Genomic DNA, 56,012 nt, shown 5'->3' with positions numbered 1-56,012 from the left:
AGTCTTACTTGTAGCGCTGGTTCCATTTCCGTGACTTCATCCAAAAAGAGAGTGCCATTTTGACTTTGCTCAAATACACCCATTCGCTGTCGGTCAGCGCCTGTGAAAGAGCCTTTTTCATGCCCAAAGAGTTCGCTTTCAATGAGAGTTTCAGGTATGGCACCGCAGTTGATCGCTATATAAGGCTGAGTGTGGCGATTGCTCAGTTTGTGAATGGCATGTGCCACAAGTTCTTTTCCTGTACCCGTCTCGCCAATTAACAACACACTTAATGAGGTAGGAGATACTTTTTTATTTGTGTTTTCAGGCGCTGCATGGCGTCCGAATCTCCGCGTAGCTGCTCCAGAGTGAGCGCCGAGTTATCGATGGCTAAGTGGGGCAGCTCAGACAGTGAGCTTAGTGTCTCGCTTATTTCCTCACCGTCTAAATATAAAGTGTGGCACCCCTGCGCCTGAAATTCTTCGCGCACGCTCAGGGGCCAGGAGGAACTGAATATCAACCATGTGGTTTTTCTTGCGTCAGTCGCATTAATCAGTTCCAGGTGTTGCGCATAAATTAGCTCTTTGCTCGCCAACACGATGGTTGGAGAGCACCTCTCAAGTTTCAGCCTGGCCTCTTCAAGGTTTTGTGAACTGATTGCTGAGTAGCCGCTGAGTTTAGCCGTATCGGTTAGCAGTTTGCGAATGTCCCCATCTTGTTCTATGACTAAAAGTATCGACACGTCAGCACCTTAGTGGGTGAAGTTTAGCGTGATTATTCAACGGGTTGATTTCACAGCTTAGCTTTGTTTTCGGGTGACAGCAGTAACAACCCATGAGTTGTTGATGGCCAATTGTATTGCTAATCACATTTTGTAATTTTCGTTGTAGGGTTTTTCAAAGCTGGCATTATCGATGTAAACAGGTCTTCAGGGGTGATGCGACGTTATTTTTTGTTAAAGGAAATACGGACATGAAACTGATTTCTGAGGCGAAAACCACCCAGCGGCAAAGTCTATCGCTGACTATGAGGAATTCTGTACAGCTACTAAACTTGCCGCTGCTCGAATGCGCCGAGCTTGTGCAAAGTACATTGCAGACGAATCCCTTTCTCGTTAGCGACACGGATAATGAGGACATCGACGCACCTACTCCCCTATATCTGCTCCTATTCGAATACGGCTGGAGAGCCCTTATAACAATGAAAATTCCCAACTGTTTTCAAATGGTCCAGAGCAGCTTGAAGAGACACAGCTCGAGAGCTTTAAAGAGAGATTGGCGGCAGAGCTGGCGACGTTAAGATTAGATGAGCCCTTAGTGACGTGCCTGGCATTTGTGGTGGAGGCGATTGATGATCGGGGACGGATTCCTGATAGTATCAACGAGGTCATACCTGAATCAGTGCCATTTTTCAAACGCTATCATGAGCAATGGGAGACAGGAGTTAAGCTGGTGCAAGCGGTATGTGGCAACGGTATCGGTGCGCGCAGCCTAAAAGAGTGCTTTTGGCTTCAGCTCAAAGAACGGCAAGGTTCGCGTACACGAGAATTGGCGCTTCTTTTAATTAATTGCCATTGGCAAGACTGGTTTGCAGTCAATAATGAAGTATTGCAGCGCCGTTTGGCATGTACAGAGAAAGAGTTGCTGCGTACTAAACAGTTAATTGGCTCTCTGAATCCTGCGCCGGGACGGCAGCATGACAATACGCCCTTACAAACCGTGCTTCCCGACGTGTATGTTTATCTTGAAAGTGGCTATTACTGCATTGCACCCAATACTGACGTTCTTCCCTGGTTATCGGTTCATGCCGACGCAAAGCGCTGGAAGCGAGAGGTACGAGTCGTGGACCCTGAGGTAAAACGACTCATGAGCGAAGCCGAAGAGTTAGCGCTGGCTGTGCGGCGCAGGCATCTTACCGTCGTGCGGGTAGCAGCCGAGATTATTGCCCGCCAGATGGGTTTTTTGACATCGGAAATCACGCGATTAGTCCTCTGTTGTTGCGAGAGGTGGCTGAGTCGCTGGGGCTTCATGAATCTACCGTTTCCCGAGCGACCAGTCAAAAGTATATGCAGACTGCTTCGGGTGTAATTGAGTTTAAACAGTTTTTTCCCGAAGTATTCCTACTGCTAACGGGCATGCATGCTCGACTGCTGCGGTGAAAGCGCTGCTTTCTGACATCATCACAGAAGAAAGCCCCCAAAAGCCTCTTTCTGACGTTGAGTTAGTAGACTGCCTAAGCAATGAGGGAGTCAAAGTTGCGCGGCGAACGGTGACCAAGTATCGTCAGCAACTTAATTTTCCCTCATTTAAAGAGCGGCAGATTTCAGTGCCAGTGTAGCTCTTGGCTTACTGGGCGGCGAGCTTTTGCTGCAATGATTTAGCATGCTCAAAGTGTTCGCTAATAACAGCAAGTGTTTCAACGTTGAATCGCTGAAGACTTGCATTGACGAGCTGAGGGGCGCCTCTTCTGAAGGTGCGAACGGCATTCTCATGTGCTTTGATACCGACTTCCTCCACATACATTTGATCAAAATCGTCGTCCTTAAGGTCGCTGAGTGCCCCGATGATCTGTTGGTGCTCCGGCAGTAAGTTTACGTCCAGAGTGACGTAATGCTCTTTGGCCAGGAGTACCAGGCGAGCATTTGTCTTGCCATGATCGGTGAGCATTTGTTTGGCAAATTTTTGAACGTCAGGATTGCTCGTGTTCTGCTCTGCCAGTTCACTGGCTTGTAATTCAAACAGGTTGGATTTATGCGCAGCATGCACGAAGTTCTGCTCATCATCAGTTAAGGGAAGGTCTTGCGCTTGACTGCCTGTAGGTATGATTGAAGCAGTGAAAGAAAAAAACAGCGTCAAAAGGATGGCTCGCATGGTTTGCTCCTGATTGTTATGGGGAGGCGTATACTCAGTTCGTAAGCAAGCGGCGTGCCCAGACAGGGCAGGCACGATATTTGCGAGATGTCTCTCACTGATAAAAACCTTGAGGAGAGAAGAATGTCAAAGCTGTTCGTTGTGTCGAACCGAGTCATCCAGGACGGAGTCCGGGAAGGCGGGGAAGGAGGCTTAACAACGGCTGTCTGGTCAATGCTAAAAGACCTTCACGGCTCATGGATCGGGTGGAGTGGCTCGGTTTCTGACGATGAGTCTGTGCAGCTCAAGATGGCGTCAGGAGTGGCCATTTATACAACCGACATGTCAGACCGCGCTTACGAGAAAAATTATTGCGGCTTTGCGAATGCCTGTTTATGGCCGTTGTTTCATGAGCGTCTGGATCTGGTTCGTTATGATGAAAGCGACTTTTCCAGTTATATGGATTACAACCGCCGCATCGCGATGGTTTTGTCCGAACTGGCGCAGCCCGAAGATTTGATTTGGGTTCATGATTATCACTTCCTACCCCTCGCGCAGATCTGCCGCGATTTGGGAATGAATCAGCGCATAGGCTTTTTTCTGCATACTCCCTTTCCACCTCCTTCGGTAATCAGTGCACTACCAAATCACTGGCAGAGTATGAAAACGCTTCTATCGTATTCGCTAGTGGGGGTGCAATCAGGGTTTGATGCTGAAAACCTTCAGAGTTATTTACGCCAGCAATCCGATGGAAATAAAGCTAGTGAACCTTTGGTTGCCGCTTTTCCTATCAGTATTGACACCCGGGGCGTCATCAGTTCGGCCTTGGCTTGCACGGGCAGCTCCGATTTCGGCTCAGAAACAAAGCGTTCCAGTGTGCGGATTTTCAGTGCTGATCGCATGGATTACAGCAAGGGATTCATTAATCGGATTCTGGCTTACGATCAGTTCTTGTCTAAGCGGTCTGACCCTTGTCCGGACATTCAATATTGTCTGGTGGCGCCGGACTCCAGGGAAAACATTAGCGAGTACCGTAACCATAAGTCAGAAGTCATGTTGCTTCTGCTTGAGGTACAACAGCGCTGGCGGGACGATTACGAAAACTGTATAGAAATGATTAATCAGCCAGTGGCGCCAGAGCCCTTGCTGGCAATGATGCGTGCTTCTCAGGTAGGGTTTATTGCGCCATTACGTGACGGGATGAATCTGGTGGCAAAAGAATATATTGCTGCTCAAAACCCTGTCGATCCGGGTGTGCTTATTGTGTCGAAGTTTTGCGGCGCAGGGCGAGAACTCCCTCGCGCAGGTCTTATTGCTGTCAATCCCCACGATATTAGTGAAATGGCTCGTGCCCTGGAAGAGGCGGTAGTGATGCCGCGTACAGAGCGGGTGCGGCGTCATCGGCTATTGATGTCTCATCTGCTTGAGTATGACGTGAAGTGGTGGGCGAGGAGCTATCTGAAAAGCTTGCAGGCGGAGTCGTGTTTGAGCATGAGCGACACCTCAGTTACCGTCTAGGCATACTACTTGCTGGCACCAGGGAACCTTATGATTTTTGGGAATTAGCGGAGTTCGCTATGACGGACGATACTAAACCGGGAGCACACTATGAGTGGACATGAGCTGGGCGGCAGCGGCAAAAAAGCGCAGGACACCCTTGAAAAGCAACGGCAGATACACGAGAAACAAAAGCATCTGGATGTTTTTTCTGAGCAAAATGAAAGTTGCAGTACTCCTCAAAATGGCTGGGATGCTCCACATGGACTGGTCTACCCAAGTGCTCCAGTCTCTACAGAGGTGCTGGAAAAACCGGGCGAGGAAGCAGAGCTTGACGTCGCTCCTCATTACCTGGCGCGCCGCTATAAGGGAAGCCAGAAGCTGAAGGATAAAGTAGCACTTATCACCGGCGGAGATTCCGGCATCGGTAGAGCGGTGGCGGTATTGATGGCACGAGAAGGAGCCTCTATTGCCATCGTATATCTGGCTTCGACGGAAGACGCAGAGCAGACTCGAGAGGCCGTCATAAACGAGGGGGCTGAATGTGTGTTGATTCAGGGTGATGTGAAAGACCCTCATTTTTGTGCTGCTGCGGTAGAGCACACCATTGCTCAGTGGGGACGCCTTGATATTTTAGTCAACAATGCTGCTTTTCAGCAGCACGCTAACGCTCTTGAACAGTTGGATATCGACCGATGGCAAGAAACCTTTTCTACCAATATGGGTGGCTACTTCAATATGGCTAAAGTGGCATTGGTCCATATGAAACCTGGTGCCTGCATTATTAACACCGGCTCTGTTGTCGGATTAAGGGGCAACGGAAATCTTTTGGATTATGCGAGTTCAAAAGGGGCGATTCACGCCTTTACCTATTCACTGGCTGCAAATTTAGGACCACGCAAAATTCGTGTGAATGCAGTGGCGCCTGGCCCGGTGTGGACACCGCTTAACCCCGCCGACGGGTCTGCTGAAGATCTGCAGGACTTCGGAAAAAACACCGTTTATGGCCGTCCGGCCCAGCCCGAGGAAATTGCTCCGGCGTATGTGTTTTTGGCAAGCGAGCAGTGCTCCAGTTTTATTACAGGGGTGGTCTTACCTATAACCGGGACTCCTGGGGATCATTAATGAGTCAATCGGTAATGCAGCCCTTGGACTCCTTAAACTTGCCTGCACTGCTGGAAGAAACCGCATTTTTTTGACCTGGACGGAACCCTGGCTGCAATTTGCTCCCATCCGTCTCAGGTCAGTCTAGAACCGGACGTGTTGAAAATGTTAAGGCGATTGCGAGCGCAGGCAAAGGGAGCTCTGGCGATTGTATCGGGACGCTCTTTGGAAAGCCTGACTACCGTAGTCACAGAGAGCAGTCTCGATCTGGTCAGCGAGCACGGCGCAGCTTTCAGGCTGCAGAATGTAGAAAGTACCGTGGCAGGGCTGGGGTTTCCATTCGGGGGCGAGCATACGGACGCCTCACTGAAGAGCTACAAGGGCTTGAGTATGCATGGGTCGAACAGAAGCGCTATGGGGTCGCTATTCATTACGATCCGGGCAGCACAGAAGCTTTGGCTGTAATAAAGGCTGTGGAGCGTTTTATTAGCAGTGAAAGAGGGCCCGACATTGGGATCTTGCACGGAAAGAACGTGCTTGAGCTTAAACATAGCGTTGCTACCAAGGGAACGGCAATACAGCATTTATTGAACACCAGTCCTTATAAAGGGCGTATTCCCTTTGTTATAGGCGATGACCGTACTGATGAGTCGGCCTTTCTTGTCGCTAATAAAGTAGGGGGCTTTCAGTGAAGGTAGGCAGGGACTCCCACCCCACCTGCGCCACGTATTTTACTGAAAGCCCCGCAAGCCTCCATCGCTGGTTAGCGACGTACTAGCTATGAGTTGCTGCCCCGGACAACCCGAATTTGATTGCTTACTTCGGCGACGCCAAAGCAATCGGCCGCGATGTCTTCTATCTGGTGCTTAGACTGACGGTTTTTTACCGTGCCCGTTAGATTGACATGAGCATCTTTCACATTAACGCTAACGTCCTCTACGTCCAGTCGATGCCGGCTCAGGCGCTCGCAAACTTCATCCTCGATTCGCTCATCGCTTTTCTGGTAGCCCTTGGGCATGACAAAAGGACGGTCATCGTAAGATGAAGAAGATTCTCTGGACTGGGAGTCAGGCCAGTTGGAAGCTCCTCTAGAAGGCCCATAAGGTCTTCCACGCCATGCAGGCGGGTAATCAGCATTTAGATGATCCCATTCGTTCGCATGCCGATAGGGCGAGCCGCCGGCGGAATGTTCATCCCATGGCTGTCCCCATCGGTCTTGGTTACGCCGTTGCCACTGATTGTGTGCCCCTGGGTCGTAGCCGCCTCGCAGACCTTCCCAGCCCGTTCGAGTCCCAGGGTAATCCCATTCCCTAACGTGTGGGGGCGAGGCATAGCCACGCCGCCCCTGGCCCTCAAAGTCCACGTCCCGTTCTGCTGGAGAGGCGCCACGTTCGCGTTTGTCTTTAGCCATAGTGAACTCCTGTAGGTAGTTAGCGATTGATGTGCTTTCCCAGGCACCAGCCCGTAAGAAACGCTGCAGTCACCGCTAAGCAAGTGGCGTGCCACGGTTTGCTCGAAACTAGGTCAGTGGTGCTGTCACATATTTCTTTGCCGCCTGTGCATAAGGCTTCTTTCCAGAGTTCTGCGGCATGTTTGCTGGCCTCCATGGCTTCCCTAAGCTCTTGTGTAGCAAGGGATTGCCGCGAGGAACCTACGCCGGACGGAAGTATCAGATCTTGATCAGACGAAGGGCCGGACGGGTTTTCAGGGTCGGTTGATTGCTGAAGCAGGGGTTTCTCATACTCGTCTCCATTAACAACATTAAAAAACAGGAAGAGTATTTGAAGCAGCAAGTAGCATGCCCGGAGAGCCAAAGCCCGGCTCCTGACGGTTTCAGTGTGGCGGTGAGAAGCTGAGGCTAGCGAAAAAGTGAAGAGCAGAACTCCGATGCATGAATGGACCGAATTTCGTAGAGGTTTTAGAACGCCGGAGTCCAGCGTATGATTAGAAAATAGTAGTTAGGTCAAAAGCCACAAAAAATACTTGGCAAGTGGCGGGCTGCTTTGTTTGTCTTAAAGGCAGACGCAAAAAAACCCGCATGTGGCGGGTTTCGTTCTACTTTCCTTAAATCCGTTCTATTTTTTAGATTATGAAATAATAAGGAAAAGCAATCTATTACTATATAAAGGAATTTTGGGGTGACCGACGGGGCTCGAACCCGCGACAACCGGAATCACAATCCGGGACTCTACCAACTGAGCTACGGTCACCACTGTGTACTGCAAAGAAAAAGAGTATAGCACTAAAAAAATAAAAGTACATCCCCAACATGGCTTTGGAGCCTACCCGGGCGTAGTTAAGTGTTCTGCACAAATAGACACTTTGAACTATATTGTTTTTTACATTTCAAAGGAACAGTATATGGCACAAGTTTTTGTTGTTCACCCCGACAACCCCCAAGCGCGAATTCTGGCTCAGGCCGCTGATATCCTGGCCAATGGTGGCTTGGTAGCGGTGCCCACAGACTCCAGCTACGCGATCGTCGCGCGCCTGGACGATAAGTCAGCGGCTGAGGCACTAAGACGGATACGGGGCTTAGATGAAAGGCATAACTTAACGCTGTTGTGTCGTGATCTCGCTGAAATCAGCACATTTGCCAAAGTGGGTAATACGCAATATCGGCTCCTAAAGTTAGCGACTCCTGGCCCGTGGACGTTTATTCTCGAGGCCACCAAGGAAGTGCCACGGCGCGTATCGCATCCGTCGCGTAAAACCATTGGGATACGTGTGCCCGATAATAATGTGGTCAGGCAGCTTATCGAGCAGGTAGGATCGCCTTTGCTTTCCACCACCTTTATTCCAAACGGAGAAACCGAGGCGCTTAATGACGTGGATGAGATTGAAAGCCGCTATCAGAACCAGCTGGCAGGTATTATTGACGGGGGCCGTGCCCCATGCAGCCTACCACGGTGATTGATCTCACGGCCGAGACGCCCGAGGTGATTCGTCGAGGTTCCGGTGATCCAGGCAAGCTCGGTCTAGAGTAAACTTGGCAAGCTTTAGGCTGTTTTGGCCTGAAGTATAGCTAATATGGGCGGCGTATCCCTGCTACCAGCGAACGCTGTCCCCACTGGACTTACATGGAATCCTTAATTCAGACCATTACGGTGTATGCAATACCCGTTATCTTCGCCATTACCTTACACGAGGCGGCTCACGGTTATGTAGCACGAATGCTGGGTGATAACACAGCGGAGCAGGCAGGGCGTATTACGCTGAACCCTATTCCGCATATCGATCCAATCGGTACCATTGCGTTACCCTTGTTCTTGTTAATTAGTAGCAAAATGCTGGGTGGTGCCGGGCTATTATTCGGATGGGCAAAGCCTGTTCCAGTTGATTGGTCTAAACTGCGTAACCCTAAGCGAGATATGTTGTGGGTTGCCATTGCCGGCCCTGCCTCCAATTTGTTGATGGCAGTGCTTTGGACAATCAGTTTGCGTTTGCTGGGCGGGCTTGAGGCTTCGTCTACTGATTTTGCAGTTCGAATGGCCATAGCGGGCATTAATATTAATCTCGTATTAATGGCGTTAAATTTGCTGCCTATCCCTCCGCTGGACGGTGGGCGTATAGTATTTAGTTTGCTGCCTGATTCATTGGCTAATCCATACTCGCGTATTGAGCCATACGGCATGCTGATACTTATACTTTTGATAGTAACGGGTTCGTTATGGGTGCTTTTAAGCCCATTCCTGGCCTTTGGTGAAAAAGTGATTAACTGGTTCTTATGATTTTTGGCTGAATCCGTTAAACTTAATGATTGTTTATTTTGGCATATGCCGCGTCTTATCCTGGAGACACCCTCGATTATGGCAAGTTCAGACACCGCAACTCCTGTATTTCAAGGCAGTATGGTTGCCCTTATTACGCCTATGTTTCCCGATGGGCAACTGGATTTCGAAGCCTATCGAAAGCTGATTGACTGGCATATTGCTGAAGGTACCGATGCGATTGTTGCCGTAGGAACCTCGGGCGAGTCGCCTACGGTAGACATGAACGAGCATGCCGAGCTTATCGGCATCGCCGTGTCGCATGCCGCAGGCAGAATTCCGGTCATTGCGGGTGTCGGAGGAAACTCAACGGCAGAAGCCATTGAGCTTTCAAAGCACGCCCTTGAAGTAGGGGCTGACGCTGGCCTGTCAGTGGTACCTTATTACAATAAGCCCACCCAAGAAGGCCTCTACCAGCATTTCAAGGCTATTGTCGAGGCTGTTGAGCTGCCTACGATACTGTATAACGTGCCGGGGCGTACGGTTGCAGATATGGAGACCCAAACTGTTCTTCGTCTGGCTCAGGTGCCGGGTATTATTGGTGTCAAAGAGGCTACTGGCGACATAGGACGATTAGCTTCTTTGTTTAAAAACAAGCCTGAAGACTTCATCGTGCTTAGCGGTGACGACGCTTCTGCAGCAGCGCTGATTCTGCTGGGCGGCAAAGGTAATATATCGGTCACCGCGAACGTGGCTCCTCGGCTTATGCACGAACTTTGTGCGGCGGCTCTACAAGGCGACCTGCCCACTGTTCGTCACTTGAATGGTGTGTTGGCCGACCTCAACAGCAAATTATTTATCGAAGCTAATCCGATCCCGGTAAAATGGGCCCTGGCAGAAATGGGTTTAACGCAGCTAGGTTACCGCCTACCCATGACGCCTCTTAGCGAGAAGTATCACGATATGTTGCGTCAACTACTACGGGATGCAGGTCTGATTTCATGAGAATTACGCGTATAAATAAAATTGGTGCCATGGTGGCATTAGGCATGGGCGCCACCCTCATGGCGGGCTGCTCAACCATTAATAAAATCACAGGTGGCGAAGAAAGCGTTGACTATAAAAGTACGGTTCGCGGCGAGCCCCTGAGCATTCCACCTGATTTAACCCAGGCTAATGCCGATGTACATTACCGCGCTCCCGAAGGAGTTACTTCCTACACTGACTACGCACAGGCTCAGCAGGCACAACAGGGCGCTTCCCGCGAACCTGGAATACTTCCTCCGCAAGAGGGTATTGAGGTTAAGCGCGATGGCCAGTTGCGCTGGCTCGAAATCAACCGTTCTGCCGAAGAGGTTTACCCCTCTGTGGTTGAATTCTGGAGCCAGCAAGGCTTTACGCTTCAGTCCCAGGATCCCCGTGCCGGTGTAGTGCAAACAGACTGGGCTGAAAATCGTGCAAAAATTCCTGAAGGCTGGATACGTTCCGCTTTGGGTTCAATCATTGACCAGGTTTTTGACAGTGGTGAACGTGAGCGTTTTACGACTCGTCTTGAACGGATAAATGGTCGTACCGAAGTCTATATCAGCCATCAGCACATGGAAGAAACGCCCACCACCGACGGGGCTGCGTTTAAATGGGTTTATGGTAAAGAAGATCCGGGCCTGAATGCCGCCATGCTGGCAAGGCTGATGGTTTTCTTGGGCACTGATGTGAATACGGCTCAGGCTCAAGTTGCTGAAGCCGAGAAAGCCTCGCCCGACACACTTATCGAAACGGTAACCCAAGACGGATTAGCTGAGCTTAATATTAACGAATCCTTCGATCGTGCATGGCGTCGTGTAGGTGTTGCAATCGACGCTGCAGGCTTCTCGGTTGAAGACCGTGACCGCTCTACTGGTGACTACTACGTTCGTTACCTTGATTCGGACACAGGCGAAAAAATTGAACAGCAGAACATTATTGGCAGGCTGTTTGGGGGTCGAAATACCGCCGAAGCAGCTCGTTATCGCATACGGGTCAATACACAGGGCAGCGCATCCACTGTAACAGTGCTTGATGAGAATGGTCAGGTACAAAACACGGATACGGCCAAGCGTATTTTGAATGTACTTAGCAATCATATGGGTCAGTAATCATCGTATTGCAGGTATCAGAAAACTCCGTCACTCAGGTGGCGGAGTTTTTTTATGTGCGTCTGTTGCCTTGGCGGCATCCCGTTCCAGGAATAATGAACCCATCGGTTAGCCATTGAGCCTTGGTGCATTTTAATAAGGGGCTCGGGGTGGACAGAATAATTTATCTGATAGATAATGAGAATCAATATCATTTGAGTTGTTCGGCTCGGGGGATTTCATGTCTACGCATACAGCTACCTATACATCAACAGGTCAAACAGGGCACCTTGGTTTAAATGCGGTGTTTGGCCGTTTCTTTAAACCCAGCTTGTTGGGGATGTTGTGCTGCGTTGTTAGCTTTGCTGTGGCATCGGTGGCGCTGGCGTATTTTGCCTCATTGTTTCAGGCGTCTACGTCTACCTTGAAGCTACGTTCGCAAGAGCAGCTACTGACCCACCAGGTTGGTTCGGCTTCATGGGTTCAACTGCAGCCGCACACCCACATCAATATAGTCAGCTACGACAATAGAAAAGAAATTCATGTGGTTAACGGGGAAGCGCAAGTTTCACTTCGTGAAGATGTTCAGCTTGCTCCTGTTCGTGTGTATGCAGGAAACAAGGCAGTAGAAAGTCACTCTGCCGATTTAAGTGCAAGCTACAACACCAACAAGCAGGCGTCCATTCATGTGGAAAATGGAACGGTAAAAGACCTCACCGCCCAATCGTGGTGGAGAGCCTGGTTTAACTGATAGACGAATATCGTTAGTTTTCAGCCTTATCGGCGTATAAAAAACTCAAGCCAAGAAACGAAAGTGAACGGACCCGAAGACGTTGGGTGTCAATCCAAGCTCTTCGGGCCTTTCTGCGGCTATCCAGAGCAGGTCAGGGCTGGTGTTTGAACTGCTGCTTCCACAGATACAAGGTATCCAACGCCTCACGAGGACTTAGCTCGTCAATGTTGGTGTTGTTCAGGGCCTGTTGTAGTTCAAGTGCTTTTTCATCGCGCTCGTCGTACACCACTTCAGTTGAAGGTTCAGACGCCGCTACGGAAAACAGGTCCAGCTGCGAGCTTGGGTCATGCTGTGCTTCCAGGCGGCTTAATTCGCGACTTGCCTGGCGTATCACCGCCGCTGGAATACCTGCACGTTGAGCCACCTGAATACCATAGCTTCGACTGGCCGGACCTTCTTGGACCTCATGTAAAAACACGATGCCACCTGAGGACTCGGCTGCAGCCAAATGTACGTTGAAAGCCGACTCTTCAAGCTCGGGTAAGCGAGTGATCTCGAAGTAGTGGGTAGCGAATAGCGTCAAGGCCCGGTTATGACTGAGCAGGCGATTAGCAATAGACCACGCCAATGCCAAACCGTCGTAAGTAGATGTCCCCCGGCCTACCTCATCCATCAAGACAATGCTTTGCGAGGTTGCTGCAGCCAGAATGGCAGCGGCTTCGGTCATTTCCATCATGAAGGTAGAGCGCCCGCCAGCCAGGTCATCGGCTGCACCGATACGGGTAAAGATACGGTCTACCGGACCTACCGTAGCTTGACTGGCCGGAACATAGCTGCCAGTGCGCGCTAGCAAGGCAATCAAGGCGTTTTGTCGCATATAAGTCGATTTACCGCCCATGTTCGGGCCGGTAATCAATAGCATGCGGCGTTGCTGATGCAGTTCACAATGATTGGGCGTGAAATTTTCGATACTATGCTCTACAACGGGATGCCTTCCAGCTTCAATCCACAGCCCGGGCTGTTGGCTAAGCGTAGGTGCAACCCAATCGTTAAGCAGGGCATGCTGCGCCATCGACCCCAGGGCATCGATTTCTGCCAGGGCTGAGGCACAGTTCGATAGCGAAGCCGAAAAAGGACGCAAGGTGTTTAACAACTCGTCAAACAAATACTTTTCTCGTGCCAGGCTGCGCTCTTTGGCCGAGAGAACCTTGTCTTCCCATTCTTTAAGTTCAGGCGTGATGTAGCGTTCGACGTTTTTGAGGGTTTGGCGGCGGCGATAATCGTCGGGTACTTTATCAACCTGTCCTCGGCTGACCTCAATAAAAAACCCATGCACGCGGTTGAACTCAACGCGCAAGTTGGCAATGCCGGTACGCTCACGTTCCCGGGTTTCTATCTGGATTAAAAAGTCACCACTGTCATTGGCCAAGCTGCGCAGCTCGTCGAGATCGGCGTCGTAGCCTGAGGCGATGACTCCACCTTCGCGAATTAACAGGGCGGGTTCTTCGGTAATGGCTTCAGTGAGCGTTTGCGCCAGAGCAGGGCTGAGCTGCAGTCGTGCCAGCAGTGCTTCGACTTCCGGCATCGTATCAAAGCCATTTTGTATATCGGCGCAGAGCTCAGGCAAAAGCGTCAAGGCATCACGCAGGCTTGCGAGTTCGCGAGGCCTGACTGAAGACAGGGCAATACGAGTGGCGATACGCTCAAGGTCTGGATAGTGGGCGAGCGATTTACGTAACTGGCCTAGCGCAGAGCCACCGCTTAACGAGGCCTGGCCTCCGGCGAGCAAGGCGCTGACGATACGCTGGCGCTCAAGCACCGGCTCATTATTGCGCAGAGGATGATGCAGCCAACGTCGCAGCAAACGTGCACCCATTGGCGTTTTGCAATGATCCAGTGTAGAGAACAGCGTAGGCTTTTCTTCGCCACTAATGGTTTCGGTAAGCTCAAGGTTCTTGCGGGTAACGCTATCAAGAACAACAAACTCGCCACTATGCTCTATACCCACTGTTTGAATATGGCTGAGCGCCTGGTACTGAGTGTGCCCAACATAACGCAGCAACGCCCCAGCGGCGCAGGTCGCAACAGGGTAGTCATCAAGGCCAAAGCCCGAAAGCGTATCGGTTTTGAAATGATCAATCAGGGTTTGGGTGGCACCACTGCTTTCGAAATGCCAGTCGGGCACACGGCTGATAGTCTGGGCCAAACCTTCTGCGGCACTGGCAGAGTCAGCCAAAACCAGCTCGGCAGGTTCCAGACGGCTAAGTTCAGTATCGATCAGATCTGGAGAGCACTCGTTAAGCTTGAATTCGCCGCTTGCCAAGTTCATCCAGGCAATGCCAACGCGCTCTTGGCGGTTTTTACGTGCTATATGGAAGGCCGCGATAATGCGATCAGATTTGCTGGGAAGCAAGGCATCGTCGGTGAGTGTGCCCGGCGTAACAATACGTACGATCTTGCGTTCCAGCGGCCCTTTTCCAGCAGTAGCGTCTCCTACCTGTTCGCAAATCGCCACAGACTCACCCAAGGCCACCAGTCTGGCCAGATACCCTTCCATGGCATGATAAGGCACACCAGCCATGGGCACAGGCTCGCCATTCGAGGTGCCACGTCTGGCAAGTGTCAAGTTCAACAGGCGTGCGCCACGCTCGGCATCGGCGTAAAACAGTTCATAGAAGTCTCCCATGCGATAAAACAGCAGATGCGAGCCGGCTTGTTGTTTCAGGCCTAAATACTGCCTCATCATCGGGGTATGCGAAGTTATGTCTATTTTATCCATTAAAATCAGTTAGTTATAAGTTCTGGTGTGTTGGTGTGATGTGGTTTTGGTGTAATTTGAGCCATGCTTTGCATGCCCTCTCACATGCGCTGAAGCTTCCTGGAGGACTCTGTATCTCTCCATTGGCCATAAACTGTGTGCTTGCCGAGTTCGCCGGAATAGCGGATGTTTTCGCACCGGTAGAGAACACCGGAGAAGGTGGCCAGATAGTGGTTCAATGTGGAGACGGCACGCGTGGCGATCAAACCCACACGCACTTTCTGGATAACTTCGGGCAACAGGGCGCTGGGCATGCGGTCGCGGCCGAGAGTGTCCACGCAGATGTCGAGCGCCATCTGTATCACCTCACGTTGAGTCATCTGCTTTGTGATCGAGCGGCCACTGGTTGGTCTTGAGCATGAAAAGCTCGAACAGCCCCGGTGGCATGGCTCGATCGCTGGCCTCCCATTGCTGCCAGCCACGCAGTGACGACCGCACGACGTTGGCGGCTTCTGTTTGCGTGAGCCCCACAGCAAGGCGGGCGTTGCGGATGGCGTCGGGTTTCGGGTTGTGAGGTTTCGTGTCGTTCATGTCGCCGGGTACGAGGCTCGCTGCACGGGAGCGGTTGAGAGGTACTACAATATCGAATCATACGCGCATTGAGCGTATTTCGTCCATGTGTCTTCCCGACACGGAATTTCCGAGAACGTCAGAAGGCTTTGACAAGGGCATCGTTTTCGACTCACCCCTCAAACTCATCAATATTCACGAAGATGCGGTCATCGGGCGCTTTACGCCAGATTCGCCCTCGTTACCGCAGGCTCAGAAAACAGAGCGAACAATGAGCTCAACACCTAGGACGCCGAGGAAGATCATGAACCAACGACGGAAGGTTGCGACGCTAATCCGTGCCCGGACAGCTGTTCCCACCCACATGCCCAGAAAGGCTGGAATGATGGCTAACGCTGACAAGGTGATGTTTCCAGGGTGAAGTGCGCCGCCCATCCCCAACCCCACTGCAAGCGCTATGGTTGAAACTGTAAAGGATAGTCCTAGCGCTTGGATGAGATCATCTTTGTTTAATCCAAGCGCTTGGAGGTAAGGAACTGCGGGAATCACGAAAACCCCGGTTGCCCCAGAGACGGCGCCCGTGATTATTCCAATGGCCGGAGATAACCCGCGCTCCAGGCGCGGTGGAACCGACAAAGGTCGCGCCAAGAAACCATGCGCCACATAGAGCACCAAGGCGGCTCCCAACGCCATGTGTGTCAGTTTAGTGTTGGCATTCCTCAATAGCCATGTGCCGGCAATGGTGCCCACTACAATAGCGAGCATCATCAGCCACAACCTCTTGATTAACCCGTAAAAATCGGGTCCGGTGATCAATTGCCAGAAATTTGTCACGAAAGACGGGATGATCAACAGAGAAGCCGCAGTGAGTGGCGACATAATGGCGCTGAGAACCCCCATCGAGAGAGTAGGCAACCCCATCCCTGTCACGCCCTTGACGATGCCGGCCACGAAGAACGTTAACGCGATAATGAGTACGTTCAGGGAAAAGAGGTCATTCATTCTGATTTGCCTAAGCCGTGAGGTTTATAAAAAATAATAAGCGCAATAATCTCGCTTCACAATCTGGCTTTTCCGATGCCTGACTCAGGCGCACCCTGAGGGTAAGTATGATAATCTGATTCTTATCATGCGCTTTGATCTCGTCGACTTACGACTCTTTCTCCATGTGTACGAGGCAGGGACCATTACGGCCGCCGCCGCGGCGAGCCATATGACGCTCGCCTCCGCCAGCGAACGCATTCGCGGGATGGAGGACGACATTGGCACGCTCCTGCTCGTACGCGATCGTCGTGGCGTGCGTATCACGCCTGCTGGCAGGGCCCTCGTACACCATGCACGGCTTGTCCTGGCCCAAATTGATCGGATGCACGACGACCTGGGTGACTATAGCGCCGGCTTACGAGGGCACGTGCGTCTGCTTTGTAATACGTCGGCGCTCAGCGAACATCTTCCCGATGTCATAAGCAGCTTTCTTGCCGAGCATGCCGGCATTTCAATAGATCTCGAAGAGCGCACCAGCGACGAGATCGTAGATGCGGTACGTAATCAGTTGTGTGACGTAGGCGTAATGGCTGACTCGGTAGACTTAGATGGATTGGAGTGTTTTGTATTCCGTCCTGATCCTCTCGTTCTCGCAGTACCGCGTGATCACGTGCTTGCGGAGAAGAAAAGAGTGTGTTTAGCCGAAGTCGCCCATCAACCATTCGTGGGACTTGGCCCGGGCAGCGCGTTACACGATCATGTGACGCAGCATGTACGTCGTTTAGGAACGAGCTTGAATTACCGAGTGCGCCTGCGCGGCTTCGACTCTATATGCCGCGTTGTGGGACGCGGCATAGGTTTGGCTATTGTTCCTAAGGCAGTTTGCCTGAGGTATACACGGTCAGCAGGCATCAAGATTGTTTCGCTATCTGACCCATGGGCGCAACGCAACCTAGTGGTTTGTGTGAGGCACATGAAAGATTTACCTGATTATGTCCAGCGACTCATCCAATACATACTCGCACAACGGTCTCCTTAATAAGCAAGCAGGACGGCTGCTACGCTGTACCCCTTGTAACTCATCAAATGGGTGGCGTACGACTCTCAATTCCTTGAGGGATATGATGCGGTTGAGCCAAAAATATCCATCGTTTTCAGGTTGTTGCGATAGAGCTACTGGGTTTGTCGGCGTGTTTTCGAGCGAAATTGTGCTCGGTGCGCGCCGCTCGGAAGAACGTTGTAAGATACGCGGTCGAATCCTAGTGGCGGACACTACGGAAAAAATACATAGGAGAGCCAAGCCATGCCATCATCTAGTTCGATAAAGACCCGCCGTCGCGGGGCTGAGCTCGAGGAGGCGATTATTGACGCGGCCTGGGCCGAGCTCGTGGAGCGTGGGTATGCGGGCTTGACGATGGAAACGGTGGCGAATCGCGCTCGTACGAGCCGCTCTGTCCTTGCACGGCGCTGGGATGGAAAGGCCGCACTTGCCGTCGCAGCGATCAGGCATCAATTGGCCAAACACCCGTTGAACGTTCCTGATCGGAGCTGTTTGCGCGAGGAGCTTTTGGAATATCTCGATCGCGTGAGCGACCTCGCGCCGATCAGCGGCGTGGTTTTCTCTGTAGCCTTGAATGGGGTCTTTCGCGAGACCTATGCCTCTCCCCAGGCATTGCGTCAGGCACTAAGGCACGGTCGGCCTGACAACCTAGGCTTAATCCTGCGCCGCGCTGTGGAACGCCGGGAGATAGACCCGGCCAAGCTGGTCGCGCCGATTGAAACACTGTTGAACGACCTTATTCGGCACTACGTCGTAATGCACCGATCTGCACCACCGAAGGACTTGCGTGTGGCCTGGGTTGACGCCATCTTTTTGCCGCTTGTTCGGCCTGATTGATCGTACGTCGCCTTATGTCATCGCTTTGGTTGAGCTTCTGAGCAGTTCAGTATCGGCGGCGGGCGGCAGGCCGAACATTCGGCGGTACTCGCGCGAGAACTGCTGCACACTTTCATATCCTACGGCAAACGCCGCACTGGAGGCCGATATGCCTTCGGAGCTCATCAACCGGCGAGCCTCGATCAAGCGCAATTGCTTCTGAAATTGCAGTGGCGTGAGCGAGGTTGCCGCGCGAAAGTGCGTATAAAATGAAGAGGGGCTCATACCCGCCGTCGCCGCCAGCCGTTCGATGGGCAGGGGCTGTGCGAATGCGGAACGAAGTAGGGAAACGGCGCGGGCTACGTGCTGCGCGTGGCTTTGCGGCCAGCCAAGCCGGCGAATCGCCGGGCCGTGTCGGCCAGCCAACAACCAGTAGTGCATTTCACGCACTAGCTGCGCATTCAGTACCGGCAATGCCGCCGGACGCTCAAGCAGGCGCATCAGCCGTAGTGCCGTATCGGCGACTTCTGCATCGGTCGGCTCGACCCGTATCGGTGAGCTGTGAGCCACCGGAGCGCAGCGCAACTCCAAAGCCAGGTCGGCGATGACGGCCAAATCCAGATGCAGGACAAGCGAAAAGTAGGGCGCAGCGGCGCTGGCTCGCGTGATCTGGCTGACCGTAGGTACGTCCGCTGTAATCAGCAATGATGCGCCGGGCTCCAGGTCGAAGGACTGCGTCCCCATTGTCACTCGCTTGCTCCCTTGCAGCACTAGGCAGACGAGCGGTCGTGAAATTGCGTAGTCAAGTCCGCTGGGCGCAGTCGAGCGGATAGTGGCCAGCGCGGGTATAGGCGTTTGAGCAAACCCGGCCGGATCAGCATAGCTCTGCATGTAGCGACGTACCGTATCAAGCAATGTGTCGTTCATACCTTCCTCCTTCTTCACAAGGTAATGGTATCGGGTTGTGGATGACAGGCCACCAGATATGTGGGAAAAGGCAAACAACCTGTAGATTAAGGCAAAGGCGAACGCCCGACGGAGCGCGAGAATAGCGGTACCCAATTTCACCACGCTGGAGTTATCGCATGAGCAAGATTTCTGTTGTTACTGGCGCAAGCCGCGGTCTGGGCCGCAATGCAGCCCTATCCATCGCCCGCAATGGCGAAGACGTCATCATCACCTATCAGAGTCGCGAGACGGAAGCGCTGGACGTCGTCACCGAGATTGAAGCCTTGGGCCGCAAAGCCGCCGCCCTGCAGCTTGACATCGGGGATGTCCGGGCCTTCCCACCTTTCGTCGAGCGCCTACGCGCCGTACTGCACCGCACTTGGCAGCGTGACACCTTTGATCACCTGGTCAACAACGCGGGCCATGGGGACGTGGCTCCTATCGCGCAGATGACTGAAGAGGCGTTCGATAAACTGGTCAACGTGCACTTCAAGGGCGTGTTCTTCCTGACCCAGAAGCTGCTGCCGATTCTGGCGGACGGGGGTCGCATTGTGAACTTATCCAGTGGGCTGACCCGCGTGTCTGCGCCTGGCTGGTCCGCTTACGCGGCGGCGAAGGGCGCGGTCGAGGTGCTTTCGGTCTACATGGCGAAGGAACTGGGCGAACGCGCAATCGCGGTCAACACCGTGGCGCCCGGCGCGATCGAGACCGATTTCCTTGGCGGCGCCGTACGGGACACGCCCGAACTGAAGCAGTTTTTTGCCGGCATGACTGCTCTGGGGCGGGTGGGCGTGGCCGACGATGTCGGGCCGATGATCGCCAGCTTGCTCACCGACGACAATCGCTGGATCAACGCGCAGCGCATTGAAGTGTCGGGTGGCCAGGGCATCTGAGCCGGTGCGATCGAGGCCGATGATCCGGCTACCTCGTTGTGTCATAAACCGGTCATAAATAAGATGCACATATGTATCTTGACGATTCGCTGAGATCCACATTAAGATACGCAAACGTATCTTAATGTGGAGTTTCAGTATGAATCAATTTGCCTCGGTGCGAGCCTGCTCAGGCCGTTATATACAACGCAGTATCGTTCTGGCCGCGTTCGGGCTCGCAGTGGGGCAGGCGGCCTACGCTGCGGACAACGATCGGCTGAAGATTGGGGCGGGGGCGGCGGCCACTCCTCGCTTCCAGGGCTCCGACAAGTATCGTGTACAGCCGGTCCCTTTGATCGACTTTAAGAAAGGGCGCTTTTTCGCCAGTACGGGAGATGGCATTGGTTTGAACATTTATCAGACGCCTCGCTTTACGTTCGGGGCCGGCGTGGACTGGATGACAGGCTACCGTAGCAAGGACGTGCCCGACGGCATCGGCAAGCTGTCCGATGCGTTGGGCGGAAAACTCTTCGTTTCCACCCGACTGGCGGACACAGTCCTTACGCTGTCCGTGACCCAGGCGATGACCAAGAGCGAGCGAGGCCTGCTCGCCAATGCGCGACTGTCTTATCCTTATTCTGTTACCGAGCGGTTCAAGGTCATTCCCAGCGTCTCCGTGAACTGGGTGAACGCCAAGTATATGGATAGTTATTTTGGAGTGAGTGCGGAACAGTCGGCCGCGTCAGGGCTGGGGCAGTACAGTCCTTCGGCGGGCTTTAAGGACGCTTCGCTCCGTCTTGCGGCCAGCTACGACCTGAACAGGAAATGGAGTGTAACGGGTGGGGTGGGCGTGAGCCGTCTGTTTGGCGACGCGGCTGACAGCCCGCTGGTCCAGCGCAAGACACAAGTGCAGAGCATGATTGGCGTGGTCTACACGTTTTAATCGGATCGGTGCGGCGTTGCGCGGTCCAATTTCCGTTGAGCATGACGGGCAAGGCAAATTCGGTCTGATCGAGGCCGTTACCGAAAGCCGCTACCAGCCTGGAGTGCCCCGGCGAATATACCGGTTCTTCTTAGCGTCGCCCTACTTCCTACTGGCCATGTAGTGCTCAAGTGAGATAAATGAATGCGACGGACGATAACTCCCTGAGGCTGTCGCTCCAAGCCAGTAGGCAAGTAGAGCGCGTGCGCGGCTTGCCTACGCTTCGTTTAGGACATGAAATATGCTAAATCGCTCCCGAGCTGGCAGACGCTGCCCGTTCCGGGCTGGCCGACAAGGAGTTGACCGACCCGACATCTCCTGGCGTATAGAGTCGGGCGCATAATGTTGTGATGTGAGCACAATAATGTTTATGTTGCTATGCAGCATAAAGAGGCCTATGCTGAAGAGAGCTGGCACGCCAACGCCTAGCATTGCTCTATGATCGGTGCTCCGGTCATGACCCTTGCGACCTTGGAAATCAGACACGCTCTGAACATGAGCAAACGCGCCAGCATCAAATGTCGTCGAGATACTTGGATGACGAATCAAGTTTCCCACGATCGAAGGATAAAAGGCTGATGAACCTCTTTAAAGGAACAGTGCCTTGAAAAGTTATCGATATTCAAACACCCAAGGCGAGAGGGAGTACTTGCTTTTCGTCCCGAAGGGGTACGGCAGTAAGCCTCTACCTTTGATAGTCATGCTGCATGGCTGTAAACAGGATGCAGTGGACTTTTCGCTGGGCACCGGTATGAATGTGTTGGCCGAACAGGAAGAATGTTTGGTTGCCTATCCAATTCAGCCTCGCCGTGCGAGCCACGCCAAATGCTGGAATTGGTACCAACCTCAACACCAGCACCGAGGTCTGGGCGAGCCTTCGATTCTTGCGGGAATCACGCAGGAGATCATGACTAACTTCAAGGTTGATGTAACGCGCATCTATGTAGCCGGTCTGTCGGCGGGTGGCGCGATGGCGGCCGTCATGATCCACACCTATCCAGACCTTTATGCCGCGGCTGGAATTCACTCAGGCCTACCCTATGGGAGTGCGTCTGGGCTGCTTTCGGCGCTAGGCGCCATGAAGATGGGTATAAGTGCGCCATTTGGGCTGTCCGCTATTGCAACACTTGCTTCGGAGGAGCGTCCGCTGATCGTTTTTCATGGGGACTTGGACGGAACCGTTCATCCCTTAAACGGCTGGGAGCTGCTAAAGGGGTTTGACCGAGGTGACGCTACCGTGTCGGAAGAAATCGCAGACCAGGCTGATGGGCGTCGATCAACCCTAAGCATAATGGAGAGCGCAGACGGGATCGACGCTGAGCACTGGTCCGTGCATGGAGCCCCGCACGCCTGGGCGGGTGGAAACAAAAACGGTTCATACACGGACGCTAATGGGCCAAATGCCAGTGCCGAAATGATGCGCTTCTTTCTTGCACACTCGCTGCAGTCCACAGGCGCCTAGGCTCGTCGATAGAACAGCGGGCATTCTGGAATGCAGATAACGTTCGATGTTTTCGCGGGATATTATTTTAATGGCAGTTGAATCGCACTGCGCTTAGCAATAGTCAAACCGCGGGCCAAGGCAAGAAATAACGTCTGCACCGACCCGCTCCACGAAAAGGTTTTGGTTTAGGTTTGATGGTAGATTTGTGCTCCTTTCTTCACAAACTCAATGGCTTTTTCTTGCATGCCCTGATGCAAGGCTTCACTGTCTTGCAAGCCTTTTTGCTTGGCATACTCACGTACGTCCTGCGTAATTTTCATGCTGCAAAAATGCGGTCCGCACATCGAACAAAAGTGGGCTACTTTCATGGAGTCCTTAGGTAGGGTCTCGTCATGGAAGTCTTTGGCGGTATCGGGATCAAGTCCCAGATTGAACTGGTCGTCCCAACGAAACTCGAAGCGTGCTTTAGATAAGGCGTTGTCCCGTATGGCCGCGCCAGGATGCCCTTTGGCCAGATCGGCCGCATGGGCGGCAATTTTGTAAGTGACGATTCCGTCCTTGACGTCTTTTTTATTGGGCAGGCCCAAGTGCTCTTTTGGGGTGACATAGCACAGCATGGCCGTGCCATACCAGCCGATCAGCGCTGCGCCTATGCCCGACGTAATATGGTCGTAGCCAGGCGCAATATCCGTCGTCAGTGGTCCCAGCGTGTAGAAGGGCGCTTCGTGACAGTGCTCCAGCTGCATATCCATGTTTTCCTTGATCAGGTGCATAGGCACGTGCCCGGGCCCCTCGACCATGACTTGTACGTCGTGCTTCCAGGCCACCTGGGTCAACGCCCCCAGTGTTTTCAGTTCGGCAAATTGCGCTTCATCGTTGGCGTCGTAGCCTGATCCTGGACGCAAGCCGTCACCCAGTGAAAAGCTGACGTCATAGGCTTTCATGATTTCGCAGATGTCTTCGAAGCGCTCATAGATAAAACTTTCTTTATGGTGGGCCAGACACCACTTAGCCATAATCGATCCGCCCCGCGACACGATGCCCGTCATGCGATTCGCAGTCATGGGAATGAAGGGTAGCCGAACACCTGCATGAATAGTGAAGTAATCAACACCCTGCTCGGCTTGCTCAATGAGTGTGTCGCGGAAGATTTCCCAAGTCAGGTCTTCAGCTTTTCCGTCTACTTTTTCCAGGGCTTGATAAATGGGCACGGAGCCGATCGGCACGGGTGAGTTGCGTATGATCCATTCGCGGGTTTCGTGTATGTTCTTGCCGGTAGACAAGTCCATCACAGTGTCGCCGCCCCAGCGTATCGCCCATGTCATTTTTTCGACTTCATCGCTGATGTTCGAGCCTAGCGCTGAATTCCCTATATTGGCGTTGATCTTGACCAGAAAATTTCTCCCTATGATCATAGGCTCGCTTTCGGGGTGATTGATATTGGCTGGAATGATGGCCCGGCCTCTTGCCACTTCCTCGCGCACGAATTCTGGCGTGATTGACGCTGGGATTGCTGCTCCAAAGGATTGGCCGGGATGTTGGCGCAGCAAACGCTGCACCAGTTTGTCGCCATCGGGGCTGCCGGCGCGTAACGTTTCTATGTAACGCTCGCGTTGCAGGTTTTCACGAATCGCAATGAACTCCATCTCGGGGGTAATGATGCCGCGACGCGCGTAATGCATTTGCGTCACGTTGTTTCCCGCTCGGGCGCGACGAGGTAAGCGATTCAACTCGAAGCGCAGAGAATCAAGCTTTGTATCCTGGCGACGGAGCCGGCCGTACTCGCTGCTGGCACCGGTCAGCTGTTCGGTGTCGTTGCGCTCTGCGATCCAGGCACTGCGCACTGGGTCAAGGCCTTTGCGGATGTCGATTTTTACGGATGTATCTGTATAAGGTCCGCTCGTGTCATAAATGGTAAGAGGAGGGTTTTTCTCGCCGCCGAACATGGTTGGCGTGTCATCTTGCGAGACCTCGCGAAATGGCACGCGTATATCGGCGCGTGAGCCTTGCTGATAAATTTTGCGTGACTGGGGAAGGGGTGTGATGGCGGCCGCGTCGACTTCGGCGTTGGCTGCTGAAAAGAGGGTGTTGGTGTTCAAGACGAGCTCCAAGAAATTAATAATGGAGCCGATAGGGAATAGTCTTGCCGTTATCGGGCGACATGGAGTCAGACGATATCAAACAAGTACGCTCCCAGCATCGGCATTATCCGTACTGGTACGAAGGGCCTTTCTCAACCCGCCCAAAATAGCGAGTACCCCTGCGTGCGCCCTAGTATAGGACATAAACTTGTGGTGTGAACTTGAAACGGCTCTGAATTGGTGAGGCCCTGTGCACAGGTGGCGAGGCTGGCTTGCGCGCGGTGCCGACAGGCACAAGGCCGAAGGCGGGAAACTGGCTTCGTCACGGTCATTCCTGCAACGCTTCGAGCCTTGTCATTGACTCCGGGTCGCTCTTGGGAAGCCAGGCAATCGTCACCATAGCTCCGGCAATCGCGACGGCGACCGCGACGCTGATCCAGACGCCGTAAAGCGCATACCCCAGAATGAAGCCGCCCAGAACGGGCGAAACCATATCAGTCACCGCAACCAGCGCTTGTGCCGTGCCCATGATAACCCCCTGCCGTTGGGGTGGGACATGGACGGACAGCGCCGCAAGGTAGGTGGGCTTTGCAAGGGCATCTGCGGAGCTTATGCACAAAACAGCGAAGGCGAGAACGGGGATGGTGCTGGCGAGGCCCGCGCTCAGGAATCCGGCGCCTAACAGGGCAAAGATCACAATGATCAAGCGCCGCTCGGTGAAATGCCGGCCCAGCCAACCCAGTAGGAAGAGTTGGACAAGGACGTTGATCACACCATCGGCCATCATGATGTAGCTCAGTTCCTTCGGCCCGAAGGCATGGCCGTTCCAGATAAATGTATCGGCAAGAAAGACGGGCATCTGCGAGATGTACATGCCATAGGCGAAGAAGTGGCACAGCATCACGATGACCAGAATTCGAAGCACAGGTGATCCCAGGATCGCGTGCACCGAGCGTTGACCGCCGCGAGTTTGGCGCTTGGAGCGGGCGGGCGCCTGCCCGCCTTTCAGACGGAAGAGGGTCACAACGACGGAAAGTAGCGTCAGCGCGAGGGCGGCATAGATCGGCGCGGTCAACGAAGTGTCGGCCAGAAGGCCGGAGAGGCCCGCGCCAACGACCCCGCCCACGCCGACCCCACCCGTCAGGATGCCGATGGCCTGTCTTCGGTGCCCGGCCTCCGAATGATCCGCGACGTAGGCTACGGCGGCCGAAAGATTTCCAACGGTCATCCCGAACAGCGCGCGGGCCAGGACGATGAAAAAATGTTCGGTGCGCTTGCAAGCAACAAGAGGCTCGCCGCCGAGACGATCTGGCCCGCAAGAAGAATCCGTTTTCGTCCGTAGCGGTCAGAAAGCTGGCCGAGGACGGGCGCGCAGAAGAATTGGCTAAAGGCTTCGATCGCGATGACGATACCAAGAACCAGTGGGGAGCCCCCCTCTCACGTACATAGAAGGGCAGCACGGGCATGACGGCGGCCATACCGGCGGCATACATGCAGACGATCAGGAAAACGGGCAGGATCAACCGCCAGTCAAACGCCTTTGTCTCCCCGGTCATTTCCGTTGGAAAGGCGTCATCTGTCATTTCCAGCTCCCGCGGCTATCATTTCGATGTTTCTTCGAGTTCGCTCACACCCATGCGAGTCAGGTAGATTGCAAGCTTGGCGGTTTGGTCTGCGTCAAGGATCGCGCCGACATATCCGTCCGGGCGGATCAGCACGCACTCGCCCGGTGCCAAGCCATAGGCATCGCGAACGTGCCCCCAGGCGTCGATGACATCGCCGCTCGAGCCGATATGGTGGATATGCAGCCCTGGTCGCGGCCGGATCGTGTCAAATCCGGCCTCATGGACAAGCAGCGTCCAGTGCGGGCCTTGGAACAACTGGAACAGGCGCGAGGGCTGGCCCGCAGCGCGCCTGACCGGGGCATCCGGTGCGCGATCCCCGGCCCGGATGCCACCTTTGCGCTCGGGCAGCTCCTTAGAGAGCGGCGAGTCCGGGTAGCCGATATCGAGCTGGTGGACTTCGCGTCCGCGACGCATCCCGCCCTCTTTTTGGGCCTCGAGCAGCCGGGTCGAGAGCCCGAGCACGGCTTCGGCCACGGGACGACGTTCGGCCTCATAGCTGTCCAGAAGGTCTTGCCTTGCTCCCTTTAGCGCGGCCGCAAGCTTCCATCCTAGGTTGTAGGCATCTTGCACACTCGTGTTCAAGCCTTGTCCTCCGGTGGGCGGATGCACGTGGGCGGCATCGCCCACCAGAAACACCCGGCCCACACGGTAGCGCTCGGCCAGCCGCGCGTTCATCTGGTAATCCGAGGCCCAGTACACCGAGTGCACGATGATGTCCGTGCGCCCCGTGCGTGCGGCGGCGAGGGCGGTCAGCCCTTCGCCCGAGAGATCGGCCGGCGCATCCGGCGGGATCGGCGCCTGGATCTGGAACAGATCGGTGCCGGCGAGCGGGCAGATCGCGAGCATTCGCTGCATGTCGCCGTTGTTGAACTGATGCCAAGCGTCGCGGTCCAGCCCGGTCAGCACGACATCGGCCACGATGGCGCGCACCCCCAGCGTCTTGCCGGGGAAGTCCACGCCGATCGTTTTCCTCACGAGACTGCGCCCGCCATCGGCGCCAACCAGATAGCCAGCCTGGAAAATTTCCTCGCCCGACGGTCCGATAACGCGTGCGGTGACGCCGCTGCTGTCCTGCTCCAGTCCAATTAATTCGCAGCCGAATTCCACGCAGTGGCCAAGCTCGTTCAGCCGCTCGCGCATGATCTGTTCCGTCAGAAACTGTGGCAGCATCAATGGCAGGTGATAAGGCTCTGCTGGCGTCGGCTCGATGTCGTCGGCCATGTCTGAATCAAGGTAGCTACCGTCGTCACGGTAGGCACGCTGGTGTGGATAGGTTCCCCCGCTTGCCACAACTTTGTCGAGGATGCCAAGGTCCTCGAAGATTTCCTGGGTTCGTGGCTGGATGCCCTTGCCGCGCGAGCCAGCAAACGGTGTCTTCATCTTCTCGATCAGCCGGAACGAGACGCCGCGTCGCGCAAGCTCGATGGCAAGGGTCAGCCCGGCTGCTCCTGCCCCGCAGATCAGTACGTCTGTGGCAAAGTGCGGTTTCATTTTGGGCTCCATTATGTGTAATATGCACCTAATTGGAGTGAATATTATGCGATCTAAAAAGAATGTGCAAGATGCACATATATCCGAGCAACTACGCCTCTTGCACGATGCGCTGATCAGCATCGTCAGCGAAATGAACCGCCTGCAGCGCGACGAGGCGATGGTGCGGGAAGCCGGCATATCGCTTGACCGGGCCCTGTTTCCGCTACTGGTGGGGATCGAGCGACTTGGGCCGATTGGCGTTGTCGAAATCGCCGACCGTCTCGGGCGCGACTACACGACGGTCAGCCGGCAAGTCGCGAAGCTAGAAGACCTGGGCCTGGTTCAGCGCCGGACAGTGCCCAAAGACCGTCGCGTGCGCGAAGCGATCGTGACGCCCAATGGCAAGGCCATGACCGATGCTGTGGATGCGGCGCGCGAGCGGATCGGGCGGGCGATATTCGCGACGTGGGAAGAACAGGATTTTGCGCAGTTGGTACGGCTCTTGCAGAAATTTGCGAAGGACGTCGGTGCGATAGGCGTCCACCTTCCAGCGCGGACTTGACACACAACTCTAAATGCAACATCATTAGTTACATGAAACGAGACAGCCGCCTATCGTCGGTCCTGCACGCGCTGCTGCACATGGCAGAGCAGGATTCACCGATCACTTCTGAAACTCTGGCCCAATGCCTGGGTACCCACCCTGTCGTCGTGCGGCGCACCATGGGGTATTTGCGAAAAGCGGGCATTGTCACTTCGGATCGAGGCCACGCGGGCGGATGGCGTATTCATGCCGACCTTGGCTGCGTCACCCTGCGCCAGTTGCACGAAGCGCTGGGCGAGCCGGCAATGTTTGCCATCGGCAATCGCAACGAAACACCGGAGTGCCTGGTGGAACAATCGGTGAACGCTGCGCTCGAAGGTGCGTTTGCCGAGGCGGAGGCACTGCTGCTAAAGCGGTTTTCGGAAATCACCCTTGCCGATCTGGCGGCTGACTTTGTACGTCGGCATGCGGCGGCACGATGCAAAAGGAGTTGAGCATGGACCACGACGTCATCGTTATCGGCGAGACCGTTCCACCCCTGCAAGAGGAAGCTGCCGCCTCATGACTTCGTTTTCCGGCTCGACCATCGTTTCGGGCTATGCCGAGAACGCCGCGCGGATGGTGCCCGGTTTGCGTGACTTGCCGAAGATGGCCGGTGCGCTGCTGGCCGAGCGTGCGCTGGCCGATGCCCGCATCCTGGTGCTTGGTGCCGGTGGTGGGCTTGAGTTGAAGGCCTTGGCCGAGATGCAACCAGGTTGGCGCTTCGATGGGGTGGACCCGTCGGCCGAAATGCTCCAGTTGGCCCGCACGACGCTAGGACCTCTCGCACCCCGTGCGCGCTTGCACGAAGGATATATCGACACTGCTCCCATGGGACCGTTCGACGGCGCGACCTGCCTTCTGACACTGCACTTTCTTGAGCAGGCCGAACGTCTAGAAACCTTAAAGCAAATGCATATGCGGCTAAAGGCTGGCGCCCCCTTGGTTGTCGTACATCACAGCTTCCCCAACGAAGGGCCGGACCAGGACACGTGGCTCCGGCGTAGCGCTGCTTTCGCGCTCGCCTCCGGAATGCCTTCGGGGCAGGCCGAGAACATTCTGAGGCTCAAGGGGCGATTGCCCGTGCTCTCGCCAGAGCAAGACGCTGATCTGCTCAGCGAGGCCGGATTCACGGATATCGAGCTGTTCTATTGCGCCTTCACCTTCAAGGGCTGGGTCGCCTACAGATCATGAGGGGCCAAGGCCGCGCTGCCATTGAGGGTTAGAAATTAACTGGACAGGTAGCAGGCTGCTAATGCATCAGTTCTGTCGGGAAACTCAGCGAAAGACCGCAGGTGTTTGTACCCGAGCTGATCAAAGAGCTAACCGAAAAGCGAACAATAACTTGAGATTTAACAGACAAAAAAGCCCCGATATCTATTAAATATCGAGGCTTTTAAATTTGGTTGCGGGAGCTGGATTTGAACCAACGACCTTCGGGTTATGAGCCCGACGAGCTACCATGCTGCTCCATCCCGCGTCAGAGAATCTATAATAGGCCATCTAAAAAAATATAGCAAGCCTTTACCTGGGTTAACGTGGCGTGTTAAGAACCCAAACGCAACGCCATCTAAACCCCTCCATCGGCATCAGCCTGCTCGCCCACGACCTGTTCACCGGACACCCGGACAAAGCCGACTGACACTTCACGCTGCGCGATACGCATGCAGCAACGGTGCAGTGGGGTGAAGCACCGCACAAATAAACAGCCGAGGTTTTGATATAGCACAAGGTCGCTTTACGTCAACTGCGATAGGGTGAGTGTTCGCACATAGGACGTTTTTGTAAGGGAAGATCTGATGGGGTTCAGTAGAAGAAGGTTCTTGAAGTCTACAGTCGCGACAGCCGTCGCAGCCAATGGATTAACGTGGTTCGCAGCCGATCATGTATTTGCTGACGATACTGTTACCATCCCAAGTGCCAGTCACTGGGGGCCGTTTAACGCAGTGGTTAAAGATGGCGTGCTGATTGGTGTACAGCCCATCCCCGAGCTCGACGCGATGCCCAACAAAATGCTCACAGAAGGCTTGTTGGGCCGTGTCTACGATAAAACTCGTGTTAAGTACCCCATGATTCGCAAGTCGTATCTGGAAGGCCGAAAAACAGGAGACACCAAGCCACACCTGCGCGGCAAAGAACCCTTTGTACGGGTCACCTGGGAAGAAGCCCTGGCCATAACCGCCGACGCCATCGTGACTACCGCCGGGAAGTATGGCAACGAGGCCTTGTTCAGCGCTTCATACGGCGGCTGGTCTCATGCAGGATTATTGCGCCCACAAGTTCTGCAGGGGCGCTTGTTTAACCTGATTGGGGGGCACTCGGTAACCACAGGGGACTACTCGGCAGGCGCTTCCCAAATCAGCTTGCCGCATATTATCGGCGACATGGAAGTTTATTCTCCTCAGACCTCATGGGAAGTCATCGCTGATAAAACCGAAGTCATGGTAATGGTAGGCTGTGACCCCTGGAAGAACAACCGGGTCGAGTTCACTGTCGCTGATCACCAGATGTTCCCGCGCTGGAAAAAAATCAAAGAACGCGGTGTAAAATTTATTTCCATCAATCCGCAATACACCCCTACAGACGTTGCGATGGAAGCCGACTGGGTAAAAATCGTACCCAATACCGATACAGCACTGTTTCTGGCAATCTCCTATCACGTCTACACAACGGGTAAACACGATCAGGCCTACCTCGATAAATACACAGTAGGTTTCGATAAGTTCCTGCCTTACCTTCTGGGCGAAGACGCCGACGGCACTCCGGCGAAAACGCCAGAGTGGGCGGCAGGAATCACCGGCATCCCCGCTGCGAAAATCATTGAAATGGCTGATCTGTTCGCCAGCAAGCGTACGCAGTTTGCCTTGGCCTGGTCGTTACAGCGCGCCCACCATGGCGAAATGCCACACTGGGCAGCGATCAATCTGGCAGCCATGCTTGGAAAAATTGGTAAGCCAGGCGAGGGTATTGGCGTTAGCTGGCACTATGGTGGCGGTGGGATGCCGCAGTCCACCAAGGTTATGCCTATTGGTCTGCCGCAAGGCCGTAACCCGCTCACTACCCGCTGCCCTGCCTCGCGTATCAGCGAGATGTTGCTTAATCCTGGCAAGAAATATACCCGTGATGGCACCGAAGATGTCTATCCCGACGTTAAATTGGTGTACGCGGCAGGCAACAACGTCATGTCGCACCAGCAAGATACCAACGAGCTTATTCGGGCGCTTAATCAGCAGGTTGAAACCTATATTTGCCAAGACCCCTGGTGGTGTGCCTCGTCGCGTTTTGCCGATATTGTCCTGCCCGCCACGTCAGCACTTGAGCGCGATGACATGAGCACAGGTGGTACTTATGGTAATGACAAAATCTACGCTATGCGTAAAGTCATCGAACCTTATGGGGAAAGCCTGGATGACTTTGAAATCTTCAAGCGTCTGGGCGATCTGATGGGAGTAGGTTTCGGCTTCACCGAGGGACTGACGGTTCAGCAGATTTTGCGTAACGCCTATGATCACTCCGATGGCCACATTCCCTTTGAAGAATTCTGGGAGAAAGGCCACGTCAAGCTGGAAGTCCCCGAGGAAATGAATCGCTGGGTACGTCACGGAGATTTCTACGATGATCCCGAGAAAAACCCCTTGCATACGGCTTCCGGAAAAATCGAACTCTATTGTGAGACCATTGCTGGCTATAACATCCCTGACTGTCCGCCCATTCCGAAATTCCTTGAGCCTTTAGAATATTTGGGTAATGCTAAAGAGGGGCAGGTGCATGTGGTCAGTCCGCACCCTTATAACCGTTTGCATTCGCAGATGGCCAATACGGAACTGCGTTTTGAGCAGCACGTGCAGGGCCGTCAACACGTACTGATTAGTGTGGAGGACGCCGAGGCGAATGGCATCAAAGATGGCGAGCTGGTCGAGCTGTATAACAAGCGCGGAACCGTTATTGCCGGAGCTCGGGTTACGGATCAGATCATGAAAGGGGTGGCTAGCCTGGAAGAAGGCGGTTGGTTGCAGTTTGACGCTAAAGGTCGCTGTAACAGTGGTTCTATTAACGTCATTACTACCAGCATAGCGGCCAGCGGTCTTAGTCAGGCCACGAGTGCCAATACCTGCGTTGCCAGCTTGCGTAAATGCACTGACCCCGAGTCCGATAACCTGGCTTTTGAGCCGCCGGTTATTGAAGAGTCGAATGGTCTGGGACTGGATGTCGCTGCCATGAGCCTGGTAGCTCGTACCAACGAACTCAAGGGCGCGACCATGGCCGATATGACACCCGGCGAAAAATTGTTCTACGGGCGCTGTACCTTGTGCCACGTAGCACGCGAGCCAGGAGACTACACCTTTGGTCAATGGCAAGGTATTACTGAAAGTATGTTCCCACGGGCGGGGCTAACCGACGACGAGCGTAAGCTTGTACTCGGCTTCCTGGCCAAGAATGCGAAAGATGGTCCGGTCGTTGTTGACTAAATGCTCAGAAGCCTTGTATGACTTGCCAAGGGCTTTGAGGACGAAAGACTACGCAGTACATACGGAAGTAGTAAAAAACCCACCTTGTTGGTGGGTTTTTTGCGCCTATCAAATGATAATTTAGGCTAAAAAGCGCAGGCCTGACCGTCTTTGCGATGGTCTGATCCACCCACATAGCTGCCATTTTCACGGACGATCAGCTGGGCGCCCCCAAAAGCAAACACGCCGTTGCCTTCTTCTATCGTCAGCGCGTGTCCTCTGGCTTTGAGTTCGTCGATAACCGAGGGCGTAAAGCCTGGCTCCAGCGATACATCCAGTCCGCCTGTCACACGCCATCGAGGTGCGTCAGAGGCGGCCTGGGGGTTTTGACGGAAATGCAGCACCCTGACACACATCTGCAAGTGTCCCTGCGACTGCATGGGTCCGCCCATGACTCCAAATGCCATGTAGGGATCGCCATTCTGATGGGTGACAAAACCGGGAATAATGGTGTGCGAAGGTCGCTTACCAGCGGCTACGCAGTTGGCGTGGGCCGGGTCAAGACTGAATCCGTGGCCGCGGTTCTGCAGGCTGATACCTGTGTCTGGCACCACCACACCAGAACCAAAGCCCATGTAGTTGGATTGGATGAACGACACCATCATGCCGTTGGCATCCGCCGCAGCAAGATAGACCGTACCGCCAGGCTTGGGACTGCCAAACACAGGTGCCTGGGCATACTTGGGATCAATCAGTGCAGCGCGTTCTCGCAGATAGTGGGGGTTGAGTAAATCAGCAGGCTGAATGCGCATATGGTCCAGGTCGGCATTGTGTTCGTAAAGATCAGCAAAGGCGATTTTCATGGCCTCAATGCAAAGGTGAACGGTCTGCGCATCGTCGACTTCCAAGCCTTCGAAGCCCAGCGCGTCCAGCATGCCTAGCGCCATTAAAGCGGCAATGCCTTGCCCATTGGGTGGGATTTCATGCAGGCGGTAGCGCCCGAAAGAGGTGCTGATGGGGTCGCACCAGTTGATTTGGTGCTTTGCCAGATCGTCCAGGCTAAGAGCGCCGCCACAGCGTCGGGCGTGCTCAACCATTTTTTGTGCCAGTTCGCCGCGGTAAAAGGCCTCGCCATTGCTGCGGGCGATTAAGGACAGCGTTTCAGCCTGAGCTTGGTTGATGACCGTTTCACCAGCCTTGGGAACGCGTCCACCAGGCATGAAGCAGGAGGCAAAGCCTGGCTGCGTGCCCAGTTTTTGTGCGCCTAGATCCCAGAGCGAGGCAATAATAGGCGAAACCGGGAAGCCATGGCGAGCATAGTTGATGGCTGGCTGCATCACGGTGCTTAAAGGAAGCTTTCCGTAACGCTCAGATAATGCCACCCAGCCGGACACAGCACCGGGAACGGTAACGGAATTCCAGCCTGTTTGGGGGACGGCGTCTAAACCTTTGAAATAGTCAGCACTCCACGCTTCTGGTGCCCGGCCTGAGGCGTTTAGCCCCGATAATGCTTTCCCGTCCCATACCAGGGCGAAGGCGTCGCTGCCAATGCCACAGCCGGTAGGCTCGACTACTGTTAAGGTGGTTGCAGCAGCAATGGCGGCATCCACGGCGTTCCCTCCTTGATACAGCATGTTAAGACCTGCCTGCGAGGCCAGAGGCTGTGAGGTGCTGATTGCATTGCTCCCAAGGACGGCGGGGCGCGCAGAGGGGTAGGGGTAACGCCAGTTCATGCTCATGATGTCTTGTTTATACAGGGGAGGTTACTCAAGCTGGGGAAAACACTGCCAGGAGTCGAGCTTTATGTTGCCGTTTTATTGATCAGTGCATAGGCATCGGCAGTGAGCTGGTAAGAACGTATGCGCGCCTGATGATCGTACATATTTGACGTTAGCATGAGTTCGTCAGCGCCCGTTTTATCGATAAAGGCCTTGATTTGCTGGGCCACCAATTCGGTGTTGCCAATAGCGGAGCACGATAGGACATGGTCGATAAGTGCCTGGGCTGGAGGCCCCATTTTTTCCAGATAGTTTTCGACGGGCGGGGGCAACTGTATGGGTTTGCCAGTGCGCAGACTAACAAAGGATTGCTGCCACGAACTTGCAAGATAGCTGGCTTCATCAGTGCTGTCGGCGGCGAATACGTTGAAACCCAGCATGACATAAGGCTTGCTTAGGTACTGAGAAGGTTTGAATGTGCTGCGATACACGTTCAGGGCGTCCATCAGCTGCGCGGGGGCGAAGTGTGAGGCAAAGGCATAGGGCAGGCCTAAAGCGGCTGCCAGTTGCGCTCCGAACAGGCTGGATCCTAAAATCCAGACTGGAACGTGCAGGCCTTTGCCAGGAACCGCTAATACAGGCTGTTCTGGCTCGTCAGACATGTAGTCCATCAGTTCAAGCACATCTTGCGGAAATTCGTTGGCATCAGACTGTAAGTTTCGGCGCAGTGCCCTTGCTGTGAGCTGATCAGAACCGGGAGCGCGTCCCAGGCCCAGGTCAATGCGGCCCGGAAATAGAGATTCCAGTGTGCCGAATTGCTCAGCAATAACCAGCGGAGAGTGATTGGGCAGCATGATCCCGCCAGCGCCTACACGTATGTGTTTGGTATGGGCGGCAACGTGCCCGATAAGTACAGAGGTGGCGGCACTGGCGATCCCCAGCATTCCGTGATGCTCAGCCATCCAGTAGCGCTGGTAGCCCAGGTTTTCTGCCAGTTGAGCGAGCTCTACAGTATTGGCAAAGGACTGGGCGGCTGTTCCTCCTTGCACTATAGGGGCTAAATCAAGTACTGAGTACGGGTGGTTTTGCTTCATGCTTAACTGTCCTAAACTGGGTCACGGTAACCCTTACTATAGGCCAATAAACACGTTTTTGGGTTCAATGTATATTATGAATACGGCTTCAAGTCAGCGCACCATTCAGCATTACGCGCAAAATGCGGAACAATTTAAACAAGGCACCTGGGATCACGATGTAGAACAAAACCGCCGGGCTCTGCTACAGGCTCTTTCCGGCTCAGCCCCTTACGATCTGCTTGATCTTGGCTGCGGTCCAGGACGTGACGTACTGGCGTTTTCACAGCTGGGGCATCGGGCGGTCGGGCTGGATGGTTGTGCCCAATTTATAGCGATGGGAAACTCGGTCAGTGATGCCGAGTTCTGGCATCAGGATATGCTGAATTTATCTATAGGGCTAAACCGCTTTGATGGCGTCTACGCCAATGCATCGTTGTTCCATGTTCCAAAGGAGCAGCTGCCCGAGGTGCTAAGACGCATCTTTGATGCGCTGCGAGAAAATGGTGTGCTGTTTAGTTCGAATCCTTGGGGCGAGGACCAAGAAGGCTGGAATGGCGACCGCTATGTATCACTGCATAGCTGGGAATCCTGGCAGCAATATTTAAGTCAGGCCGGGTTTGTCCTGGTGGATCATTATTATCGCCCTAGCGGGTTGCCCAGATCGCAGCAGCCCTGGCTGGCCAGTGTGTGGCGTAAACCTAAACCTGACTGATCACCTGAAAAAAGTATGATGTCTCGCCTTGTCAGTCAACCTTAAGCAGGAGTGAATTTCATGTTGGATGTAATTCCTAGCGGCCTCAGTGGGTCGTGGATCGAAGTTTTCGCTATTAATTTAGTGGTAGCGGTCATCATTCTGGTAGTGGGGTGGTGGGGATCGTCCATTGCCGGTAAGGCTTTGAAGAAAGTGGCGCAACGCTCCCCTCGTATCGATCAGACCATCGTCCCTATGGTGCAAAGCGTTACCATCTGGACTATCCGGGTATTTGTATGCATAGCCGTGCTGGCGCGCTTTGGCGTGCAGACAGCGAGTGTGGTCGCGGTACTGGGTGCAGCGGGACTGGCCATAGGTCTTGCTCTGCAAGGCACACTGCAAAATATTGCTGCAGGCATCATGTTGCTTGCGCTGCGCCCTATTCGCGCAGGCGAGTTCGTTTCAATCGTGGGTCAGGGAGATGGTACGGTAGATGAAATCGGCCTGTTTCTGACGCGTTTCATACAGGTTGACGGCATTCAGTTCACGCTACCCAACAGTTCAATCTGGGGCAATGCCATTATTAACTACAGTCGCAATGAAACTCGCCGTCTGGATGTGGGCGTTAATATCCGGTACGGAGACGATCTTGATCAGGCAATCAGCATACTCAAGAACCTGGTTGTGGCTAACGAGCATACGCTGTCTGACCCTGCACCCATGGTTATGGCCATGGAATACCGCGAGAGCACCATTGTGATCAACATCAGGGCGTGGGCCAAGACAGAAAATTACTGGGATCTGCGTTTTGCCTTGTTGCGTCAGGCGCCTTTGGCGTTGGCGCAGGCAGGCTTAAGACTGCCTGTACCTGTGCGGGAAATCAATGCTGTCGAAAACAGCCAGGTTGCCTAGTCCTGTGTTCGTACGTTTTAGGGGCATTGGCCGTTTGTTCCCCATTGCTATTCACACCGGTTAGCGTAGGTAGCTATCTGCCCCTAAAAAAGCTGTTTGGCCAGCGTTGCAAGGGTGCTTTCGAGCATCTGGGCAATTTCTTTTTGCCGGCGAGAGGGCATGCGTTCAGTGATGGCTGTTACGCTTAAACCCAGTATAGGCTTGCCCTGCGCATCGCAGAGTGCGGAGCCCACCCCCAATGCGCCCCGTACCGCATAATTGCCCACAACCGAGTAACCCCGGGTACGTGTATTAGCGATAAGCTGGCGCATTTCACGCTGTGTCATTCCGCCATAGTGTTCAAGCTGTTCCTGATTTGCCTGGATGATGTCATCGATGCTTTGGTCGTCTAACTTGGCAAGTATCGCCATGCTGGCAGAACCCACGCCTAATGGCTGCACCTTGTTCACATAGGTAGCAAGTATCTGCACAGGGTATGAACCGATTTCCCGCCATAAGGTGGTTGAGCTGTTTCCCTCCCGTACCACCAGGAACACGGCGTCGCCGACCTGCTCAGCGAGTTCGCGCATTAAAGGTTTGGCAATATCTACGATACGATTTGACGGTTCTGCGATTACAGGTAACCGTACCTTGGTGGCGGCATATCGACGGGTACGACCCACAGCATGCACGAACTCAGTTTCGGTCAGGGCTGCCAGCAGGCGGTAGATAGTGGGGCGTTGCAAGCCGGTTAAACGAGAAATTTCGGTAACACTCAAACCATTATCATCGTGGGCCTGCAAGGTCTGGAGTATCTGTAAACCGCGCCGTAATGTGCGGGGACCGGTTGCTGTGGCATCAGGTTGGGTTTGAGTTTCCATGTGCTACACCGTTACAAAATAAATGATTCAGTATTTAAAAATACTGCATGTACCCGTACCATGTCCACTCTACGGACGCTGCCTGCTGGTAAACCCGAGCAAAAATTGCTGTGTGGCGCTCTCTGTCCGGGTCAGGGGGTGATATAGGGTGGTTTTCTTACGGCTAACGGCTTTTCCTGCAAGCAGCCTTTACTCCATCATTTTGTTCAGGCGTTCAGTGTCCAGGGGCGGAGAGCCATTTTCAACTCGTTGACCAAGCTCTTCCAATGCGTGACAGAGCCGGTTAATGCGTGCATCTTGTTTTGCCGCATGATTGACCAGTTCATTAATGACTTGTACTAAAGGATCGTTGTTACTTTGATCAACGGCATAGGCTGCAAACTCACTCTGCGAGGCTGGAACTTCCCGGGTGTCAGAGGATGCATTGCTTTGAACCGGGGCAGCGTCTTTACGGCTACGATCCAGCAGTTCATGCAAAGGCTTTCCAGACCATTCTGACTGACAGGTCAAATCTACCTTATCGGGCGTTGAAGTCGCCGCGATATGGGGAGCGCTTTCAGGAGCCGCGGTCAAGGAGTCATCAGTGGCTTTGCTGTGCGGTTTTTCCTTGCTGATAATGCGTGCCGGGTTGCCTACTGCCGTAGCACCGGCCGGTATGGGTTTGACTACGACGGCATTAGACCCGATTCTCGCCCCTGCACCGACCGTAAAACCCCCGAGTATTTGTGCGCCGGCCCCGACCACCACTGCCTGCTCAAGGGTAGGGTGCCGTTTTTCGCCTTTATACAAGCTGGTGCCGCCTAAGGTTACGCCTTGGTAGATAGTACAGTCGTCTCCAACTATCGCTGTTTCACCAATCACGATCCCGAATCCATGATCGAAAAACACGCGATTGCCAATACGGGCTCCGGGGTGAATTTCGATGCCTGTGAGCATACGGGAGAGGTGAGATAGAAAGCGAGCCAGCCAAAGCCAGTTGTGATTCCACAGTTTGTGCGACAAACGATGAACAAGGATCGCATGCAAACCCGGATAACACGTAAGAATCTCCCAGCGACTACGCGCAGCTGGGTCACGTTTATGGATACAGGCGATGTCTTCGCGTAGTTGTTTAAACATAGTAAGAGGGCGAGCAGAGAAAATTATTGACTGTTTCGAGCGGCGGCCTTGGCGGCAGTTTTAATCATTGAGGTGCATAGGCCTCTGAGCATGGCAACTTCGTTGATGCTTAAGCGGCTGCGGCTGAATAACTGTCGCATGCGCGGGAGAAGTTTCTTGGGATGTTCCGGATCTAAAAAGTCCACCGCGATCAGGGCTTGCTCCCAGTGGGTTAAAAAATCGGCTACCAATCCATTATTCGCGGTGAGCGAACCTGGATCTACCTTGCCATTTGTATGGGGCAAGGCATCAAGATCGAGCCTGTCCAGCAAGGCGTATCGAAGTTCCCATGCTGCTAATTGTAGGGCCTGCGCCACATTTAGCGAACTGTATCCCGGATTGGCAGGAATATGGCAAAGGTGCTGACACAGGTCTAAATCGTCGTTGCTAAGCCCGGTGCGCTCGGTTCCCAGCACCATTGCCACCATACCAGACTCAGTTTCAATGTGTTCGGCGGCCAAGGTGGCGCTTTGGCGAATGTCTAATGGCGGCGGCCCTAAGTAACGTGGACGGGCCGTTAGTGCGAAAGTCAGCGAGACAGGGGCCAACGCTTGCTCTAAACTTGGTACGATACGCGTTTGGCTCAAAATGTCGTTAGCGCCACTTGCCAAGGCAATGGCGTCAGCATGTTCGATCATGTTATCGAATTTAGGTGCCACCAAACACAGTTCTTTAAACCCCATAGTTTTTATCGCTCTCGCCGCTGCCCCTACATTTCCTGGGTGACTGGGTTTGACCATGACAAAGCGAATCTGTTTAAAAACCGTGTCTGTAGCGTCTGCCGTTGTTTGAGTCATTTAAAATAATTGTTGTGTTGTGATCAGTGCCTTATTGTGCTGCGTACTTCGTAAAGTAGAAGTACGCGAGCAGATTGGGCAACGAACTCTTAAGAAATACGGATACTTATGCACCCGATGCTAAACACCGCTATCAAAGCGGCACGCCGAGCAGGCAATACGATTAACCGAGCCAGCGTAGACATTGACCGTCTACAAATCGGCCGCAAAGGGCCTAGTGATTATGTCACGGATGTAGATGCAGCTGTAGAAGAATCCATCATCGAAGCCTTAAGCACTGCCTACCCGGATCACGGATTTTTAGGTGAGGAATCTGGCGAACGCGCCCCTTTGCAGCCTCGAGGCGATGGTGAGCCTGAAAATATTTGGGTCATTGATCCCATCGACGGCACTACCAACTTTATCCATGGCTTTCCTTATTATGCAGTGTCGATTGCGATGCTGCATAAAGGGGTGCCTACCCATGCGGTTATTTATGACCCCAACCATAACGAGATTTTCCATGCAAGCCGGGGCAGTGGCGCCTTTGTAAACGATCGCCGTGTGCGTGTGTCCGGAAGCCGCAAGTACCCTGATGCCCTGTTGGGTGCTCATGTGAACGAGGCCGGTGGCGTAATTTCAAGCCATTCGCCGTTTGCCGCAATGCTCAGCGACTGCGCGGCGGTGCGACGCATGGGCTCTACCGTGCTGGATCTGGCCTATGTGGCTTGCGGTCGCCTGGATGGTTTTGTAGCCACCAAAGTCAAACCCTGGGATATGGCTGCGGGTGCATTGCTGGTGCTCGAAGCCGGTGGTCTGGTCAGCGATTATCAGGGCGAGCAAGACTGGTATCAGTCTGGTCAGATCATTGCAGCCACCCCCAAAATTTTCACCCAGATGCTGGCTCACTTCCAGGAATAGTGTGATTAGCGCTGCTTTCTAAGCAGCGTTTTTTTTAGAGTATTATCGCTTCAAGGACTCTGCACAGGGGCAGCCTCATGGAATGGATGCTGGAACCTACCGCTTGGGTAGGGCTACTGACGCTGGTATTACTCGAAATCGTGCTGGGCATCGACAATTTATTGTTTATTGCCATTTTGGTCGAGAAGCTTCCACCCGCCCAACGCGATCGTGCACGTATCGTAGGATTATCACTGGCGCTGATTATGCGCTTGGGCTTGCTCGCACTGATGTCCTGGCTGGTTACTCTGAACCAGCCTTTGATACATCTGTTGGGGCAGTCTTATTCAGGCAGAGACCTCATCCTCATTGCTGGCGGTCTGTTTTTACTGTTTAAAGGTACGATAGAGCTCCACGAGCGTATTGAGCAGCGCACTCGAAGCGCATCCAGCTCGCGCATGTATCCCGGCTTCTGGGTGATCGTGTTGCAAATTGTGATTCTTGATGCGGTTTTTCTATTGATGCCGTTATTACCGCGGTAGGGATGGTCGACCATCTGTCCATCATGATGATGGCAGTAACCATTGCTATCGGTATTATGCTGCTGGCTTCGAAGCCTTTGACGGTCTTTGTGAATCGCCACCCCACAGTGGTGATATTGTGCCTCGGCTTCTTGCTTCTGATTGGTTTTTCGCTGATGGCCGAAGGCTTTGGCTACCACGTCCCAAAGGGCTATCTGTATGCAGCGATTGCCTTTTCAGTGCTCGTGGAAAGCGCAAACCAGCTAGCTAAACGTAATCAGCGTAAAGCCGAGCTTCGACGGCCTATGCGTGAGCGTACCGCACAGACGGTATTGCGTTTATTAGGCAAGCACACGGCAAAAGCTAACGATCAGCTTCAGCTAGACCCTATCAAGGCCGAGGCCAGCCTGGTGTTTGGCGATGAAGAGCGCAATATGGTCAGTGGCGTGCTGAACTTATCCGAGCGTAACGTGCACTCCATCATGACTCCACGCAATGACATCACCTGGGTTAATCTGCTTGATCCACCAGAGCACCAACAACAACTCATTCTTAACGAACCCCACAGTTACCTACCCGTTTGCCGAGGAAGCCTTGATGAATTGCTAGGAGTGGGAAACGCAAAAGAAATGATTGCCGATTTGACGATGCATCAACACATCCGTCTTGCTCAGCTACGTGATCCGGTGATTGTGCCTGAGTCGGTGGATGTGCTTGCTCTGATGGGCTTGCTTCGAGAGTCGCACGGCCAGCTGATTCTGGTTGCAGATGAGTTCGGCTCAATTATCGGTGTAGTGACAGCCATTGATATTTTCGAGGCAATTGCCGGCGAGTTTCCCGATGAAGACGAAACCGCCGATATACATGCTACGGGTTCCAACGAATGGCTGGTTGATGGGGCTGCGGACCTGCTACATCTGGAGCAGGTGCTGAATATCGAAGGCCTGGTTGTTGAGCACGACGAATTCGGAACTCTGGCCGGTTATTTGCTTGAACGATTTGGTCACCTTCCCAAGGTTGGTGATCGTTGTCGTTTCAATTGGGATCATGTTCAAATAGAGTTCGAAGTGTTGGCGTTAGAGGGGCGACGGATAGCGACAGTTGCCGTGCGACGACACGACTCTACCGAGGGCCTTGAAACTGTCTGAGCCCACTCCTTATTCCTATTTTGCTGTCTTTCACATGACCGATTACACGCTGTATTTATTGAAAGCTACCCTCTTGGGTATTATCGAAGGCTTTACTGAGTTCATTCCTGTTTCAAGTACGGCTCATTTATTGTTGTTAGTCGAGTGGATCTCCTTCCCCTCCGATAGCAATAAAGTCTTTGAGGTGGTTATTCAGTTTGGTTCTATTTTAGCGGTCATCTGGTTATTCAGAGAGCGAGTCTGGCAACTGGTCAAAGGTACATTCAGTGGTGATCGCACTGAAATGATGTTTGCGCGAAATCTCATTATTGCGTTCCTGCCTGCTGCCGTTATTGGCGCCTTGACCATTCAGTTTATTAAATCCTTATTCCATAATCCGCTGATTTTCGTATTTACCCTGGTTATTGGTGGTTTTATCATGCTTTGGGTCGAGCGTAAGCCTGCTTACGCCAAGCAGAACCCTGGTGCTGCAATTGATGAAGGGCTTACCGCTACCTCAGAAAGAGCCACTTCATATACCCTGGAAGAGATTACCTGGAAACAGGCTTTAGTGGTTGGCTTTGCCCAGTGCATTGCGATGGTGCCCGGCACTTCGCGCTCGGGCGCAACCATTGTTGGCGGTATGCTGGCAGGTATTCATCGCAAAACGGCTACCGAGTTTTCGTTCTTTTTAGCGATGCCTACCATGCTGGCGGCCACAGTCTACGATTTATATCGTAATGGTGGCGCCTTAAGCAGCGATCAAACATGGGGGATTGCGGTAGGCTTTATTGCTGCTTTTTTCAGCGCCTTGTTTTTAGTGAAAGCAGTGTTGCGCTTTGTTTCGAAGCATACGTATAGGCCCTTTGCCTGGTATCGGATTGCGTTAGGGATATGCGTACTGATTTGGTTGTACGCCCGTTAACCTTGGTTAAAGCCGGAAAAGAGCCGCACATTCAAAAATGGATGTGCGGCTCTTTTTGTGGCAAATAAAGGGTGAGGGCCTGGGGCGCTAAGAGCGCTGTTCTTTGAGTTTTACTTCTGAAACTGATGGATGCGCTGGGTTAACAGGCCCACTCCTACCATTAAAAACAAAACACGCAACATGTGGTGGGTGGTGACCATGGCAGGATCGATATTTAAGGCTAATGCCATGACTCCAATTTCAGGGGCACCGCCTGGCAAGAATACAAGAAGGAGGGGGCCAAAAGGCATACCGGTTATCCACTGCATTATTAGGGTCGCAATGAGCGCCACAGCCGCTAGAAGCAGGCCAATAATAATAGAGAGCCAGCCGTCCTTCATGATGGTTTTTATGCTATAGCCTGCAAACCGTACCCCCACGCTAGTACCGATAATGAGTTGGGCTAAAGAGGCGATAGAAGGCGGGGCTAAGGCTGTGCTGATGTTAGTGCTATGTAATACAGCTGATGCCAGTAAAGGAAACAGTAGCATGCCGGTAGGAAACTTCATCTTTTTGGCGAGAAGCCACCCCCTAAACCACATCCTATAAGGTGGAGGTGATCCCAGGATAACTGAGTTGATTCGGACGATTCTGTGGGTGTGGGCGGGTTTCCCAGCTCGTAACCCCCAATATAATGTAGCAAAATTGGGGTTAGGCTAAGCAGCGCTACTAATCGCGCTGAATGGCTAAGGGCAATACGGCGAGTGTCAGCATTGTAGGCATCAGCAATGGCGCTAACTACCGATAGCCCGCCGGGTACGGCTGCAAACAGGGAAGTCAGGCTATCCATGCCTGACCATCTTTTTAATAGTTGGTAGCTGAGGAATGAATACAAGACTGTGATTAATAGCATGACGCTGAGCGTGGGCAGCCATTGGGGCACTAACTGTGCTGTTTCAGCGGTAAAGCTGCTGCCTAACACTACGCCAAGTGCTGCCATGGCGTAGCCACGCCAGGCGCCTGGAAGCTGTAATGATGCTCCAAGTAGCGAGGCGACGGCACATGCAAGAATACTGCCCAGTACCCACGGCAGGGCGAGCCCGAAGTAGATAAAGAAGCCACTGCCTACGAAGCCGATGCTAAGCGCCAGGACGCCCTTCAAGAGCGTCCTGGACCAGTTCCAGTTCACCATTACTTAGCCAGCGCGAGCTTTTTGGCTTTTTGGCGGCGTAGCATAGGCATTACGATCACCGAAACAATGAACACTACCAGTAAGACCGCAGCAATAGGACGTTCGGTCATATAAACTAGCGGATTCCCTCCTGAAATCTGTAAGGTGCGTACTAGCTCGCCTTCAGTCATCTTGCCCAGCAGAAGACCAATCACGGTGGCCGCAACAGGATAGTCATGGCGGCGCATTAACCACCCTAGACCAGCAAAGACCATGACTGTTAACGGACCCGCCATAGTACCGGTTATACCAAAACCACCCCAGGCGCATAATGCCAACACCGACGGCACCAAATAGCTTAAGGGGATACGTACGACTAGGCCCAGCAGAGGCAGTACCGCCAACGCTACAACTCCAAGCAGTATCACCTGACCAAAGTTTCCGATAATGATCGAATACACAAGGTCTCGTTGGTCTCGGATAAATGATGGGCCGCCGACCAGGTTATGAAAGGAAAATGCGGCTAGCAAGACCGCTGTTGCTGCTCCTCCCGGAATACCCAGCGCCAGCAAAGCGGTCATGGAGCCGCCTTCTGAGCTTGAGTTGGAGGACTCAGCTGCGATTAACCCTTCTGTGCAACCGGTACCAAATTTTTCGGGTTCTTTAGATGAACGGCGAATTTCTCCGTAAGCCACCAGATTGGCAACTGAAGAGCCCACGCCGGGGACAGCGCCCACTAAAGCGCCGATAAAGCTTCCTTTGAATAGCTCTTTTGGATACTTAAAGACCTCTTTAAAGCCGCCCAGGATTTTCTTGATGGAAATACGGCGATCTGCTTCCTCGGCAACCAGGTAAGCGCCTGAACGAAGTCTGAGAAGCTCGGAGGCGGCGAAGAGCCCGATCATGGCCGGAACTACGGAAATGCCATCGATAAGATAAGGGTTGCCGAATGTGGCGCGCATGGTTCCCGTGGACGACATGCCGACTTGGCTAAGTAGCAAGCCCAGAGTGCCGGCTAATAAACCCTTCAGGACGGTACTGTCGTTAAGTGTAGCAATCAGTGCTAAGCCCCACATTACGATCATTACCATTTCTAGCGGACCTAGTTTTAACACCATGCCAGCCAGAGGTTGGATCAAAAAGAACAGTAGAGCGTACCCAAAAAAAGTACCCACTACAGAGGCGCCAAGACCGATTCCCAGTGCTTCATTGTGTTTTCCCTGTCTGGCCATAGGGTAGCCGTCAAAGGCACTGGCTACGCTTGAAGAGGATCCAGGTATATTCATAAGAATGGCTGTTACCCCGCCCCCGTAGGCACCACCTGTAAAAATGGCGGTCAAAAACAGCATGGCCTGGAGAAACTCCATTGCCCAGGTAACAGGCAGGAAAACGGCCATGGCCATCGAGATTTGTAAGCCTGGAATAGCTCCAAAGACTAAGCCAATGACGAGTCCCGGAATGACGTACAGCCAAGGGTCAAAGCTGGAAAACAGTAACCCTAATGCTTGTGAAAAAGCTAAAGTATCAATCATCTCAAAACACCATTAAAGGCATGGGAAACGGAAATAACGACCCGAAGCCTTTGATTAAAGCCAGGGTGAAGAGAAAGGAAAACACAGGAGGTGCGAGCCAGCGCTTTTCTCCACCCATCAAGATTCCAAGCCATACAAAGGCAAAGGTGGCGATATCAAAGCCTAGGGTCGTTAGACTTAAGCAAAACAGTGCAAATACACCCAGCAAGACGATATCGCCTAAGGTGGCTTTTCGTTTTGCTTTTAATGCCGACTCGCTTAGTACGTCAGTGGGTTTGCGTCTTTCCGATAAGGCGATCAGAAATACGAAGAGCAGGCAGAGTGCGCCACTAGGAAGCACGACTATTAGGTTATAGAGGCGAGTCGACGCGTTGATCGCGTTCCAGTTTAAAAAAATTGCTGCGACAGTAACGAAAAGCAGAAAAGAGAGATGAGTGTAAGAAACACGTCTAGACATGAACGTTTATTCCATATGGTGAGCGACCACTAGCTCAGAGGTTCTCAATATGAGCCAGCGGAAAAGAGAGCCTTATAGCTGGTCTTTAAAACGCTCTAAGATTTTAAAGTTTTCATGGATGATTTCAGTTGTCTTTTCTGGTCCTAACCAGTCGGATCCAATGCCTTGATCATTCAGCATTTTTTGAAAAGCTGGGTCAGACAGTACCTCTTTATAGGTATTGCTGAATTTTTCAAAGCGTTGGGGGTATTTTTCCTTGAACTCAGCATGGGCAGCGATGCCGCGCATTGAACCTACCAATGGAGTGACAGGTTCAACCCCGCGTTTTTCCAGGACTTCGTTGAGTGTGGGGGCGTCCCAGTCTGCCAGGCGTTGCTCAGAGGCGACGGCTAGAGGCTTAATAAATTCCTTAATGGAGATAGTGCCGTCGGCGCCCAGTACGGTCATATCAACCTGACCACCGGCAGCGGCGGTTCGAGCGGCGTTGCCTGATTCGTAGGTAACAATGTTGACCGCATCAGTCGTTAATCCATAGGCTTCGAGCATTAAGACGGTATTGATATGTCCTGTAGAGCCTGGCACTACGCTGATACGAAATTTGCCAGGAGCTTCTGTTACGGCTTGCATGAACTCATCGAGACTGTCATAGGGCAGTTTTGCATTTAAAGCAAATAAGTCAATGTCCGTCCATTGGCCATTTACGAACGCGAAGTCATCCAGGGTGTAGCTCGCATTCAGATTAAGAATGGCGCTACTAATGTAAGGGTGGATTGAAGTGACAAGAAAAAACGTTCCATCTTTAGGCATGTTCTGGAAGTAGACATGGCCTACATGGCCGCCACCGCCTTCTTGGTTAATGGCTCTTATAGGCACGCCCAGCTTATCTTGCATGCGCTGCGCTACTAGCCGGGCGGTACGGTCTGCGGACCCGCCCGAGCCTAGTGCAATAACAAACGTGATTTGCTGGTTGGGCCAGTTGTCTTCGGCGGCCACGGCGGGGGTGCTTGCCGCGAATGCTAACGAACTGCCTAATAGCAACGCTGCCGTCCAGGATTTAAGCATCTTCATATTTATACGAGTCCTGTTTTTTAGGTAGAGAAAACAATATTGTTTACAATATGGGTATTTGGTTTGTATTTGACTTGTATCGAACCTTTGCTTCAAGTAGGGTTTTCACTAGTAATCAGTCTATTATCATCGATTTAGTGCTATATTTTGTGATGTTAAAACATCCTTAATTTGATGGCGGGTTTTAAATTGTTTACAATATCAGCTATTGAACGAAGTGGGCATGGGTCTGCAAGCGCACAAATTGGCCATGAATTGACTTTGGACATCATGGCAGGAAGGCTCGCTCCCGGCGATCGCTTGGCCGAAGTCGCCTTGGCTGAGCGCTTTGATATTAGTCGTGGGCCTGTGCGTGAAGCGTTACGCTATCTGGCTTCAATTGGCTTGGTTACCTTTACTCCCAATATTGGTGCTAGCGTCAGAGTGATGAGTGTGAGCGATGCTAAGGCTCTATACGAGGTTCGTGCTGCGCTAGAGAGCGAAGCCGCTCGCTTGGCTGCCTTACGCGTTGATGCGAGAGCTAAAGATGAGCTGCGGCATGTATTGCAACAGCATAAGGAATCCGTCGCCAAACATCCCTCTGGCGCTTATCTGCAAAGGGGAGGGGACAATGATTTTCATAGTTTGATTGCTCGGTTGAGTGGTAACTATCTGATTGAGCAGGCGCTGGGGCAAGAGCTATACCCTCAGTTGGTGCTGTTACGAGCGCAGCATAAAAAGGTGCAAGGCAGGGGGCAGATAGCCTTGGTTGAGCATCAGCGGATTGTGGAGGCAATTATCGAAAAAGACAGCGAATTGGCTGCCATGCTGATGCGACGACATCTAACGGCGAGCTACACCTCTTTTCTAGGGCAGATTCAGGGCGAGGCAGAATAACAATGAGTCAAAAGAAAATACCCGCAGTATTCATGAGGGGCGGTACATCTAAGGCCTTGGTCTTTAATCGCGCAGATTTACCCGATGATCAAGATCAATGGGCTTCTGTTTTCCTGGCTGCCATGGGCAGCCCGGATCCTTATGGTCGGCAGCTAGACGGCATGGGAGGTGGGCAGTCGTCGCTAAGCAAGGTGTGTGTGATTTCAAAGAGCGCTCGCGAAGATGCTGATGTGGACTATACCTTCGCTCAGGTGTCGGTATTGGGAGAAGCCGTAGACTACAGCGGAAACTGCGGAAATATGAGTTCCGCTGTGGGACCCTATGCTTACGAAGAGGGTCTGGTCAGCGGACCTGCCAATGGTGAGTGTCTAGTGCGAATCCACAATACCAACTCAGGAAAAATAATTCACTCCACGTTCAGAGTGAGCAACGGGCAGGCATGTGTCAGGGGAGAGGTGACTTTAACAGGGTTGGCTTCAAAAAGATCTCCTGTTGTTTTAAGCTTTATAGATCCAGCCAATACATTGGGCAGGGGCTTATTGACTCAGGCACGGGCTCGGCATGAGCTTCAGACTCTTAGGGGAGAGACGGTTTCGGTAAGCTTGGTTGATTCTGCAATTCCTTCTGTCTTCGTTCTTGCAGAGAGTCTGGGCTTGGAGGGCACGATCATGCCTGATCAGTTAGAGACGGATCAATCCAGTCTGGCAGAGCTCGAGTACATCAGAGAGCAGGCATCTATCCTGATGGGTATAGCGGAAACGGTGGAGCAGGCCCGTGCCATTATTGCGATTCCGAAGCTTTGTATAGTTAGTCAACCTGAAAGTTATCAGGCCTTGAATGGCCAACAGATTAACGCTGCAGACGTTGATCTGGTTGTTCGCATGATTTCAGCAGGACAACCGCATCGAGCAGCTCCGATTACGGTGTCGCTAGCAGTGGCCAGTGCTGCGGCAGTAGCTGGCACGTTGGTCAATGAGGTTGCCCAGGGAGCTCCGAATCTACAGCGTCTACGTCTGGGTACGCCCAGCGGTGTCATTGAGGTGGGGGCAAAAATCGAAGCCTGCGCCCATTCGGCGATCCCCCGAATTCACGCAGCAGAAATTGTAAGAACGCAGCGTCGCCTGATGGAAGGGCTGGTCTGCATTCCTTCAACAAGTGACGATAATAATGGTTAATTGGAATGGACATGACAAATAATATTCAACCCGTATGGCTGGAACAGCCTCTTCCCAAAGGGCTCGGAGCTCAGTTGGCGCTTCAATGGCAACAGAAAAAGTTTTTGTCTATTGCTGGCGCTTATGATCCCATCGGGGGCCTCATTGCTCGCAAAGCAGGCTTCGAAGCTTTGTACTTGTCGGGCGGGGCACTGACCGCATCGCTGGGTTTGCCTGATCTCGGACTTATCACCATGGAGGAGCTTGTAGTGCGTGCGCGGTCTATCGTTCGTGCTACCCGCCTGCCTTTGGTGGTCGATGGCGATACCGGTTTCGGCGAAGCACTGAATGTCATGCGCTTGATACGTGAGCTTGAGGATGTCGGTGTGGCTGCTGTACAGCTTGAGGATCAGGTCTTACCTAAGAAGTGTGGTCACCTAAATGGAAAGCACTTGGTAACACCGCAGGAAATGGCCGAGAAAATTGCGGCCGCTTCACGTGCCCGTAGCGACCTTCGTATCATTGCACGAACTGATGCCGCAGGCTCTGAGGGACTTGAGGCGGCAATTTCCCGGGCTAAGCTTTATGTTGAAGCAGGTGCGGATGCTATTTTTCCTGAAGCCTTAGCGTCTAAAGAAGAGTTCGAAGCCTTTGCCAATGCTCTTGACGTGCCTTTGTTAGCCAACATGACTGAATTCGGTCGTACACCTCAAACCTCGGCGCACCAGTTTGAGGAGATGGGCTATGCCATGGCAATATGGCCAGTTTCCAGTTTGCGCATCGCAGCCAAGGCCATGGAAGAGTTCTACACCGAACTTAAACAAAGCGGAACGGCAGCGCAGAGCGTATCGAAGATGCAGACCCGATCCGAGCTCTATGACGTGATTAATTATTTTGGCTATGAAGCATTGGATGGTTCGATTCAACGGACGATTGTGCCTGATGCTATCGACTAGCTTGAAGCGGTGACAGGCTCAGCGTTGCGGGGGCTTTTTCAGGGCCACCGCATTTTTTGTGGGCTGCAAGCACGCCGTTAAACAGGATCAGGCAGCATCAAATCAGGCGAAGCTCTTTAGCTGGCATTGAACGTATCGCAGCTCTGCAGTGCGCCAGAGTTGAAGCCGCGGTTGAACCACTGCATGCGCTCCGCTGACGAGCCATGCGTAAACGAGTCTGGCACGGCCACACCACGGCTACGTTTTTGAAGCGTATCATCACCGACCGCGCTGGCGGCGCGCAGAGCATCTTCAATGTCGCCGGCCTCCAGAATCTGTCGTTCGCGATCAGCATGATGTGCCCAGATACCTGCATAGCAATCTGCTTGCAGCTCTACCCGAACCGAAACCTGGTTGGCATTGGCCCCTTGTAATCGTAGTGCTTCCGCGCGTCGCATGCTCCCTACCTGGTTCTGCACATGGTGGCCTATTTCGTGCGCAATAACGTAGGCCCGGGCAAAATCGCCAGGAGCGTTGAGCTGGTTGGCAAGCTCATCGAAAAAACCTAAATCCAGATATACCTTTTGGTCAGCAGGGCAATAAAAGGGGCCCATTGCCGCCTGTCCGGTACCACACGCGGTTGGCGTCGCGTCACGAAACAGAACCAGTGTTGGGGGCTGATATTGGCCATTGGTCTGTTGAGTAAAGACGGTACGCCAAACATCTTCTGTTTCGCCTAAAACTTTGGCCACAAACTGGCCTTGTGGATCTGATGGCGTACCTGTGGGAGCATCAACTTGCTGCGAAGTGACGGGTTGCTCGGCAATTTGTAATATTGTGCTGGGGTCGACTCCAAAATACATGGCAACTAAAGCCAGCACAATGGTGCCAATTCCAATGGAGCCTTTGCCTACGCGACGGCCTGAAGTACGGCGATCTTCGATGTTACGGCTGGATCTGGAACGGTCAATACGCATGGTGGCCTCTGAATACGTAGTTGCTTGAGTAAAACTTTAGCACCCAATACGATGTTGCGCGCGGGAGTTCACCAGTTTTAATGATTGTTGGTCTTTACTGCACATCGCAGACCACATCGTCATGGCCCAGCCGGTGCAGCACCATCTGCGGGCCATGAATGCTGAGCCATCCGCCACGAGCCTTTTCACTGTGGTCCAGCTCCCAGTCTGGCAGCACAATGCGTCTGTCGATAAGCAGATCTGGAGCGCTGGTATGCACGGCAGGGCGATGGGTATGGCCGTGGACCAGGGTGTGCATCTTATGTTTTTGCAGTAGTGCAGCACAGGCATCTGGATTGACATCGGTGATGTCGTGGCTTTTATAGAGACCGGCGGCCTTGCTGCGCTGTCTGAAGCAATTAGCTACACCGATGCGCCAGGACAGCGGCAAGGCATAGTAGATCGATTGGGTAATGTTACTGCGTACAAAGCGCCTGAAGCGCTGATACGAGCTATCGTCGGTACAAAGCTCATCGCCATGTGAAAGGACAAACTTGATGCTGGGGGTCGAGACCGAAACCTGATCAGGCCAGAGTTCAGCTCCCAGGTATTGTGCTAATTTTGTACTGATCAGAAAATCGCGATTGCCGCGCATCAGATAGAGCGACTTTCGACTGCTGAATTTTTTAATTCTTGTAATGCTTTTGCAAGCCACGGATCAGGGTCATAGATTTGATCGTCACCTATCCATGCGTTGAAAATGTCACCGCATAATATGAGTGTATCGCAGCATTGCGCAGCATCATCCAGAAATTCATAGAAGCCTAATGCAGTTTTGGGGCCTTCCGGCCCCAAATGTACATCGGCAGCAATCCAGATGATGCCGTCAAGATGACGCTTATTCGACGATGGTGGCTTTTTCAAGAACCACATCTTCTACAGGCACGTCTTGGTGGAAACCTTTGTTGCCGGTCTTTACGCCTTTAATGGCATCGACCACGTCCTGACCTTCTACAACTTTCGCAAACACAGCATAGCCCCAGCCATTTGGCGTGGGTGAGGTGAAGTTCAGGAAGTCGTTATCGTTCACGTTAATGAAGAACTGCGCTGTAGCTGACTGCGGGTCGGCCGTACGCGCCATGGCTAACGTGTATTTGTCATTTTTCAAGCCGTTGTCGGCTTCGTTTTTGACAGGATTGTTCGTCGGCTTTTGCTTCATGTTGGCATCAAAACCACCACCTTGAACCATGAAGTTATTGATAACGCGATGAAAGACCGTACCGTCGTAAAATCCGTCTTTTACATACGTTAAAAAGTTTGCGACAGTTTCTGGCGCCTTTTCGGCATTTAATTCGATAAGAATATCGCCTTTGTTGGTCTGAAGTTTGACCTGAGGAGTCGTGCTCATTGTCGTACCTTGAGTTGTAGTTGATGAAGCCGCACTTACCTGACCAGCCATGAAACAGGCTGCAATGATCAGAGTGGCGGCATAGCCAATGGCGCGCGCAGAGTAAAATCTAGCGGACCCGGGAAAATGAAAACCTTGCATTATAGGATGCCCGATTAAAGTAAACAGCGCCTATTGTTGCAGAATTTTCAGGGTTTGTTGTGAGCGATTTGCTCCGGCCCCGCCCGCTGCGCTAAATGCCTGTTGGGAGAGAAGCAGCTGCACCTCTCCTAAATTAACCTGGGCGGTAGTGAAATCAGGGGCTGCTGTCAGTGCCATTTCCAGTGCTTCGCGAGCCATCTCTGTCTTGCCCTGTCGCATGTACTCTGCGCCGAGGTTATTCCAGGGCTCGGGTAGCTCCGGGTAAAAAGTGGTGATTTGACGGTAAACTTCTATGGCTTCGTTGTGACGTTCCAAGGCGGAAAGGGCTCGTCCTTGTAAAAACAGTAGCTGGACATCTACGCCAATTTCGGCACGATCTTCACGTTGCTTCAGGCGTTTTTCTATCGCCTCCAGGGCTTGCTCTGCCCGGCCTTGCGAAATAAGCGTCGATATACGCTGCGTGACCTGACGCGGGGTTAGCGGAATGGCGGTATTGGCACCAGGGGTCAAGGCATCAAGCACGCGCGCAAGACCTTTCCAGCCGCGTTCAGGGGCTTCAGACGACTCGAAGATGGCATCGGGCTCAGTCACAACCGGCTCGTTAATCATTTGGGCGTTAACGTTCATGCTGAGTCCGCTTATAATGAGCAGATTGAGCAATGAGCCACGAGACCAGCATAAAGTTTTAGGGTTCACGAATTTCATACCTTTTGATTGCAAGGCGCTACGCGTATAGCTGGAACGCATTTTAGCCTGTAGCCAATCTTTAAAAAAAACAGCCCATTTAAGTGGCTTGCGCCGCAACAGCAACCAGCTTGCTATACTTGACGACCACCATTTTAGCCTTGACGCACCCAATTCAGTGTGTAAATCCGTGTCTAAATGAATGGACACGCGCTTTTTACACTCGATTTTAAGACGATTACAGCACATGTTGCGCATCTATAACTCTTTGTCCCGCACTAAAGAAGTATTTACTCCTATCGAGCCTGGTCACGTGCGTATGTACGTCTGCGGCATGACTGTGTACGACTTTTGTCATCTGGGGCATGCGCGCATGCTGGTCAGCTTTGATATTGTGCAGCGCTGGCTCCGCCAAAGTGGCTACCACGTTAAATACGTGCGTAATATTACTGATATTGACGACAAGATTATTCGCCGTGCCGTGGAAACAAACCGCCTGATGCGCGAGGTCACCGATTTCTACATCGCAGCCATGCATGCCGACGAGCAGGCGTTGGGGGTGCAATCCCCGGATGCCGAGCCTCGAGCCACGGAACACGTAGGCGATATGATTGGCATTATTCGCAAGCTCGAAGAGAACGGGCTGGCCTATCAGGGTAGCGATGGCGATGTAAATTATGCAGTCAGAAAGTTTGAGGGCTACGGTAAATTGTCAGGTAAAAGTCTTGACGATTTACGCGCTGGCGACCGCGTCGCTGTTACCGACGCCAAGCGCGATCCTCTTGATTTCGTGCTCTGGAAGTCTGCAAAAGAGCAAGAGCCTGACGAGTCTAAGTGGGATTCTCCATACGGAATGGGACGCCCTGGCTGGCACATCGAATGTTCAGCCATGAGCAATGCCTTGCTCGGTATGCCATTAGATATACACGGCGGGGGCCTGACCTTAAGTTTCCCCATCACGAGAACGAAATCGCCCAGTCCGAAGGTGCATTTGGCGGGCAAATGGCCAATGTATGGATGCATTGCGGTCCGCTCATGGTGAATGCCGACAAAATGTCGAAATCGCTGGGTAATTTTCTTAATATTCGTCAGACCATCGCGTTGCCAGGCGTCACCGACAGTGATGCGGCTTATCAGGCAAACCCCCGTGAAGCTGAAATGCTACGCTTTTTTATTGTGCGCAATCATTATCGCAGCACGCAGAACTTCGCTGCTGATAATCTGTTCGATGCTCAGCAAGCCATTGATCGTCTGTATCAAACGCTGGCGAATGTTGTTCCCGACGAGGTCATTGTTGACTGGTCTGCTCCGGCGGCGCAGCGTTTTGCAGAAGCCATGGACGACGATTTCAATACGGCTGGCGCGATTGCGGTACTCTTTGAACTTTCTTCCTTGGCCAACCGAGAGCATTGTTCGGCGAGCGCAGGCTTGATGCGTGCGTTGGGTGGGGTGCTGGGGCTGCTGCAAAGTGATCCGGCGGTTTATTTACGTTCTCCTTCGCGCTATTTGCGCGATGCGCGTCCGACGGTGGACAATAATTTAGGCGACGATGAGATTCAAGCCCTTATTGATCAGCGTAGCCAGGCAAAAGCTGATCGCGACTTCGCCCTGGCTGATCGCCTGCGTGATCAGCTAAATGAGCAAGGCATTGAGCTGGAAGACAAAGCAGGCGGCGTCACTCAGTGGCGACGAGCCTAGGAGCAGGCATGACGATGACCAGACCCGAGTATTGGGAAGAAGCCAAAACGCATTTGATGAAGCGTGATCGAATATTGCGTAAAATCATCCCGATGTATGCCGACGAGTGGTTACGGCCACCTGCCGAGCCGTTCGTGACCTTAGTCCGTGCAATCATCGGTCAACAAGTCAGCCGACGAACAGCTGATACGGTCTGGACGCGTTTTGCCAGCTCCTTCGATACGCAAGCTACGCCTCAGCAGGTTTTGGATATCGATATAGAAGCATTACGAAAATTTGGCTTACCCAAACGTAAAGCCGAGTATATTCTTGACCTTGCCACGCATTTTGATCAACGAAAGGTCGAGCCTGATGCGTGGCACGACATGGATGACGATGCCATAATCAAAGAGCTCTGTGCTATTCGTGGTATAGGGCGCTGGACGGCAGAGATGTTTTTGATTTTTAATCTCCATCGTGCCGACGTGTTACCGTTGGATGATGCTGGATTAATCAAAGCCATATCACAACACTACTACAGCGGCGAACCCGTTTCGCGATTTGAGGCCCGAGAAGTGGCTCAGGCGTGGACGCCGTGGTGCACGGTGGCAACGTGGTATCTGTGGCGCAGCCTGGATCCTGTTGTCGAGAGCGAATAAACTAGCCTAATAACCCGAAGA

Annotated in this window: 53 protein-coding genes, 2 tRNA genes and 7 pseudogenes (1 of these 62 cut by a window edge); 33 read left to right on the top strand and 29 right to left on the bottom strand. The window is 53.0% G+C overall.

Translation table 11 applies throughout. The features are described 5' to 3' along the window. Window positions 1-266: the 5' end (the start) of a sigma 54-interacting transcriptional regulator gene (locus tag L1889_RS02865; RefSeq protein WP_238663799.1), read on the bottom strand. It extends 415 nt beyond the left edge of the window; the window shows 266 of its 681 coding nt (coding positions 1-266); the start codon lies at window positions 264-266; its stop codon lies beyond the left edge, outside the window. Window positions 267-268: 2 nt separating this feature from the next. After that, entirely contained in the window at window positions 269-721 is a 453-nt protein-coding gene (locus tag L1889_RS02860; RefSeq protein WP_238663798.1) for a DNA-binding transcriptional response regulator, read from the bottom strand. Between the two features lie 230 nt (window positions 722-951). On the opposite strand from L1889_RS02860, the gene L1889_RS19035 reads away from it, so the two are divergent. The 3 genes and pseudogenes from L1889_RS19035 (at window position 952) to L1889_RS19030 (ending at window position 2,316) form a co-directional block, all read left to right on the top strand. Next, window positions 952-1,278 carry a hypothetical protein gene (locus L1889_RS19035; RefSeq protein ID WP_372871075.1) on the top strand — a complete coding sequence of 109 codons (327 nt, stop codon included), beginning with the start codon at window positions 952-954 and terminating at the stop codon, window positions 1,276-1,278. Next, window positions 1,161-2,066, top strand: a complete 906-nt coding sequence (locus L1889_RS02855; protein ID WP_372871109.1) for an RNA polymerase factor sigma-54 — start codon at window positions 1,161-1,163, stop codon at window positions 2,064-2,066. Before L1889_RS19035 ends, L1889_RS02855 begins: the two co-directional genes overlap by 118 nt. After that, window positions 1,985-2,316, top strand: a pseudogene (locus L1889_RS19030) (RNA polymerase factor sigma-54). The gene L1889_RS02855 and the pseudogene L1889_RS19030 overlap by 82 nt, the downstream one beginning before the upstream one ends. Window positions 2,317-2,324: 8 nt before the next feature. Here the strand turns inward: L1889_RS19030 and L1889_RS02850 are convergent. Then, window positions 2,325-2,849: a DUF4142 domain-containing protein gene (locus tag L1889_RS02850; protein ID WP_238663796.1), complete on the bottom strand. Its 525-nt coding sequence runs from the start codon at window positions 2,847-2,849 to the stop codon at window positions 2,325-2,327. Window positions 2,850-2,972: 123 nt separating this feature from the next. Between L1889_RS02850 and L1889_RS02845 the strand changes: the two genes are divergently transcribed. From L1889_RS02845 to L1889_RS02835, 4 genes and pseudogenes are all read left to right on the top strand, one after another. Next, window positions 2,973-4,346: an alpha,alpha-trehalose-phosphate synthase (UDP-forming) gene (locus L1889_RS02845; RefSeq protein WP_238663795.1), complete on the top strand. Its 1,374-nt coding sequence runs from the start codon at window positions 2,973-2,975 to the stop codon at window positions 4,344-4,346. Between the two features lie 90 nt (window positions 4,347-4,436). Further along, window positions 4,437-5,450 carry an SDR family oxidoreductase gene (locus L1889_RS02840; RefSeq protein ID WP_238663794.1) on the top strand — a complete coding sequence of 338 codons (1,014 nt, stop codon included), beginning with the start codon at window positions 4,437-4,439 and terminating at the stop codon, window positions 5,448-5,450. 42 nt (window positions 5,451-5,492) lie between these two features. After that, window positions 5,493-5,687: pseudogene (locus L1889_RS19025) on the top strand (trehalose-phosphatase); the annotation flags it as partial. Beyond that, complete coding sequence (locus L1889_RS02835; protein WP_372871107.1) at window positions 5,606-6,121, top strand: trehalose-phosphatase; 516 nt, start codon at window positions 5,606-5,608, stop codon at window positions 6,119-6,121. The pseudogene L1889_RS19025 and the gene L1889_RS02835, both read left to right, overlap by 82 nt. 86 nt (window positions 6,122-6,207) lie before the next feature. On the opposite strand, the gene L1889_RS02830 is transcribed toward L1889_RS02835, so the two are convergent. From L1889_RS02830 to L1889_RS02820, 3 genes are all read right to left on the bottom strand, one after another. Further along, window positions 6,208-6,840, bottom strand: a complete 633-nt coding sequence (locus L1889_RS02830; RefSeq protein WP_238663792.1) for a BON domain-containing protein — start codon at window positions 6,838-6,840, stop codon at window positions 6,208-6,210. A gap of 19 nt (window positions 6,841-6,859) precedes the next feature. Next, window positions 6,860-7,222: a hypothetical protein gene (locus tag L1889_RS02825; RefSeq protein ID WP_238663791.1), complete on the bottom strand. Its 363-nt coding sequence runs from the start codon at window positions 7,220-7,222 to the stop codon at window positions 6,860-6,862. Window positions 7,223-7,563: 341 nt separating this feature from the next. Beyond that, window positions 7,564-7,639, bottom strand: a tRNA-His gene (locus L1889_RS02820). 151 nt (window positions 7,640-7,790) lie between these two features. Between L1889_RS02820 and L1889_RS02815 the strand changes: the two are divergent. The 5 genes and pseudogenes from L1889_RS02815 (at window position 7,791) to L1889_RS02795 (ending at window position 12,004) form a co-directional block, all read left to right on the top strand. Beyond that, window positions 7,791-8,416 (top strand): annotated as a pseudogene (locus L1889_RS02815) (L-threonylcarbamoyladenylate synthase). Between the two features lie 93 nt (window positions 8,417-8,509). Then, window positions 8,510-9,160 carry a site-2 protease family protein gene (locus L1889_RS02810; RefSeq protein ID WP_238663790.1) on the top strand — a complete coding sequence of 217 codons (651 nt, stop codon included), beginning with the start codon at window positions 8,510-8,512 and terminating at the stop codon, window positions 9,158-9,160. A 78-nt stretch (window positions 9,161-9,238) separates the two neighbouring features. Beyond that, on the top strand, window positions 9,239-10,144 hold the full coding sequence (gene dapA, locus L1889_RS02805; RefSeq protein ID WP_238663789.1) for a 4-hydroxy-tetrahydrodipicolinate synthase: 906 nt from the start codon (window positions 9,239-9,241) through the stop codon (window positions 10,142-10,144). Next, a complete protein-coding gene (bamC, locus tag L1889_RS02800; RefSeq protein ID WP_238663788.1) occupies window positions 10,141-11,274 on the top strand; it encodes an NlpB/DapX family lipoprotein in 1,134 nt (377 codons plus the stop codon). Before dapA ends, bamC begins: the two co-directional genes overlap by 4 nt. Window positions 11,275-11,494: 220 nt before the next feature. Beyond that, window positions 11,495-12,004 carry a FecR domain-containing protein gene (locus L1889_RS02795; RefSeq protein WP_238663787.1) on the top strand — a complete coding sequence of 170 codons (510 nt, stop codon included), beginning with the start codon at window positions 11,495-11,497 and terminating at the stop codon, window positions 12,002-12,004. Window positions 12,005-12,137: 133 nt separating this feature from the next. Here the strand turns inward: L1889_RS02795 and mutS are convergent, their stop codons facing one another. From mutS to L1889_RS02775, 4 genes are all read right to left on the bottom strand, one after another. After that, a complete protein-coding gene (gene mutS / locus L1889_RS02790) occupies window positions 12,138-14,765 on the bottom strand; it encodes a DNA mismatch repair protein MutS (protein WP_238663786.1) in 2,628 nt (875 codons plus the stop codon). Window positions 14,766-14,845: 80 nt separating this feature from the next. Continuing rightward, the gene (locus L1889_RS02785; RefSeq protein WP_238663785.1) at window positions 14,846-15,100 is read right to left on the bottom strand and encodes a hypothetical protein; all 255 of its coding nucleotides are present in this window, start codon (window positions 15,098-15,100) and stop codon (window positions 14,846-14,848) included. Window positions 15,101-15,110: 10 nt separating this feature from the next. After that, window positions 15,111-15,335, bottom strand: coding sequence for a YdiL family protein (locus tag L1889_RS02780; RefSeq protein WP_238663784.1), 225 nt, complete (start codon window positions 15,333-15,335; stop codon window positions 15,111-15,113). A 231-nt stretch (window positions 15,336-15,566) separates the two neighbouring features. Further along, the gene (locus L1889_RS02775; RefSeq protein ID WP_238663783.1) at window positions 15,567-16,316 is read right to left on the bottom strand and encodes a sulfite exporter TauE/SafE family protein; all 750 of its coding nucleotides are present in this window, start codon (window positions 16,314-16,316) and stop codon (window positions 15,567-15,569) included. A gap of 127 nt (window positions 16,317-16,443) precedes the next feature. On the opposite strand from L1889_RS02775, the gene L1889_RS02770 reads away from it, so the two are divergent. Both L1889_RS02770 and L1889_RS02765 read left to right on the top strand, forming a co-directional pair. Further along, window positions 16,444-17,337 (top strand): LysR substrate-binding domain-containing protein, encoded by an 894-nt coding sequence (locus L1889_RS02770; protein ID WP_238663782.1) that lies wholly within the window; start codon window positions 16,444-16,446, stop codon window positions 17,335-17,337. 264 nt (window positions 17,338-17,601) lie between these two features. Continuing rightward, window positions 17,602-18,195, top strand: coding sequence for a TetR/AcrR family transcriptional regulator (locus L1889_RS02765; protein WP_238663781.1), 594 nt, complete (start codon window positions 17,602-17,604; stop codon window positions 18,193-18,195). A 12-nt stretch (window positions 18,196-18,207) separates the two neighbouring features. On the opposite strand, the gene L1889_RS02760 is transcribed toward L1889_RS02765, so the two are convergent. Then, window positions 18,208-19,101, bottom strand: a complete 894-nt coding sequence (locus L1889_RS02760) for an AraC family transcriptional regulator (RefSeq protein WP_238663780.1) — start codon at window positions 19,099-19,101, stop codon at window positions 18,208-18,210. Window positions 19,102-19,259: 158 nt separating this feature from the next. Between L1889_RS02760 and L1889_RS02755 the strand changes: the two genes are divergently transcribed. From L1889_RS02755 to L1889_RS02740, 4 genes are all read left to right on the top strand, one after another. Beyond that, entirely contained in the window at window positions 19,260-20,015 is a 756-nt protein-coding gene (locus tag L1889_RS02755) for an SDR family NAD(P)-dependent oxidoreductase (protein WP_238663779.1), read from the top strand. A gap of 139 nt (window positions 20,016-20,154) precedes the next feature. Further along, window positions 20,155-20,937 (top strand): MipA/OmpV family protein, encoded by a 783-nt coding sequence (locus L1889_RS02750; protein WP_238663778.1) that lies wholly within the window; start codon window positions 20,155-20,157, stop codon window positions 20,935-20,937. Then, entirely contained in the window at window positions 20,915-21,100 is a 186-nt protein-coding gene (locus L1889_RS02745) for a hypothetical protein (protein ID WP_238663777.1), read from the top strand. Before L1889_RS02750 ends, L1889_RS02745 begins: the two co-directional genes overlap by 23 nt. 480 nt (window positions 21,101-21,580) lie before the next feature. Next, a complete protein-coding gene (locus tag L1889_RS02740) occupies window positions 21,581-22,438 on the top strand; it encodes an extracellular catalytic domain type 1 short-chain-length polyhydroxyalkanoate depolymerase (protein ID WP_238663776.1) in 858 nt (285 codons plus the stop codon). 167 nt (window positions 22,439-22,605) lie between these two features. On the opposite strand, the gene thiC is transcribed toward L1889_RS02740, so the two are convergent. The 3 genes and pseudogenes from thiC to L1889_RS02725 form a co-directional block, all read right to left on the bottom strand. Continuing rightward, complete coding sequence (thiC, locus tag L1889_RS02735; RefSeq protein ID WP_238663775.1) at window positions 22,606-24,519, bottom strand: phosphomethylpyrimidine synthase ThiC; 1,914 nt, start codon at window positions 24,517-24,519, stop codon at window positions 22,606-22,608. 310 nt (window positions 24,520-24,829) lie between these two features. Further along, window positions 24,830-25,899 (bottom strand): annotated as a pseudogene (locus L1889_RS02730) (MFS transporter). A gap of 203 nt (window positions 25,900-26,102) precedes the next feature. Beyond that, window positions 26,103-27,617: an FAD-dependent oxidoreductase gene (locus L1889_RS02725; protein WP_238663774.1), complete on the bottom strand. Its 1,515-nt coding sequence runs from the start codon at window positions 27,615-27,617 to the stop codon at window positions 26,103-26,105. Between the two features lie 46 nt (window positions 27,618-27,663). Here L1889_RS02725 and L1889_RS02720 point away from each other — a divergent pair, with 46 nt between their 5' ends. The 3 genes from L1889_RS02720 to L1889_RS02710 all read left to right on the top strand — a co-directional run bounded on the left by L1889_RS02720 (window position 27,664) and on the right by L1889_RS02710 (window position 29,376). Beyond that, window positions 27,664-28,161, top strand: a complete 498-nt coding sequence (locus L1889_RS02720) for a MarR family winged helix-turn-helix transcriptional regulator (RefSeq protein WP_238663773.1) — start codon at window positions 27,664-27,666, stop codon at window positions 28,159-28,161. Between the two features lie 32 nt (window positions 28,162-28,193). After that, window positions 28,194-28,637, top strand: a complete 444-nt coding sequence (locus tag L1889_RS02715; RefSeq protein ID WP_238663886.1) for an Rrf2 family transcriptional regulator — start codon at window positions 28,194-28,196, stop codon at window positions 28,635-28,637. Window positions 28,638-28,704: 67 nt separating this feature from the next. After that, window positions 28,705-29,376, top strand: a complete 672-nt coding sequence (locus L1889_RS02710) for a class I SAM-dependent methyltransferase (protein WP_238663772.1) — start codon at window positions 28,705-28,707, stop codon at window positions 29,374-29,376. A gap of 209 nt (window positions 29,377-29,585) precedes the next feature. Here the strand turns inward: L1889_RS02710 and L1889_RS02705 are convergent. Beyond that, window positions 29,586-29,662: transfer RNA gene (locus L1889_RS02705), tRNA-Met, on the bottom strand. 343 nt (window positions 29,663-30,005) lie between these two features. Here L1889_RS02705 and L1889_RS02700 point away from each other — a divergent pair. Continuing rightward, window positions 30,006-32,651 carry a molybdopterin-dependent oxidoreductase gene (locus tag L1889_RS02700; RefSeq protein ID WP_238663771.1) on the top strand — a complete coding sequence of 882 codons (2,646 nt, stop codon included), beginning with the start codon at window positions 30,006-30,008 and terminating at the stop codon, window positions 32,649-32,651. Window positions 32,652-32,776: 125 nt separating this feature from the next. Here the strand turns inward: L1889_RS02700 and L1889_RS02695 are convergent, their stop codons facing one another. After that, complete coding sequence (locus tag L1889_RS02695; RefSeq protein WP_238663770.1) at window positions 32,777-34,369, bottom strand: gamma-glutamyltransferase family protein; 1,593 nt, start codon at window positions 34,367-34,369, stop codon at window positions 32,777-32,779. A 62-nt stretch (window positions 34,370-34,431) separates the two neighbouring features. Beyond that, complete coding sequence (locus L1889_RS02690; protein WP_238663769.1) at window positions 34,432-35,442, bottom strand: LLM class flavin-dependent oxidoreductase; 1,011 nt, start codon at window positions 35,440-35,442, stop codon at window positions 34,432-34,434. Between the two features lie 76 nt (window positions 35,443-35,518). On the opposite strand from L1889_RS02690, the gene L1889_RS02685 reads away from it, so the two are divergent. Next, entirely contained in the window at window positions 35,519-36,136 is a 618-nt protein-coding gene (locus L1889_RS02685) for a class I SAM-dependent DNA methyltransferase (protein WP_238663768.1), read from the top strand. A gap of 60 nt (window positions 36,137-36,196) precedes the next feature. Continuing rightward, window positions 36,197-37,027: a mechanosensitive ion channel family protein gene (locus tag L1889_RS02680; protein WP_238663767.1), complete on the top strand. Its 831-nt coding sequence runs from the start codon at window positions 36,197-36,199 to the stop codon at window positions 37,025-37,027. Window positions 37,028-37,110: 83 nt separating this feature from the next. Here the strand turns inward: L1889_RS02680 and L1889_RS02675 are convergent, their stop codons facing one another. The 3 genes from L1889_RS02675 to L1889_RS02665 form a co-directional block, all read right to left on the bottom strand. Then, complete coding sequence (locus L1889_RS02675) at window positions 37,111-37,887, bottom strand: IclR family transcriptional regulator (RefSeq protein ID WP_238663766.1); 777 nt, start codon at window positions 37,885-37,887, stop codon at window positions 37,111-37,113. 189 nt (window positions 37,888-38,076) lie between these two features. Further along, complete coding sequence (gene cysE, locus L1889_RS02670; protein ID WP_238663765.1) at window positions 38,077-39,006, bottom strand: serine O-acetyltransferase; 930 nt, start codon at window positions 39,004-39,006, stop codon at window positions 38,077-38,079. Window positions 39,007-39,029: 23 nt separating this feature from the next. After that, window positions 39,030-39,842 carry an RNA methyltransferase gene (locus L1889_RS02665; protein ID WP_238663764.1) on the bottom strand — a complete coding sequence of 271 codons (813 nt, stop codon included), beginning with the start codon at window positions 39,840-39,842 and terminating at the stop codon, window positions 39,030-39,032. A gap of 108 nt (window positions 39,843-39,950) precedes the next feature. On the opposite strand from L1889_RS02665, the gene L1889_RS02660 reads away from it, so the two are divergent. The 3 genes and pseudogenes from L1889_RS02660 (at window position 39,951) to L1889_RS02650 (ending at window position 43,294) form a co-directional block, all read left to right on the top strand. Then, the gene (locus L1889_RS02660; protein ID WP_238663763.1) at window positions 39,951-40,742 is read left to right on the top strand and encodes an inositol monophosphatase family protein; all 792 of its coding nucleotides are present in this window, start codon (window positions 39,951-39,953) and stop codon (window positions 40,740-40,742) included. Window positions 40,743-40,819: 77 nt separating this feature from the next. Next, window positions 40,820-42,390: pseudogene (locus L1889_RS02655) on the top strand (TerC family protein). A gap of 34 nt (window positions 42,391-42,424) precedes the next feature. Next, the gene (locus L1889_RS02650) at window positions 42,425-43,294 is read left to right on the top strand and encodes an undecaprenyl-diphosphate phosphatase (RefSeq protein WP_238663762.1); all 870 of its coding nucleotides are present in this window, start codon (window positions 42,425-42,427) and stop codon (window positions 43,292-43,294) included. 110 nt (window positions 43,295-43,404) lie between these two features. Here the strand turns inward: L1889_RS02650 and L1889_RS02645 are convergent. The 4 genes and pseudogenes from L1889_RS02645 to L1889_RS02630 form a co-directional block, all read right to left on the bottom strand. Next, window positions 43,405-44,465, bottom strand: a pseudogene (locus L1889_RS02645) (AbrB family transcriptional regulator). After that, on the bottom strand, window positions 44,465-45,976 hold the full coding sequence (locus tag L1889_RS02640) for a tripartite tricarboxylate transporter permease (protein ID WP_238663761.1): 1,512 nt from the start codon (window positions 45,974-45,976) through the stop codon (window positions 44,465-44,467). Before L1889_RS02640 ends, L1889_RS02645 begins: the two are co-directional and overlap by 1 nt. Window position 45,977: 1 nt before the next feature. Then, complete coding sequence (locus L1889_RS02635; protein WP_238663760.1) at window positions 45,978-46,433, bottom strand: tripartite tricarboxylate transporter TctB family protein; 456 nt, start codon at window positions 46,431-46,433, stop codon at window positions 45,978-45,980. A gap of 72 nt (window positions 46,434-46,505) precedes the next feature. Continuing rightward, window positions 46,506-47,501: a Bug family tripartite tricarboxylate transporter substrate binding protein gene (locus L1889_RS02630; RefSeq protein WP_238663759.1), complete on the bottom strand. Its 996-nt coding sequence runs from the start codon at window positions 47,499-47,501 to the stop codon at window positions 46,506-46,508. A 189-nt stretch (window positions 47,502-47,690) separates the two neighbouring features. Here L1889_RS02630 and L1889_RS02625 point away from each other — a divergent pair, with 189 nt between their 5' ends. From L1889_RS02625 to prpB, 3 genes are read left to right on the top strand one after another with little or no spacing between them, the layout of a single operon-like run. Further along, a complete protein-coding gene (locus tag L1889_RS02625) occupies window positions 47,691-48,377 on the top strand; it encodes a GntR family transcriptional regulator (protein WP_238663758.1) in 687 nt (228 codons plus the stop codon). A 2-nt stretch (window positions 48,378-48,379) separates the two neighbouring features. Next, window positions 48,380-49,552, top strand: coding sequence for a PrpF domain-containing protein (locus L1889_RS02620; protein ID WP_238663757.1), 1,173 nt, complete (start codon window positions 48,380-48,382; stop codon window positions 49,550-49,552). 11 nt (window positions 49,553-49,563) lie between these two features. Continuing rightward, on the top strand, window positions 49,564-50,487 hold the full coding sequence (prpB, locus tag L1889_RS02615) for a methylisocitrate lyase (RefSeq protein WP_238663756.1): 924 nt from the start codon (window positions 49,564-49,566) through the stop codon (window positions 50,485-50,487). Window positions 50,488-50,603: 116 nt separating this feature from the next. Here the strand turns inward: prpB and ypfJ are convergent, their stop codons facing one another. From ypfJ to L1889_RS02590, 5 genes are all read right to left on the bottom strand, one after another. After that, complete coding sequence (ypfJ, locus tag L1889_RS02610) at window positions 50,604-51,443, bottom strand: KPN_02809 family neutral zinc metallopeptidase (RefSeq protein ID WP_238663755.1); 840 nt, start codon at window positions 51,441-51,443, stop codon at window positions 50,604-50,606. A 94-nt stretch (window positions 51,444-51,537) separates the two neighbouring features. Continuing rightward, window positions 51,538-52,077, bottom strand: a complete 540-nt coding sequence (locus L1889_RS02605; protein ID WP_238663754.1) for a UDP-2,3-diacylglucosamine diphosphatase — start codon at window positions 52,075-52,077, stop codon at window positions 51,538-51,540. Then, complete coding sequence (locus L1889_RS02600) at window positions 52,077-52,346, bottom strand: metallophosphoesterase family protein (RefSeq protein WP_238663753.1); 270 nt, start codon at window positions 52,344-52,346, stop codon at window positions 52,077-52,079. Before L1889_RS02600 ends, L1889_RS02605 begins: the two co-directional genes overlap by 1 nt. Beyond that, entirely contained in the window at window positions 52,321-52,830 is a 510-nt protein-coding gene (locus L1889_RS02595) for a peptidylprolyl isomerase (protein WP_372871105.1), read from the bottom strand. Before L1889_RS02595 ends, L1889_RS02600 begins: the two co-directional genes overlap by 26 nt. Window positions 52,831-53,001: 171 nt before the next feature. Then, a complete protein-coding gene (locus L1889_RS02590) occupies window positions 53,002-53,598 on the bottom strand; it encodes a tetratricopeptide repeat protein (RefSeq protein WP_238663752.1) in 597 nt (198 codons plus the stop codon). A 259-nt stretch (window positions 53,599-53,857) separates the two neighbouring features. Between L1889_RS02590 and cysS the strand changes: the two are divergent. From cysS to L1889_RS02580, 3 genes and pseudogenes are all read left to right on the top strand, one after another. After that, window positions 53,858-54,831 (top strand): annotated as a pseudogene (gene cysS / locus L1889_RS19020) (cysteine--tRNA ligase); the annotation flags it as partial. Next, window positions 54,814-55,353: a DALR domain-containing protein gene (locus tag L1889_RS19015; RefSeq protein WP_372871103.1), complete on the top strand. Its 540-nt coding sequence runs from the start codon at window positions 54,814-54,816 to the stop codon at window positions 55,351-55,353. The pseudogene cysS and the gene L1889_RS19015, both read left to right, overlap by 18 nt. An 8-nt stretch (window positions 55,354-55,361) precedes the next feature. Then, on the top strand, window positions 55,362-55,991 hold the full coding sequence (locus L1889_RS02580; RefSeq protein WP_238663751.1) for a DNA-3-methyladenine glycosylase family protein: 630 nt from the start codon (window positions 55,362-55,364) through the stop codon (window positions 55,989-55,991). Window positions 55,992-56,012 lie beyond the last annotated feature (21 nt).

The sequence above is a fragment of the Paenalcaligenes niemegkensis genome, assembly GCF_022230885.1.
GTDB classification, from domain to species: domain Bacteria; phylum Pseudomonadota; class Gammaproteobacteria; order Burkholderiales; family Burkholderiaceae_B; genus Paenalcaligenes; species Paenalcaligenes niemegkensis.
The sequence above is the reverse complement of the archived record's forward strand: the minus strand, read 5'-3'. Positions and strand labels throughout refer to the sequence as shown.

What these genes read in the sequence shown, in the direction of transcription:
- L1889_RS19035 (WP_372871075.1), top strand. Translation starts at nt 952, where the DNA reads ATGAAACTGATTTCTGAGGCGAAAACCACCCAGCGGCAAAGTCTATCG.
- L1889_RS02850 (WP_238663796.1), bottom strand. Translation starts at nt 2,849, where the DNA reads ATGCGAGCCATCCTTTTGACGCTGTTTTTTTCTTTCACTGCTTCAATC.
- L1889_RS02845 (WP_238663795.1), top strand. Translation starts at nt 2,973, where the DNA reads ATGTCAAAGCTGTTCGTTGTGTCGAACCGAGTCATCCAGGACGGAGTC.
- L1889_RS02840 (WP_238663794.1), top strand. Translation starts at nt 4,437, where the DNA reads ATGAGTGGACATGAGCTGGGCGGCAGCGGCAAAAAAGCGCAGGACACC.
- L1889_RS02830 (WP_238663792.1), bottom strand. Translation starts at nt 6,840, where the DNA reads ATGGCTAAAGACAAACGCGAACGTGGCGCCTCTCCAGCAGAACGGGAC.
- L1889_RS02810 (WP_238663790.1), top strand. Translation starts at nt 8,510, where the DNA reads ATGGAATCCTTAATTCAGACCATTACGGTGTATGCAATACCCGTTATC.
- dapA (WP_238663789.1), top strand. Translation starts at nt 9,239, where the DNA reads ATGGCAAGTTCAGACACCGCAACTCCTGTATTTCAAGGCAGTATGGTT.
- bamC (WP_238663788.1), top strand. Translation starts at nt 10,141, where the DNA reads ATGAGAATTACGCGTATAAATAAAATTGGTGCCATGGTGGCATTAGGC.
- L1889_RS02795 (WP_238663787.1), top strand. Translation starts at nt 11,495, where the DNA reads ATGTCTACGCATACAGCTACCTATACATCAACAGGTCAAACAGGGCAC.
- mutS (WP_238663786.1), bottom strand. Translation starts at nt 14,765, where the DNA reads ATGGATAAAATAGACATAACTTCGCATACCCCGATGATGAGGCAGTAT.
- L1889_RS02785 (WP_238663785.1), bottom strand. Translation starts at nt 15,100, where the DNA reads ATGGCGCTCGACATCTGCGTGGACACTCTCGGCCGCGACCGCATGCCC.
- L1889_RS02780 (WP_238663784.1), bottom strand. Translation starts at nt 15,335, where the DNA reads ATGAACGACACGAAACCTCACAACCCGAAACCCGACGCCATCCGCAAC.
- L1889_RS02775 (WP_238663783.1), bottom strand. Translation starts at nt 16,316, where the DNA reads ATGAATGACCTCTTTTCCCTGAACGTACTCATTATCGCGTTAACGTTC.
- L1889_RS02770 (WP_238663782.1), top strand. Translation starts at nt 16,444, where the DNA reads ATGCGCTTTGATCTCGTCGACTTACGACTCTTTCTCCATGTGTACGAG.
- L1889_RS02765 (WP_238663781.1), top strand. Translation starts at nt 17,602, where the DNA reads ATGCCATCATCTAGTTCGATAAAGACCCGCCGTCGCGGGGCTGAGCTC.
- L1889_RS02760 (WP_238663780.1), bottom strand. Translation starts at nt 19,101, where the DNA reads ATGAACGACACATTGCTTGATACGGTACGTCGCTACATGCAGAGCTAT.
- L1889_RS02755 (WP_238663779.1), top strand. Translation starts at nt 19,260, where the DNA reads ATGAGCAAGATTTCTGTTGTTACTGGCGCAAGCCGCGGTCTGGGCCGC.
- L1889_RS02750 (WP_238663778.1), top strand. Translation starts at nt 20,155, where the DNA reads ATGAATCAATTTGCCTCGGTGCGAGCCTGCTCAGGCCGTTATATACAA.
- L1889_RS02725 (WP_238663774.1), bottom strand. Translation starts at nt 27,617, where the DNA reads ATGAAACCGCACTTTGCCACAGACGTACTGATCTGCGGGGCAGGAGCA.
- L1889_RS02720 (WP_238663773.1), top strand. Translation starts at nt 27,664, where the DNA reads ATGCGATCTAAAAAGAATGTGCAAGATGCACATATATCCGAGCAACTA.
- L1889_RS02715 (WP_238663886.1), top strand. Translation starts at nt 28,194, where the DNA reads ATGAAACGAGACAGCCGCCTATCGTCGGTCCTGCACGCGCTGCTGCAC.
- L1889_RS02710 (WP_238663772.1), top strand. Translation starts at nt 28,705, where the DNA reads ATGACTTCGTTTTCCGGCTCGACCATCGTTTCGGGCTATGCCGAGAAC.
- L1889_RS02695 (WP_238663770.1), bottom strand. Translation starts at nt 34,369, where the DNA reads ATGAGCATGAACTGGCGTTACCCCTACCCCTCTGCGCGCCCCGCCGTC.
- L1889_RS02690 (WP_238663769.1), bottom strand. Translation starts at nt 35,442, where the DNA reads ATGAAGCAAAACCACCCGTACTCAGTACTTGATTTAGCCCCTATAGTG.
- L1889_RS02685 (WP_238663768.1), top strand. Translation starts at nt 35,519, where the DNA reads ATGAATACGGCTTCAAGTCAGCGCACCATTCAGCATTACGCGCAAAAT.
- L1889_RS02680 (WP_238663767.1), top strand. Translation starts at nt 36,197, where the DNA reads ATGTTGGATGTAATTCCTAGCGGCCTCAGTGGGTCGTGGATCGAAGTT.
- L1889_RS02675 (WP_238663766.1), bottom strand. Translation starts at nt 37,887, where the DNA reads ATGGAAACTCAAACCCAACCTGATGCCACAGCAACCGGTCCCCGCACA.
- cysE (WP_238663765.1), bottom strand. Translation starts at nt 39,006, where the DNA reads ATGTTTAAACAACTACGCGAAGACATCGCCTGTATCCATAAACGTGAC.
- L1889_RS02665 (WP_238663764.1), bottom strand. Translation starts at nt 39,842, where the DNA reads ATGACTCAAACAACGGCAGACGCTACAGACACGGTTTTTAAACAGATT.
- L1889_RS02660 (WP_238663763.1), top strand. Translation starts at nt 39,951, where the DNA reads ATGCACCCGATGCTAAACACCGCTATCAAAGCGGCACGCCGAGCAGGC.
- L1889_RS02650 (WP_238663762.1), top strand. Translation starts at nt 42,425, where the DNA reads ATGACCGATTACACGCTGTATTTATTGAAAGCTACCCTCTTGGGTATT.
- L1889_RS02640 (WP_238663761.1), bottom strand. Translation starts at nt 45,976, where the DNA reads ATGATTGATACTTTAGCTTTTTCACAAGCATTAGGGTTACTGTTTTCC.
- L1889_RS02635 (WP_238663760.1), bottom strand. Translation starts at nt 46,433, where the DNA reads ATGTCTAGACGTGTTTCTTACACTCATCTCTCTTTTCTGCTTTTCGTT.
- L1889_RS02630 (WP_238663759.1), bottom strand. Translation starts at nt 47,501, where the DNA reads ATGAAGATGCTTAAATCCTGGACGGCAGCGTTGCTATTAGGCAGTTCG.
- L1889_RS02620 (WP_238663757.1), top strand. Translation starts at nt 48,380, where the DNA reads ATGAGTCAAAAGAAAATACCCGCAGTATTCATGAGGGGCGGTACATCT.
- prpB (WP_238663756.1), top strand. Translation starts at nt 49,564, where the DNA reads ATGACAAATAATATTCAACCCGTATGGCTGGAACAGCCTCTTCCCAAA.
- ypfJ (WP_238663755.1), bottom strand. Translation starts at nt 51,443, where the DNA reads ATGCGTATTGACCGTTCCAGATCCAGCCGTAACATCGAAGATCGCCGT.
- L1889_RS02605 (WP_238663754.1), bottom strand. Translation starts at nt 52,077, where the DNA reads ATGCGCGGCAATCGCGATTTTCTGATCAGTACAAAATTAGCACAATAC.
- L1889_RS02595 (WP_372871105.1), bottom strand. Translation starts at nt 52,830, where the DNA reads ATGAGCACGACTCCTCAGGTCAAACTTCAGACCAACAAAGGCGATATT.
- L1889_RS02590 (WP_238663752.1), bottom strand. Translation starts at nt 53,598, where the DNA reads ATGAACGTTAACGCCCAAATGATTAACGAGCCGGTTGTGACTGAGCCC.
- L1889_RS19015 (WP_372871103.1), top strand. Translation starts at nt 54,814, where the DNA reads ATGCTACGCTTTTTTATTGTGCGCAATCATTATCGCAGCACGCAGAAC.
- L1889_RS02580 (WP_238663751.1), top strand. Translation starts at nt 55,362, where the DNA reads ATGACGATGACCAGACCCGAGTATTGGGAAGAAGCCAAAACGCATTTG.